The organism is Metapseudomonas phytobenefica, assembly GCF_043392685.1.
GTDB lineage: Bacteria > Pseudomonadota > Gammaproteobacteria > Pseudomonadales > Pseudomonadaceae > Metapseudomonas.
On record NZ_JBHZGM010000012.1, the window covers coordinates 56,224 to 113,320 of the forward strand.

General features: G+C 64.8%; 48 protein-coding genes and 1 pseudogene (2 of these 49 running past the window's edge). 21 read left to right on the top strand and 28 right to left on the bottom strand.

Annotation, left to right across the window (positions count from 1 at the left end; translation table 11 throughout):
* The 3 genes from ACFW0B_RS12120 to ACFW0B_RS12130 form a co-directional block, all read right to left on the bottom strand.
* Positions 1–813, bottom strand: partial view of an acetyl-CoA C-acetyltransferase gene (locus ACFW0B_RS12120; RefSeq protein WP_449148390.1) — the 5' portion only. Its footprint begins 366 nt before the window's first position; the window shows 813 of its 1,179 coding nt (coding positions 1–813); it begins with the start codon at positions 811–813; its stop codon lies off the left edge, out of view.
* A 142-nt stretch (positions 814–955) separates the two neighbouring features.
* Positions 956–1,612, bottom strand: coding sequence for a CoA transferase subunit B (locus ACFW0B_RS12125; protein WP_449148392.1), 657 nt, complete (start codon positions 1,610–1,612; stop codon positions 956–958).
* A 30-nt stretch (positions 1,613–1,642) separates the two neighbouring features.
* The gene (locus ACFW0B_RS12130) at positions 1,643–2,341 is read right to left on the bottom strand and encodes a CoA transferase subunit A (RefSeq protein ID WP_449148394.1); all 699 of its coding nucleotides are present in this window, start codon (positions 2,339–2,341) and stop codon (positions 1,643–1,645) included.
* Between the two features lie 125 nt (positions 2,342–2,466).
* On the opposite strand from ACFW0B_RS12130, the gene ACFW0B_RS12135 reads away from it, so the two are divergent.
* Both ACFW0B_RS12135 and ACFW0B_RS12140 read left to right on the top strand, forming a co-directional pair.
* Positions 2,467–3,375, top strand: coding sequence for a LysR family transcriptional regulator (locus tag ACFW0B_RS12135; protein ID WP_449148396.1), 909 nt, complete (start codon positions 2,467–2,469; stop codon positions 3,373–3,375).
* A 60-nt stretch (positions 3,376–3,435) separates the two neighbouring features.
* Complete coding sequence (locus tag ACFW0B_RS12140) at positions 3,436–5,391, top strand: acetoacetate--CoA ligase (RefSeq protein WP_449148398.1); 1,956 nt, start codon at positions 3,436–3,438, stop codon at positions 5,389–5,391.
* A gap of 293 nt (positions 5,392–5,684) precedes the next feature.
* On the opposite strand, the gene ACFW0B_RS12145 is transcribed toward ACFW0B_RS12140, so the two are convergent.
* A complete protein-coding gene (locus tag ACFW0B_RS12145; protein ID WP_449148400.1) occupies positions 5,685–6,893 on the bottom strand; it encodes a PilT/PilU family type 4a pilus ATPase in 1,209 nt (402 codons plus the stop codon).
* A 119-nt stretch (positions 6,894–7,012) separates the two neighbouring features.
* On the opposite strand from ACFW0B_RS12145, the gene ACFW0B_RS12150 reads away from it, so the two are divergent.
* Positions 7,013–7,291, top strand: coding sequence for a peptidylprolyl isomerase (locus ACFW0B_RS12150; protein ID WP_449148402.1), 279 nt, complete (start codon positions 7,013–7,015; stop codon positions 7,289–7,291).
* Positions 7,292–7,359: 68 nt separating this feature from the next.
* On the opposite strand, the gene ACFW0B_RS12155 is transcribed toward ACFW0B_RS12150, so the two are convergent.
* Together ACFW0B_RS12155 and ACFW0B_RS12160 are read right to left on the bottom strand one after the other, a co-directional pair.
* The gene (locus tag ACFW0B_RS12155) at positions 7,360–7,659 is read right to left on the bottom strand and encodes a hypothetical protein (protein ID WP_449148404.1); all 300 of its coding nucleotides are present in this window, start codon (positions 7,657–7,659) and stop codon (positions 7,360–7,362) included.
* Between the two features lie 111 nt (positions 7,660–7,770).
* A complete protein-coding gene (locus ACFW0B_RS12160; RefSeq protein ID WP_449148406.1) occupies positions 7,771–8,211 on the bottom strand; it encodes a CopD family copper resistance protein in 441 nt (146 codons plus the stop codon).
* A 310-nt stretch (positions 8,212–8,521) separates the two neighbouring features.
* Here ACFW0B_RS12160 and ACFW0B_RS12165 point away from each other — a divergent pair, with 310 nt between their 5' ends.
* Positions 8,522–10,111, top strand: a complete 1,590-nt coding sequence (locus ACFW0B_RS12165; RefSeq protein WP_449148408.1) for an ABC-F family ATPase — start codon at positions 8,522–8,524, stop codon at positions 10,109–10,111.
* A 220-nt stretch (positions 10,112–10,331) separates the two neighbouring features.
* On the opposite strand, the gene ACFW0B_RS12170 is transcribed toward ACFW0B_RS12165, so the two are convergent.
* Both ACFW0B_RS12170 and ACFW0B_RS12175 read right to left on the bottom strand, forming a co-directional pair.
* The gene (locus ACFW0B_RS12170) at positions 10,332–10,940 is read right to left on the bottom strand and encodes an FMN-dependent NADH-azoreductase (protein WP_449148410.1); all 609 of its coding nucleotides are present in this window, start codon (positions 10,938–10,940) and stop codon (positions 10,332–10,334) included.
* A gap of 142 nt (positions 10,941–11,082) precedes the next feature.
* Complete coding sequence (locus tag ACFW0B_RS12175) at positions 11,083–11,589, bottom strand: DUF1993 domain-containing protein (protein ID WP_449148412.1); 507 nt, start codon at positions 11,587–11,589, stop codon at positions 11,083–11,085.
* Positions 11,590–11,739: 150 nt separating this feature from the next.
* Here ACFW0B_RS12175 and ACFW0B_RS12180 point away from each other — a divergent pair, with 150 nt between their 5' ends.
* The 4 genes from ACFW0B_RS12180 to ACFW0B_RS12195 all read left to right on the top strand — a co-directional run bounded on the left by ACFW0B_RS12180 (position 11,740) and on the right by ACFW0B_RS12195 (position 14,929).
* Positions 11,740–12,648 (top strand): LysR substrate-binding domain-containing protein, encoded by a 909-nt coding sequence (locus ACFW0B_RS12180; protein ID WP_449148414.1) that lies wholly within the window; start codon positions 11,740–11,742, stop codon positions 12,646–12,648.
* A gap of 97 nt (positions 12,649–12,745) precedes the next feature.
* A complete protein-coding gene (locus ACFW0B_RS12185) occupies positions 12,746–13,927 on the top strand; it encodes an MFS transporter (RefSeq protein WP_449148416.1) in 1,182 nt (393 codons plus the stop codon).
* Between the two features lie 16 nt (positions 13,928–13,943).
* Positions 13,944–14,291 carry an MmcQ/YjbR family DNA-binding protein gene (locus ACFW0B_RS12190; protein WP_449148418.1) on the top strand — a complete coding sequence of 116 codons (348 nt, stop codon included), beginning with the start codon at positions 13,944–13,946 and terminating at the stop codon, positions 14,289–14,291.
* Positions 14,292–14,371: 80 nt separating this feature from the next.
* A complete protein-coding gene (locus ACFW0B_RS12195) occupies positions 14,372–14,929 on the top strand; it encodes a putative glycolipid-binding domain-containing protein (protein ID WP_449148420.1) in 558 nt (185 codons plus the stop codon).
* Between the two features lie 134 nt (positions 14,930–15,063).
* Here the strand turns inward: ACFW0B_RS12195 and ACFW0B_RS12200 are convergent, their stop codons facing one another.
* From ACFW0B_RS12200 to ACFW0B_RS25995, 6 genes are all read right to left on the bottom strand, one after another.
* Positions 15,064–18,123 (bottom strand): efflux RND transporter permease subunit, encoded by a 3,060-nt coding sequence (locus tag ACFW0B_RS12200; RefSeq protein WP_449148422.1) that lies wholly within the window; start codon positions 18,121–18,123, stop codon positions 15,064–15,066.
* Positions 18,120–19,136, bottom strand: a complete 1,017-nt coding sequence (locus tag ACFW0B_RS12205) for an efflux RND transporter periplasmic adaptor subunit (protein ID WP_449148424.1) — start codon at positions 19,134–19,136, stop codon at positions 18,120–18,122. Before ACFW0B_RS12205 ends, ACFW0B_RS12200 begins: the two co-directional genes overlap by 4 nt.
* Positions 19,137–19,244: 108 nt before the next feature.
* Positions 19,245–20,024: an ABC transporter permease gene (locus ACFW0B_RS12210; protein ID WP_449148426.1), complete on the bottom strand. Its 780-nt coding sequence runs from the start codon at positions 20,022–20,024 to the stop codon at positions 19,245–19,247.
* Entirely contained in the window at positions 20,021–20,953 is a 933-nt protein-coding gene (locus ACFW0B_RS12215; protein WP_449148428.1) for an ABC transporter ATP-binding protein, read from the bottom strand. The genes ACFW0B_RS12210 and ACFW0B_RS12215 overlap by 4 nt, the downstream gene beginning before the upstream one ends.
* A gap of 117 nt (positions 20,954–21,070) precedes the next feature.
* A complete protein-coding gene (locus tag ACFW0B_RS12220) occupies positions 21,071–21,691 on the bottom strand; it encodes a glutathione S-transferase family protein (RefSeq protein WP_449148430.1) in 621 nt (206 codons plus the stop codon).
* A gap of 113 nt (positions 21,692–21,804) precedes the next feature.
* Entirely contained in the window at positions 21,805–23,769 is a 1,965-nt protein-coding gene (locus tag ACFW0B_RS25995) for a HAMP domain-containing methyl-accepting chemotaxis protein (protein ID WP_459251704.1), read from the bottom strand.
* A 261-nt stretch (positions 23,770–24,030) separates the two neighbouring features.
* Here ACFW0B_RS25995 and ACFW0B_RS12235 point away from each other — a divergent pair, with 261 nt between their 5' ends.
* The gene (locus ACFW0B_RS12235; protein ID WP_449148432.1) at positions 24,031–26,718 is read left to right on the top strand and encodes a cation-transporting P-type ATPase; all 2,688 of its coding nucleotides are present in this window, start codon (positions 24,031–24,033) and stop codon (positions 26,716–26,718) included.
* A 557-nt stretch (positions 26,719–27,275) separates the two neighbouring features.
* On the opposite strand, the gene ACFW0B_RS12240 is transcribed toward ACFW0B_RS12235, so the two are convergent.
* The 4 genes from ACFW0B_RS12240 to pobA form a co-directional block, all read right to left on the bottom strand.
* A complete protein-coding gene (locus ACFW0B_RS12240) occupies positions 27,276–27,884 on the bottom strand; it encodes a flavin reductase family protein (protein ID WP_449148434.1) in 609 nt (202 codons plus the stop codon).
* A gap of 91 nt (positions 27,885–27,975) precedes the next feature.
* Complete coding sequence (locus ACFW0B_RS12245; RefSeq protein ID WP_449148436.1) at positions 27,976–28,464, bottom strand: tetratricopeptide repeat protein; 489 nt, start codon at positions 28,462–28,464, stop codon at positions 27,976–27,978.
* 132 nt (positions 28,465–28,596) lie between these two features.
* Complete coding sequence (gene tatA, locus ACFW0B_RS12250; protein WP_449148438.1) at positions 28,597–28,809, bottom strand: twin-arginine translocase TatA/TatE family subunit; 213 nt, start codon at positions 28,807–28,809, stop codon at positions 28,597–28,599.
* Between the two features lie 54 nt (positions 28,810–28,863).
* Positions 28,864–30,051 carry a 4-hydroxybenzoate 3-monooxygenase gene (gene pobA / locus ACFW0B_RS12255; protein WP_449148440.1) on the bottom strand — a complete coding sequence of 396 codons (1,188 nt, stop codon included), beginning with the start codon at positions 30,049–30,051 and terminating at the stop codon, positions 28,864–28,866.
* Between the two features lie 181 nt (positions 30,052–30,232).
* On the opposite strand from pobA, the gene ACFW0B_RS12260 reads away from it, so the two are divergent.
* Positions 30,233–31,123: a helix-turn-helix domain-containing protein gene (locus tag ACFW0B_RS12260; RefSeq protein ID WP_449148442.1), complete on the top strand. Its 891-nt coding sequence runs from the start codon at positions 30,233–30,235 to the stop codon at positions 31,121–31,123.
* 212 nt (positions 31,124–31,335) lie between these two features.
* A complete protein-coding gene (locus ACFW0B_RS12265) occupies positions 31,336–32,265 on the top strand; it encodes a SphA family protein (protein ID WP_449148444.1) in 930 nt (309 codons plus the stop codon).
* Positions 32,266–32,292: 27 nt separating this feature from the next.
* Here ACFW0B_RS12265 and ACFW0B_RS12270 read toward each other — a convergent pair whose 3' ends face one another.
* Complete coding sequence (locus ACFW0B_RS12270) at positions 32,293–34,113, bottom strand: sigma 54-interacting transcriptional regulator (protein ID WP_449148446.1); 1,821 nt, start codon at positions 34,111–34,113, stop codon at positions 32,293–32,295.
* 520 nt (positions 34,114–34,633) lie between these two features.
* On the opposite strand from ACFW0B_RS12270, the gene pchA reads away from it, so the two are divergent.
* The 7 genes and pseudogenes from pchA to ACFW0B_RS12310 all read left to right on the top strand — a co-directional run.
* The gene (gene pchA, locus ACFW0B_RS12275) at positions 34,634–36,109 is read left to right on the top strand and encodes a 4-hydroxybenzaldehyde dehydrogenase (RefSeq protein ID WP_449148448.1); all 1,476 of its coding nucleotides are present in this window, start codon (positions 34,634–34,636) and stop codon (positions 36,107–36,109) included.
* Between the two features lie 50 nt (positions 36,110–36,159).
* Positions 36,160–36,495, top strand: coding sequence for a c-type cytochrome (locus tag ACFW0B_RS12280; RefSeq protein WP_449148450.1), 336 nt, complete (start codon positions 36,160–36,162; stop codon positions 36,493–36,495).
* 10 nt (positions 36,496–36,505) lie between these two features.
* Complete coding sequence (locus ACFW0B_RS12285; RefSeq protein ID WP_449148452.1) at positions 36,506–37,186, top strand: hypothetical protein; 681 nt, start codon at positions 36,506–36,508, stop codon at positions 37,184–37,186.
* 12 nt (positions 37,187–37,198) lie between these two features.
* Positions 37,199–38,767 (top strand): FAD-binding oxidoreductase, encoded by a 1,569-nt coding sequence (locus ACFW0B_RS12290; protein ID WP_449148454.1) that lies wholly within the window; start codon positions 37,199–37,201, stop codon positions 38,765–38,767.
* Positions 38,768–38,826: 59 nt separating this feature from the next.
* Positions 38,827–39,195: a c-type cytochrome gene (locus ACFW0B_RS12295; RefSeq protein ID WP_449148456.1), complete on the top strand. Its 369-nt coding sequence runs from the start codon at positions 38,827–38,829 to the stop codon at positions 39,193–39,195.
* A gap of 73 nt (positions 39,196–39,268) precedes the next feature.
* Entirely contained in the window at positions 39,269–40,468 is a 1,200-nt protein-coding gene (locus ACFW0B_RS26000; protein ID WP_459251705.1) for a methyl-accepting chemotaxis protein, read from the top strand.
* A gap of 371 nt (positions 40,469–40,839) precedes the next feature.
* Positions 40,840–41,007: pseudogene (locus ACFW0B_RS12310) on the top strand (RES domain-containing protein); the annotation flags it as partial.
* Between the two features lie 339 nt (positions 41,008–41,346).
* Here the strand turns inward: ACFW0B_RS12310 and ACFW0B_RS12315 are convergent.
* Genes ACFW0B_RS12315 through ACFW0B_RS12345 form a run of 6 tightly spaced genes read right to left on the bottom strand, consistent with a single transcriptional unit; the run spans position 41,347 to position 48,293 of the window.
* Complete coding sequence (locus ACFW0B_RS12315; protein ID WP_449148458.1) at positions 41,347–42,522, bottom strand: MFS transporter; 1,176 nt, start codon at positions 42,520–42,522, stop codon at positions 41,347–41,349.
* A 21-nt stretch (positions 42,523–42,543) separates the two neighbouring features.
* Complete coding sequence (locus tag ACFW0B_RS12320) at positions 42,544–42,915, bottom strand: ethanolamine utilization protein EutQ (protein WP_449148460.1); 372 nt, start codon at positions 42,913–42,915, stop codon at positions 42,544–42,546.
* On the bottom strand, positions 42,912–44,240 hold the full coding sequence (locus ACFW0B_RS12325) for an NAD(P)/FAD-dependent oxidoreductase (RefSeq protein ID WP_449148462.1): 1,329 nt from the start codon (positions 44,238–44,240) through the stop codon (positions 42,912–42,914). The genes ACFW0B_RS12320 and ACFW0B_RS12325 overlap by 4 nt, the downstream gene beginning before the upstream one ends.
* Positions 44,241–44,250: 10 nt before the next feature.
* Positions 44,251–45,636: an FAD-dependent oxidoreductase gene (locus ACFW0B_RS12330; protein ID WP_459251706.1), complete on the bottom strand. Its 1,386-nt coding sequence runs from the start codon at positions 45,634–45,636 to the stop codon at positions 44,251–44,253.
* A 10-nt stretch (positions 45,637–45,646) separates the two neighbouring features.
* A complete protein-coding gene (locus ACFW0B_RS12340; RefSeq protein WP_449148464.1) occupies positions 45,647–47,092 on the bottom strand; it encodes an aldehyde dehydrogenase family protein in 1,446 nt (481 codons plus the stop codon).
* 10 nt (positions 47,093–47,102) lie between these two features.
* Positions 47,103–48,293: an aromatic ring-hydroxylating oxygenase subunit alpha gene (locus ACFW0B_RS12345; RefSeq protein WP_449148466.1), complete on the bottom strand. Its 1,191-nt coding sequence runs from the start codon at positions 48,291–48,293 to the stop codon at positions 47,103–47,105.
* Positions 48,294–48,702: 409 nt separating this feature from the next.
* Between ACFW0B_RS12345 and ACFW0B_RS12350 the strand changes: the two genes are divergently transcribed.
* Positions 48,703–50,406 carry a BCCT family transporter gene (locus ACFW0B_RS12350; RefSeq protein WP_449148468.1) on the top strand — a complete coding sequence of 568 codons (1,704 nt, stop codon included), beginning with the start codon at positions 48,703–48,705 and terminating at the stop codon, positions 50,404–50,406.
* A gap of 167 nt (positions 50,407–50,573) precedes the next feature.
* Here the strand turns inward: ACFW0B_RS12350 and ACFW0B_RS12355 are convergent, their stop codons facing one another.
* The 3 genes from ACFW0B_RS12355 to ACFW0B_RS12365 form a co-directional block, all read right to left on the bottom strand.
* Positions 50,574–51,485, bottom strand: coding sequence for a LysR substrate-binding domain-containing protein (locus ACFW0B_RS12355; protein ID WP_449148470.1), 912 nt, complete (start codon positions 51,483–51,485; stop codon positions 50,574–50,576).
* 194 nt (positions 51,486–51,679) lie between these two features.
* Positions 51,680–52,681 carry an SCO family protein gene (locus ACFW0B_RS12360; protein WP_449148472.1) on the bottom strand — a complete coding sequence of 334 codons (1,002 nt, stop codon included), beginning with the start codon at positions 52,679–52,681 and terminating at the stop codon, positions 51,680–51,682.
* Positions 52,682–52,710: 29 nt separating this feature from the next.
* A complete protein-coding gene (locus tag ACFW0B_RS12365; RefSeq protein ID WP_449148474.1) occupies positions 52,711–55,548 on the bottom strand; it encodes a multicopper oxidase domain-containing protein in 2,838 nt (945 codons plus the stop codon).
* Positions 55,549–56,300: 752 nt separating this feature from the next.
* Between ACFW0B_RS12365 and msuE the strand changes: the two genes are divergently transcribed.
* On the top strand, positions 56,301–56,870 hold the full coding sequence (msuE, locus tag ACFW0B_RS12370) for an FMN reductase (RefSeq protein ID WP_449148476.1): 570 nt from the start codon (positions 56,301–56,303) through the stop codon (positions 56,868–56,870).
* Positions 56,871–56,883: 13 nt separating this feature from the next.
* Positions 56,884–57,097, top strand: partial view of an acyl-CoA dehydrogenase family protein gene (locus ACFW0B_RS12375; RefSeq protein ID WP_449148478.1) — the 5' end (the start) only. The gene runs 974 nt beyond the window's last position; 214 of the gene's 1,188 nt are visible here — the first part of the coding sequence; its start codon is at positions 56,884–56,886; its stop codon lies beyond the right edge, outside the window.

Below are 57,097 nucleotides of genomic sequence, written 5' to 3' on the forward strand. Positions count from 1 at the left end.
CGGCAGGCCCAGGGACTTGGCCTTCTCGGCGCTCATCAGTACCACGGCGGCGGCGCCGTCGTTGATGGTGGAGGCGTTGCCAGCGGTGACGCTGCCGTCCTTCTTGAAGGCGGGCTTGAGCTTGGCCAGGCTTTCGGCGGTGGTGCCGGCGCGCGGACCTTCGTCGGTATCGAAGGCGATGGGGTCGCCCTTCCACTGCGGGATCAGGATGGGCGTGATCTCATCCTTGAAGCGGCCAGCCTCGATGGCCGCGACGGCTTTCTGCTGGGAGGCGGCAGCAAAGGCGTCCTGCTGTTCGCGGGTCAGGCCGTATTGCTCCACCAGATTCTCGGCGGTGACGCCCATGTGGTAGTTGTTGAAGGCGTCGGTCAGGCCGTCGTGGATCATGGTGTCCAGCGCCTTGGCGTGGCCCATGCGCATGCCGGTACGGGCGGCCGGGAGGACGTAGGGCGCCAGGCTCATGTTTTCCTGGCCGCCGGCGATGATCACTTCGGCGTCGCCGCAACGGATGGCCTGGACGCCCAGGTGCAGGGCCTTGAGGCCGGAACCGCAGAGCTTGTTCAGGTTCATGGCCGGTACCGCGTGGGGCAGGCCGGCGAGGATGGCGGCCTGGCGGGCCGGGTTCTGGCCGGCGCCGGCGGTGAGCACCTGGCCGAGAATCACTTCATCGATCTGCTCGCCCTTGAGGCCGGTCTGCTCCAGCAGCTGGCGGATCACTGCAGCGCCCAGTTCATGGGCGGGAATATTGGCCAGCGCGCCCTGGAAGCTGCCAATGGCAGTGCGGGTGGCGGCAACGATTACGACGTCTTTCATGAGGACCTCCGTTTGATCCGTAGGAGCGAGCTTGCTCGCGAATCGATTCGATCTTCGCGAGCAAGCTCGCTCCTACAAAAATTGAAAAAACCGCGCCGGAGGAGTGCCTTGCGTGGTGGCCTCCTCCGGCGCGGCAGAGCAATCAGAACGTCATTTCTACCACATCGTCGGGGACGATCAGGCGGCCGGCGGTCTTCTCGGCAATCTCGGCGATGCTCACACCAGGCGCGGTTTCGCGCAGGATGAAGGCGCCGTCTTCGATCTCCAGGTAGGCCAGGTCGGTGAGCACCTTGCGGATGCAGCCGGCACCGGTCAGCGGCAGCGAGCACTGCTCCAGCAGCTTGGACTCGCCGTCCTTGGAGGCGTGGGTCATGGTGACGATGATGTTGTCGGCACCGGCCACCAGGTCCATGGCGCCGCCCATGCCCTTGATCAGCTTGCCCGGGATCATCCAGGAGGCAATGTTGCCCTGGACATCCACTTCGAAGGCGCCAAGCACGGTCAGGTCGACGTGGCCGCCGCGGATCATCGCAAAGGACTCGGCGGAGGAGAAGATGGAAGCGCCCTTCACCGCAGTGACGGTCTGCTTGCCGGCGTTGATCATGTCGGCGTCGACTTCATCCTCGGTGGGGAAGGCGCCCATGCCGAGCAGGCCGTTCTCGGACTGCAGCATCACTTGCATGCCTTCGGGTACGTAGTTGGCGACCAGGGTCGGAATGCCGATCCCCAGGTTCACGTAGTAGCCGTCTTTCAGTTCGCGGGCCACGCGCTGGGCCATCTGTTCGCGGGTCAGTGCCATGTCGGTTTCCTCGAATTCTTCTTGTCGTGGTCAGGAGCGAACGGTGCGTTTCTCGATACGCTTCTCAAAGGTTCCGCAAATGACGCGGTCCACATAGATGCCGGGCGTGTGGATCTGGGCCGGGTCCAGTTCGCCCGGCTCGACGATTTCTTCCACCTCGACCACGGTGATACGGCCGGCCGTGGCCGCCAGCGGATTGAAGTTCTGTGCGGTATGGCGGTAGATCACGTTACCGAAGTGATCGGCCTTCCAGCCCTTGACGATGGCGAAGTCGCCGGTAATCGAGGGTTCGAGGATGTACTTGCGGCCATTGAACTCGCGCACTTCCTTGCCTTCGGCAATCGGGGTGCCGTAGCCGGTGGCGGTGAAGAAGGCCGGGATACCGGCGCCGCCTGCGCGCATCTTCTCGGCGAGGGTGCCCTGGGGGGTCAGTTCGACTTCCAGTTCGCCGCTGAGCAGTTGCTGCTCGAACAGGGCGTTTTCGCCCACGTAGGAGGCGATCATCTTGCGGATCTGGCGGTCTTCGAGCAGCACGCCCAGGCCGAAGCCATCGATGCCGCAGTTGTTGGAAACCACAGTGAGGCCCTTGACGCCACGGCGGCGGATCTCGGCAATCAGGTTCTCGGGGATGCCACAGAGGCCGAAACCACCGGCCAGGACGGTCATGTTGTCGGTCAGCCCGTCCAGGGCTTCCTCGTAGCTGTATACGCGCTTGTCGAGTCCACTCATGCTATGTGCCTCTTGTCGTTATTGATCGCGGCGGGGATACCGTCGTTGAGTGGGCCAGAGCTTCTCCGACGCAGACTGATTTGTTAAGTTTGTTTTTCCTAACGATTAATAAACAAAGCAAATAAATGACCATCAAGCAGCTGCGCGCCTTCCTCGCCGTGGCGCAGAGCCTGAGCTTCGCCCAGGCCTGCGAGCGGTTGCATCTGTCCCAGCCGGCCCTCTCCCTGGCGATCAAGAACCTTGAAGATTCCCTCGGCGGCCAGCTGCTGGTGCGCACCACCCGCAGCGTCGCGCTGACGCCCGAGGGCGAAACCCTGCTGCCCATCGCCCGGCGCCTGCTGGCGGACTGGGACAACACCGAGGAACTGCTGCGCCAGCACTTCACCCTGCAGCTTGGCAAGGTGTCCATCGCCGCCATGCCCTCCTTCGCCGGCAACCTGCTGCCGGCGGCGCTCAAGGCCTTCCGCGACCAGCACCCCAAGGTCAACGTGGCAGTGCATGACGTGATCAACGAGCAGGTAATGGAAATGGTGCGCGACCGCCGGGTGGAGCTGGGCATCGCCTTCGAGCCGGAGTCCCTCGACGGCCTGGATTTCATGCCCTTCTACACCGACCGCTTCGTGGCCGTGGTACCCGCCGGTTGCGAGCTGGCGCAGCGCGCCGATGTCGGCTGGAAGGAACTGCTGCAAGGCAACTTCATCACCCTGCAGCGCCCGTCCGCGGTGCGCCTGATGCTCGAACAAGTACTCGCGCCGCAGTACGGCCATCTGCCGGTGGCCTTCGAGAGCCACCAGCTGGTGACCGTGGGGCGGATGGTGGCCCAGGGGCTGGGCGTCAGCGCCGTACCCAGCCTGTGCGTCCAGCAGATGGAGGAACTGGGGGCCCGCTGCATCGCCCTGCACAGCCCCCAGGTGGAACGCCGCGTGGGCCTGCTCCGGCTGGCCGAGCACACGCTCTCCACCGCCGCCCAGGCCCTCAGCGACGTGCTGCTGAATGCCCACGACTGGAGCCGCATGGACCTGCCCCGCCCCTGAGCAGGGCCTATGCTGATTAGCAACCGGATGACCCACATGTCGCCAGATGAGGATGCGCAGATGGACAAACCACTGTGGACCCCCAGCCCGGTGCGGATCGCCGCAACCCGCATGGACGCCTTCCGCCGCCAGGTCTGCCAGCGCGAGGGCCTGGACCTGCCCGACTACCCTGCCCTGCACGCCTGGAGCGTGGATCGCCGCGAGGCCTTCTGGCAGGCCATAGTCGAATTCTTCGACATCCGTTTCAGCACGCCGCCCATGGCCGTACTGCAAGAAGATGCCGCGATGCCCAGCGCCCGCTGGTTCCCCGGCGCCACCCTGAACTTCGCCGAACACCTGCTGCGCCGCCGCGACCAGCGGCCAGCGCTGGTGGCCATCGGCGAAGACGGCAGCCGCGTGCAACTGACCTATGCCGGGCTGGCCAGCCATGTCGCCGGCCTGCAGCGGAGCCTGAAAGCCCTTGGCGTGGGTGTCGGCGATCGCGTTGCGGCCTTCATGCCCAATACCTGGCAAACGGTGGTGGGCATGCTCGCCGCGACCAGCCTGGGCGCCACCTGGTCATCCTGCTCGCCGGACTTCGGCACCCAGGGTGTGATCGACCGCTTTGGCCAGATCGAGCCCAGGGTGCTGATTGCCGCCGCCGGTTACCGCTATGCCGGCAAGAACCTGGACCTGACCGCCAAGCTCAACGAAATCCTCGAGCGCATGCCCTGGCTGGAACAACTGGTGGTGGTCCCCTACTCCCGTCCCGAGGCACGCCCAGCCGACTTCACCACCCGCGCCCGTGTCGCCCTGTGGGACGACCTCTACCAGCCCGGCGGCGAACCCGACTTCACCCCGGTGCCCTTCGACCAGCCGCTGTACATCCTCTACTCCAGCGGCACCACCGGGGTACCCAAATGCATCGTCCACGGCGTGGGCGGTACCCTGCTGCAACACGTCAAGGAACACGGCCTGCACTGCGACCTGACGGCCTCGGACACGCTGTTCTACTTCACCACCTGCGGCTGGATGATGTGGAACTGGCTAGTATCCGGCCTGGCCCTGGGCGCCACCCTGGTGCTCTACGACGGTTCCCCCTTCCATCCGGGCCCCGAACGCCTGATGGACCTGATCGATGCCGAGGGCATCAGCATCTTCGGCACCAGCGCCAAGTACCTCGCCGCCCTGGAGAAGGCCGGCATCAAACCGCGCCAGAACCACCGCCTGGAGCGCCTGAAGGCGCTGCTCTCTACCGGTTCGCCGCTGTCCCACGAGAGCTTCGAGTTCGTCTACCGCGAAATCAAGGACGAGCTGTGCCTGTCCTCCATTTCCGGCGGCACCGACATCGTTTCCTGCTTCGCCCTGGGCAACCCGGTGCTGCCGGTGTGGCGCGGCGAGCTGCAGTGCAAGGGCCTGGGCATGGACACCCAGGTGTGGAACGAGGACGGCAGGCGGGTATTCGGCGAGAAAGGCGAACTGGTCTGCGCCCGGCACTTCCCGTCGATGCCGGTGGGCTTCTGGAACGACCCGGACGGGGCGAAGTTCAGGGCAGCCTACTTCGAAACCTTTCCCGGTGTCTGGGCCCACGGCGACTACGCCGAAGAAACCGCGCACGGCGGCCTGGTGATCCACGGCCGCTCCGATGCCGTGCTCAACCCCGGCGGTGTGCGCATCGGCACCGCGGAGATCTACCGCCAGGTGGAAAAGGTGGAGGAAGTGCTGGAATCCATCGCCATCGGCCAGGACTGGCAAGGCGATGTTCGGGTGGTGCTGTTCGTTCGCCTGCGCGATGGCGCGGTGCTGGACGACGCCCTGCGTGAGCGCATCCGCCAGGTGATCCGCGCCAACACCACCCCGCGCCATGTGCCGGCGAAAATCATCGCCGTGGCCGACATCCCTCGCACCCTGAGCGGCAAGATCGTCGAACTGGCGGTGCGCAATGTAGTGCATGGCAAGCCGGTGAAGAACACCGATGCCCTGGCCAATCCGCAGGCGCTGGAGTTGTATCGGGATCTGGAAGAGCTCAAGAGCTGAGCCGATCTTGTGGGGGCGATTTCAATCGCGAACGAATTCGCCCCCACAGGTCCGCCCATGGGACTCCCAGCGAGACTCAATCGCCCTCACCCCAACCCTCTCCCGGAGGGAGAGGGGGCTGTCTGTGCCGGCGTCCGGCCCTGTCTACGAATGCACGGCAGGGTGCGCTGCGCGCACCAATTCCGGGCTCGCCTTCCGCGCCAGGTCAAACCGCCGGTGCGCACGGCGCCCCTACCGGATCGCCTTCAATGAATTGCCTGTGTCTGCTTTAGCTGCTGCCAGGCATAGCCCCTTCAGCGCGGCCCCGGCTCCTCCGGCTCATCGTCTTCCAGTTCTTCCAGCTTCAGCTCCAGCCCCCAACTGGCGGAATCCGCGGTAGCGCTCGGTGTGGCTGCCGGTGCCGGAGCTGCGGGGGCGGATGTGGACGGGGCCGCCGCCGGACCTTCGCGATAGAGCTTGAGCTTCAGGCGCAGGTTGTTGGCCGAGTCGGCGTTCTTGATGGCCTCCTCTTCCGGAATGGCGCCCTCCACCACCAGGTCGAACAGTGCCTGGTCGAAGGTCTGCATGCCCAGGCCGCGAGACTTTTCCATGATCTCCTTGATGGAGTGGAATTCACCGCGCTTGATCAGGTCGCTGATAGTCGAGGTGCCCAGCAGCACTTCCACCGCCGCTCGGCGCTTGCCGTCCTGGGTACGCACCAGGCGCTGGGAAACGAAGGCCTTGAGGTTGTTGCCCAGGTCGTTGAGCAGCTGCGGGCGGCGCTCTTCGGGGAAGAAGTTGATGATGCGGTCCAGCGCCTGGTTGGCGTTGTTGGCGTGCAGGGTGGAAATGGCCAGGTGGCCGGTGTCGGCGAAGGCCAGGGCGTGCTCCATGGTCTCGCGGTCGCGAATTTCGCCGATCAGGATCACATCCGGCGCCTGGCGCAGGGTGTTCTTCAACGCAGCGTGGAAACTTCGGGTATCCACCCCCACTTCGCGCTGGTTGATGATGGATTTCTTGTGCCGGTGCACGTACTCCACCGGGTCTTCGATGGTGATGATGTGGCCGCCGCTGTTGCGGTTGCGGTAGTCGATCAGCGCCGCCAGCGAGGTGGACTTGCCGGAACCGGTACCGCCGACGAAGAGCACCAGGCCGCGCTTCTCCATCACCATCTTGAGCAGCACTTCGGGCAGCTTGAGGTCTTCGAAGCGCGGGATATCCAGCTTGATGTTCCGCGCGACGATGGAGACCTCGTTGCGCTGGCGGAAGATGTTGATGCGGAAGCGGCCGATGTTCGGCAGCGAGATGGCCAGGTTCATCTCCAGCTCACGGTCGAACTCGGCGCGCTGCTCGGCGTCCATGATCGACTCGGCGATCCTGGCCACGTCGCCGGCCTTGAGCGGTTCGTTGCTGAGCGGCCGCAACAGGCCGTTGAACTTGGCGCAGGGCGGCGCGCCCGTGGACAGATAGAGGTCGGAGCCATCCTGGGTAGCCAGGATCTTGAGCATCGCAGAGAGGTCCATCGAAGGTGCGCATCCCGTATCAGATGAAGGCATCCGCTTGGCGGATCACCGGTGCCCAACTGTATGGCGGCTGCCCGTACTGGCACAATGAACCGCTCCACAGTCCAAGAGGAATTCCCATGGCCAAGGCCCTTGCCCGCCATATCCTGGTCAAGACCGAGGCGGAAGCCGAACAATTGAAGAAGCGCCTGGACAAGGGCGAAGACTTCGCCGTCCTGGCCAGGAAACACTCCATCTGCCCGTCCGGCAAACGCGGCGGCGACCTGGGCGAAGTGCGCCCCGGCCAGATGGTGCGAGTGATCGATCAGGTGATTTTCAAGAAGCCCGTGCGCGTCATCCATGGCCCGGTGAAAAGCCAGTTCGGCTATCACCTGGTGCAGGTGTTCTTCCGGGATTGAAGGGCATTTCGCGATGATGGGCACCGTCCGTGGCGCAGTGCCCATCATCGCGCCTGAATCTGAAGGCCTTATTGCAGGGTTTCCCGCGCGCAGGAGCGGGAAATGTCGGTGAGGATCGTCAGTTCGTCGTCGGTCGGCTTCCGGCCTTCGCTCACACTCACCAGCTGCTGTGAGGTGAAGGCCTCCTGCATCATGCCGCTGGAACAGTTGCAGTAGTCGACGGCCTTGTCCTGCGGAACCTGCCTGGCCGCGCTGGCAACGCACTCCCGGGTGAACTTCTCGTCACCACCCTGCGGCCATTCACCCGCTACCGCTGCGAAGGTGCCGGCCTGCAGGGCCAGTGCAACGAAAATCAGCGTTCTCTTCACCTGCCTTCTCCTTTTGCGCGTGGAAGGCACATTCTTGCCCCAGCGCAGCCCCGGCGCGCAATAGCCGCAAGCCACAAGAAGTTGACCTTCGGCGACGGCCCGGCAAACACCTCACCAATTGAGCAGGAACATCGCCTTGGCCAGGAACAGGATGCCGAGCATCTGCACCAGCACACTGAGGTGGATCATGCGGGAGCGGGCCGGTGTCATGCGCCCGCTGCGCATCAGCACGACGACCAGCAGGAAGTGCCCGAGGATGCTCAGTGCCAGACAGATCTTCAGCACCAGCAAAGTGCCGAAGCTGCTGGAGAAAGGCTCCCGCAGCACCGCGCGGTAATGCCAGGCCAGCGTCAGGCCAGCACCGTAGAGCACCAGGACGACCCAATGCATAACGCGCCGGGCGCGCTGCCCCAGGGCTCTGGACAGCTGTTCACGAGGCCCCGCCTCCAGGCTGCGGGCTGCCCGACTGAGGATCATGACTTCGAAAAACACCCCGCCGATGAAAAATGCCGCGGCGGTGAGATGCGCAAACTTGAGCAGTAGATAGAGCACGTCACGTCCCCTCTTGTCCTGGATGGGTGTCCATCATGCGCATGCTGGTGAGGCGCACCGTGATCGGGATCAATTCCCCCTGGGCATGAATGCCCAGAACGCACCGAGTTCCGTAGACCGGATGAAATCCGGGGAAAGTCCCACCGCCGCTCGCGGATTTCATCCAGGCTGCGATTTACCAGTTTGCAGGGCCGACGAACTCCGCTATCCCTTTCGTCCCGCAGCCGTCTAAGGTTCCCCCCAGCCCAGGGCAAAACCGCTACAATCGCGCCTTTTTTGCGCGCGAGCGCCCCACGTCCAGGATTTCATCGTGATCTCTACCGCCAACATCACCATGCAGTTCGGCCCCAAGCCGCTGTTCGAGAACGTTTCCGTCAAGTTCGGCAACGGCAACCGCTACGGCCTGATCGGTGCCAACGGCTGCGGCAAGTCGACCTTCATGAAGATTCTCGGTGGTGAACTCGAACCCTCCGCCGGCCAGGTGATGCTCGAGCCGAACGTGCGCCTCGGCAAGCTGCGCCAGGACCAGTTCGCCTACGAAGACTTCAGCGTGATCGACACCGTGATCATGGGCCACGAAGAGTTGTGGCGCGTGAAAGCCGAGCGCGACCGCATCTACTCGCTGCCGGAAATGAGCGAAGACGACGGGATGGCCGTAGCCGAACTGGAAGTGATGTTCGCCGAAATGGACGGCTACACCGCCGAATCCCGCGCCGGCGAGCTGCTACTGGGCGTGGGCATCCCGCTGGACCAGCATTTCGGTCCGATGAGCGCCGTGGCGCCGGGCTGGAAGCTGCGGGTGCTGCTGGCCCAGGCGCTGTTCTCCGATCCGGACGTGCTGCTGCTGGACGAACCGACCAACCACCTGGACATCAACACCATCCGCTGGCTGGAAGGCGTGCTCACGGCGCGTAACTCCACCATGATCATCATTTCCCACGACCGCCACTTCCTGAACAGCGTCTGCACCCACATGGCCGACCTGGACTACGGCGAGCTGCGCCTGTTCCCGGGCAACTACGACGAGTACATGACCGCGGCCGAACAGGCCCGCGAACGCCTGCTCTCGGACAATGCCAAGAAGAAGGCGCAGATCGCCGAACTGCAGCAGTTCGTCAGCCGCTTCTCGGCCAACGCCTCCAAGGCCAAGCAGGCCACCAGCCGTGCGCGCCAGATCGACAAGATCCAGCTGGAAGAGGTCAAGCCGTCCAGCCGTGTGAGCCCGTTCATCCGCTTCGAGCAGTACAAGAAGCTGCACCGCCAGGCGGTGACCCTGGAGAAGGTCAGCCAGGGCTACGACGGCGTCCCGCTGTTCAACAACCTGTCGATGCAGATCGAAGCCGGCGAACGCGTCGCCATCATCGGCCCGAACGGTATCGGCAAGACCACCCTGCTGCGCACCCTGGTGGGCGAGATGGCGCCGCTGGGCGGCGAGGTGAAATGGACCGAGAGCGCCGATGTCGGCTACTTCGCCCAGGACCACGCAGGAGACTTCGAAGACGATGTAACCCTGTTCGACTGGATGGCCCAGTGGACCCAGGGTGGCGAGCAACTGGTGCGCGGCACCCTCGGCCGCATGCTGTTCTCCAACGACGAGATCAAGAAGTCGGTGAAGGTGATTTCCGGTGGCGAACAGGGCCGCATGCTGTTCGGCAAGCTGATCCTGAAGAAGCCCAACGTGCTGGTGATGGACGAACCCACCAACCACCTGGACATGGAATCGATCGAGGCGCTCAACCTGGCGCTGGAGAACTACCCGGGCACCCTGATCTTCGTCAGCCACGACCGTGAGTTCGTTGGCTCCCTGGCCACCCGCATCATCGAGCTCAGCGAGAACGGCGTGACCGACTTCAGCGGCACCTATGACGATTACCTGCGCAGCCAGGGTGTGATTGCCTGATCGGTACCGCCTGGCACGGCATCTCGCTTCATTGTGGGGGCGAATTCATTCGCCAAGGGGTGCGAAGCGCCCCCTGAGATTCGAGGGCCGAACCTTCGGTCCGGTTAGCGAATAAATTCGCCCCCACAGGTAAGGCAGACCATGCCTCTTAAGATTGGTCGCGCGCTCCAAAACACAATGCCCCGCAATTGCGGGGCATTGTGTTATCCGGCGTACGAAATCAGGCAGCGGCGAACAGTTCTCCGATCTGCTGTTTGGCGGCGCTGATGGCGTTGGCGCGGGGTTCTTCGCCGTAGGCCAGGCCTTCTGCGCGGACGACTTCGATGTCGGTCACGCCAAGGAAGTTCAGCACCAGCTTCAGGTAGTCCTCATGGGCCTGGCCGGAAACCTGGCCGGCGTGGATACCGCCTGCGGTGTTGACGATCACTACCTTCTTGCCACCTGCCAGGCCTTCCGGGCCGTTCTCGGTGTAGCGGAAGGTCTTGCCGGCAACGGCGATGCGGTCGATCCAGGCCTTCAGCTGGCTCGGAATGCTGAAGTTGTACATCGGAGCGCCGATGACGATGGCGTCGGCGGCGAGGAATTCGTTCAGGGTGGCCTCACCCAGTTCGGCTTCGTGCTTCTGGGCGGCGTCGCGCAGTTCGGCCGGAGTACCGCCGGCAACCAGGCTCAGGGCGGACAGGTGGCTGATGGCATCGCTTGCCAGGTCGCGGTAGGTGACCTGGGCGGCCGGCTCGGCGGCGGTCCAGGCGGCCACCACGTCACGGCTCAATTGGCGGGAGGCGGAAGCGTCACCGAGGATGCTGGAGTCAAGGTGCAGAATCTTCATGGATGGTTACCCTCAGTTGGGCGACCGGCGACGGCCGATCGGAATGGAGGCAATCCTATCCATGTCGATAAAGCATGATTAGACGGCAAATTTGTGATTCAGCGTCCCATCCATGGGACAAATTCATACGCCGTGGATGGCGTCAGACGCCGCCCAGGAAATCCATCTTGCCGACATCCACGCCGTTGTGGCGGAGGATGGCGTAGGCCGCGGTGACGTGGAAATAGAAGTTCGGCATGGCGAAGCCCAGCAGGTAGTCGCGACCGCTGAAGCTCATTTCGCCGCTGCGCATCTTCAGTACCACGGTGCGGGTTTCGCTGCCTTCGAAGCGGGCGGCGTCGATGCCCTTGATGAAGTCCTGGGTCCTGGCAATACGCGCCTGCAGTTCGTCGAAGGTGCTTTCGGTGTCTTCCCAGCTCGGCACTTCGACGTCGGCCAGACGGGCCGCGCAACCCTTGGCCATGTCGCTGGCGATCTGCACCTGGCGGACCAGGGGGAACATGTCGGGCGCCAGGCGCGACTCGATGAACACCTTGGGGTCTATGCCGCGCGCCTGGGCGTTGGCTTCGGCTTTCTTGAGGATGTTGGATAGATTGCCGAGCATGCGTGCCAGGACCGGGACGGATGCCTCGTACATGGACAAGGACATGGTGATCGCTCCATTTCGGGTGGATGGAAGCGCTCAGGTATAGCGCTTGCCAGTCCACCCGGCAATGTCCGTGAAAAGTCCCACCAGAGAGGGCAATGACGCGGTAAAGTCACGCATTGCGCCAGCTCGTTCCATGCACAGGACAAGGCCATGCAAGACCTCAACGACCTCTTCTATTTCGCCAAGGTGGTAGAACACGGCGGCTTCTCCGCCGCCGGCCGCCTGCTCGGTATTCCCAAGTCACGCCTGTCACGGCGCATCGCCGAACTGGAAGCCCGGCTTGGCGCGCGCCTGCTGCAGCGGACGACTCGCAAGCTGGCACTGACCGATGTCGGCGAGCGTTTCCTGCGCCATTGCCAGGCAATGCTGCTGGAAGCCGAGCAGGCCGAGGAAGTGGTGGCCAGCCTCACGGTCGAACCGCGGGGGCGGCTGCGGGTGTCCTGCCCGGTGGAGCTGGCCCATTCATTGCTCAAGCAGATCATCATCGACTTCCTCCAGCAGTACCCACTGGTGCAGCTGGACATGCTCCTGACCAACCGCCGGGTGGACCTGCTCGAAGAAGGCGTGGACGTCGCCCTGCGGATACGCGAAGTCGGCGACGAGGACCCGAACCTGATCGCCCGGATGCTGACCCGGGCCCGGGCTTTCCTGGTGGCCGCCCCCAGCCTGGTGGAAGGCATGAGCATCCACACCCCGGACGATCTCCAGCAGCTGCCGGCCCTTGGTGCGCTGGCGGTGGACCGGCGAATCCATCATCACCTGCAGGACGACCAGGGCAACCGCCGCGAGGTAGCGCTGGAGGCTCGACTGGGCATCGAGGACTTCGACGTACGCAAGCAGGCGGCACTGGCGGGCCTGGGATTCAGCATGCTGCCGCAGATGAACTGTGAGGCCGAACTGCGCGACGGCAGCCTGGTTCGCCTGCTGCCCGACTGGCACCTGCCAGGGGGATACCTGCAGGTGGCCTACACCCACCGGCGCGGCATGCTGCCGGCGGTGCGGGCCTGGATCGAGCATCTGGTGCAGGCCTTCGCCCGCAGCGACTTGCCGCCGGTCTGAAAACTCGCCAGCAAGGCAACCATTAGCCAGCTTCCTTTAGCGCAGTGACTCAGGGATGATGGCGGCGCCCTCCCCCAGCCCGATTCCAGGTTCTGCCATGAGCACGCCACAGCCGTCCGCGTCCTCCAATACCCTGCAGATCATCACCGTCGTCTTTTTCACCTTCATCAGCTTCTTCTGCGTCGGCCTGCCGATCGCTGTGCTCCCCGGTTACGTGCACGACGACATGGGCTACGGCTCGGTGATGGCTGGGATTGTCATCAGCACCCAGTACCTTGCCACCCTGCTCTCCCGCCCCATGTCCGGAAGCCTGGCCGACCGGCTGGGCGCCAAGCGCGCGGTAATGTACGGCATGGCCTGCTGCGGCGCTTCGGGGGTACTGACGCTGCTCTCGACCTCGCTGACGCAATTCCCCCTGACGAGCCTGGCGCTCCTGCTCGGCGGGCGGGTGGCGCTGGGCATCGGCCAGGGGCTGGTGGGCACCGGGTCCATCAGTTGGGGCGTGGGCCTGGTGGGCGCGGAGAACATGGCGCGGGTGATCTCCTTCAACGGCATCGCATCCTACGGCGCGGTTGCCATTGGCGCCCCGATGGGCGTGGTCCTGGTGGATGGCTTGGGCCTGTGGAGCATCGGCGGACTGATGGCGGTGCTCTGTGCCATCGCCCTGCTGCTGGCCTGGCCCAGGCGTCCTTCGCCCATCGTCCAGGGCGAGCGACTGCCTTTCAGCAACGTGTTCCTGCGCATCGCCCCCAACGGCACGGCGCTGGCCCTGGGCTCCATCGGCTTCGGCACCCTGGCCACCTTCATCACCCTCTACTACGCCAGCATCGGCTGGGAAGGCGCCGCCTACTGCCTCACCGCGTTCGGCTGCGCCTTCATCGCTGCGCGACTCTTGTTCGTCAACAGCATCAAGCACCTGGGCGGCTATCGTGTGGCCATCGCCTGCCTGGCCGTGGAGAGCCTCGGCCTGTTCCTGCTGTGGGCCGCCAGCACACCCTGGCTGGCCCTGGCCGGCGCTGCCCTGACCGGTTTCGGTCTGTCGCTGGTCTATCCTGCCCTGGGCGTCGAGGCGGTCACGCGCATTCCGGCCGCCAGCCGCAGCTCGGCGCTGGGCGCCTACGCGGTATTCTTCGACCTGGCCCTCGGCATCTCCGGCCCCTTGATGGGTGCCATCGCCAGTGGCGCGGGCTTTGCCGCGATCTTCCTGGTCGCCGCCCTGATGGCGCTGACCGGCATGCTGCTCAGCCTGTGGTTGCTGCGCGGCCAGACCCGAACCTGACGGAACAGGAGCCTCCATGACCCCCGAGCAAGTCGCCGCCTTCTGCCTGCAGCTTCCCGGCGCCCGGGAAGACCTCAAATGGGGCAGCAACCGGGTGTTCTCCATCGCCGGCAACAAGATGTTCGCCATCCTGGATTTCCTCGGCGATGGCCTGGCCTTCAAGGTCGACAAGGAGCTCTTCCTCGGTTATGTCGACCGCCCCGGCATCAGCCCCGCCCCCTACCTGGCCCGCGCCCACTGGATCGCCATGCAGTGGCCCTATCCCATGGGCGACGATGAGCTGCGCGGGCTGATCACCCGTTCACACCAGCTGGTGGTGGCGCGGCTGCCGAAGATCCGCCAGATCGGACTGCTGCTGGACTGACCCGGAGCGGCCGCCGCCCGTCCGCTTGCTACCTTTTCACCATGGACCTGCGCCGACCCGGCACCAGGAGGCCTCAAGCAATGAGAACCACCGCCCTCTGGGCCCATCTCTGGAACAATCGCGCCCCCGCCCAGGGCCTGGAGGACTTCCGCCTGGAAGGGCGCCGGGCTGACGGCGGGATGCTGGCCTTCGACGACGACGGCACGCCCTATCGCCTGAACTACACCCTGGAGTACGGGAAAGGCTGGGAGCCGCGGGCGTTCAGCGCCACGGTGCGTGACGGACGCGGCAGCCACAGCCTGAGCCTGCGCCGCGACGGCCTGCACTGGCTGGATGGCAACGGCCAGAAGCTGCCGGAGCTGTCCGACAGCCTCGACCTGGACCTCTGGCCCACGCCCTTCACCAACAGCCCGAGCATCTGGCGCCTGTTCCTCAACCCCGGCGAGCGGCGGGAGATCGAGGTAGTCTTCGTCGAAGCCCCGCAACTGACCGTGCGCCCCATGCGCCAGGCCTACACCCGCCTCGACCAGACCCGCTACCTCTACCAGAGCCTCGACGGCAGCGGCTTCGAGGCAGTGCTGACCCTGGACGAGGACGGATTGGTGAATCGCTATCCGCTGTTCTTTCAGCGGTTGTAATCTGCCGCAGAACCTGCTGTGGGGGCGAATTCATTCGCTGAGGGCAGCGCAGCTACCCCGAACGCCCCAAGGGCAGACCTGCGGCCTGCTTAGCGATTGAAATCGCCCCCACAAGGAATCAGCCACCCGGCAATTCAAGCCGACGCGGCCTCCAGCCGGTGGATCGGCTTCCAGCGGCGTAGCTGCTGGTAGAGGGTCGGCACCACGAAGAGGGTGAAGAAGGTGCCCACCAGCAGGCCGCCAACGATCACCATGCCGATCTGCTGGCGGCTTTCCGCACCGGCGCCGCTGGCGATGGCCAGGGGCACCGAGCCCAGCACCATGGCGCCGGTGGTCATCAGGATCGGCCGCAGGCGCTTCACCGAGGCTTCCATCACCGCTTCATGCAGCTCCACGCCCTGGCGCAGGAGCTGGTTGGCGAACTCGACGATGAGGATGCCGTGCTTGGTGATCAGGCCGATGAGGGTGACCATCCCCACCTGGGAGTAGATATTCAGGGTGCCGCCGAAGAGGGTCAGTGCGAGCAGCGCGCCGGCCATGGACAGCGGCACGCTGAAGAGGATGATCAGCGGGTCGATGAAACTCTCGAACTGCGCGGCCAGCACCAGATAGATGAACACCAGGGCCAGGGCGAAGATCAGCGCCACGCCGCTGCTGGAGTCCTTGAAGTCCCGCGAGGTGCCGGTGTAGTCGAACTGGGTATCCGGCGGGAACACCGCGCGGGCCGCCTCCTCCAGATAATCCAGGGCCTCGCCCAGGGTGTAGCCGGAGCCGACGTTGGCGGTGACCGTCACCGCGCGCAACTGGTTGAAATGGTTGAGCTCCCGCGGCGCCACGGTTTCCCGCACTTCGATCAGGTTGGCCAGCTGCACCATGCTGTCGTTGCGGCCGCGCACATAGACGCGGTTGAGGTCGTCGGGGTTGCTGCGGTCGACGTTGGCCAGTTGCACCAGCACGTCGTACTGCTCGCCGTTCTGCTTGAAGCGGGTCACCTGGCGGCTGCCGAACAGGCTTTCCAGGCTACGGCCGATGGCGGCGACGTCGGTGCCCACGGCCACCGCCTGTTCGCGGTTGACCGTGACCTTCAGTTGCGGCGAGTTGAGCTTGAGGTCGCTGTCCAGGCTCTCCAGCCCCGGATAGTCGCGCACCCTTTCCATCAGTTGGTCGACGTAGGCCTGCAGCTCGCTGTACTCCAGCGAGGAGCGGATCACGAAGTTCACCGGCTGGTTGCGGGCGCTCTGCCCCAGGGGCGGCCGGTTGATGGGGAAGGCACGCACGCCGGGGATGTCACGCAGTTTGGGCAGGAGTTCGTCGCGAATCTCGAACTGGCTGCGCTCGCGGGCGTCCCAGGCCTCGAGTTTGAGGAATGACAGCCCCTGGGCCACGGTCGGGAAGCCCACCACCACCATGTAGCGGTTGGCTTCGGGGATCGACTGGTAGGCCTCTTCCAGCATCTTCGCGTAGCGGCTGGTGTATTCGATGGTGGCGCCGTCGGGACCGTTGATGGAACCGACTATGGTACCGGTGTCTTCGGTGGGCGCCAGCTCGCTGCGCAGGCCGCTGAACAGCACCAGGCAGAGCACGAGGATGCCCGCCAGTAGCAGGACGATCAGCAGCCAGGCCCGCAGCACCCGCTCCAGCAGGTGGCGATAGCTGTAGGTCAGCCCATGGAGGAAGGATTCCACCAGGTTGTAGAAGCGCCCATGCTGTTGCGCCGCGTGGGGCCTGAGCAGCTGTCCGCACATCATCGGCGACAGGGTCAGGGCGACGAAACCGGACACCAGCACCGCACCGGCCAGGGTCCAGGAAAACTCCGTGAAGAGCTTGCCCGACGTGCCCTGCATGAAGCCGATGGGGGCGTAGACCGCCGCCAGGGTCAGGGTCATGGCGATCACCGCGAAGGCGATCTCGCGGCTGCCCTTGAAGGCCGCCTGGATCGGCGACATGCCCTCCTCTATGTGCCGGTGGATGTTCTCCAGCACCACGATGGCATCGTCCACCACCAGGCCGATGGCGAGCACCATGGCCAGCAGCGTCAGGGTGTTGATGGAGAAACCCAGCAGCACCATGAGGCTGAAGGCGCCGATCAGCGAAACCGGGATGGTGACCAGGGGAATCAGGGTGGCGCGCAGGGAGCGTAGGAACAGGAAGATGATCAGGATGACCAGCAGCACCGCTTCCCAGATGGTGGTGTAGACGTTGTCGATGGACTCACGGATGAACAGCGAGTTGTCGTTGGCGATGGTCATTTTCATGCCGTCGGGCAGCAATGCGCGGATTTCCGGCAGCGCGGCATCGAGCCCGTCGGAAATCTCCAGCGGATTGGCCGTGGCCTGTCTGACCAGCCCCAGGGACACCGCCGCGCGCCCGTTGAAGCGCACGATGCTGCGCTCGTCCGCCGCGCCCACTTCGGCGTGGCCGACATCGGCCAGGCGCAGCAGGTAGCCGCGCTGGTCGTTGAGGATCAGGTCGTTGAATTCCTCCGGGGTGCGCAGGTCGGTTTCCGACAGCACGGTGAACTCGCGCTGCACCGACTCGATACGCCCGGCGGGAATCTCCACGTTCTGCCGGCGCAGGGCATCTTCCACGTCCTGCACCGTGAGGTCGTGGGCGGCGAGTTTTTCCGGGTCCAGCCAGATGCGCATGGCGAAGCGCCGGGCACCGCGGATCTGCACTTCCGAAACGCCCGGAATGGTCTGCAGGCGGTCGCGTATCACCCGTTCCAGCACGTCGGTGATCTCCATCGCAGAGTGCTGCTCGCTGTAAAAAGCGAGCCAGATCACCGGCTGGGCATCGGCCTCGACCTTCTGCACGATGGGTTCGTTGATCTCGTCCGGCAACAGGCCACGCACGCGGCCCAGGCGGTCGCGCACGTCGCTGGCCGCTTCGTCGGCGTTGGTGCCGAGGCGGAACTGCGCGGTGATCTGGGTGTTTTCCGAACGGCTGATGGAGGCGACGAAGTCCAGGCCCTCGATGCCGGACAGCACGTCCTCGATGGGCTGCGCCACCTGGGATTCCATGATCTCCGGGCTGGCGCCGGGGTAAGTCACGTTGACGGTGACGATGGGCACGTCGATGTTGGGGTATTCCCGCACCGCCAGCCGCTGGTAAGCCAGCAGCCCGAGCAGGACCAGGATCAGCGACAGGACGGTGGCGAACACCGGCCTGCGGATGCACACATCCGAGAGGGTCATACGCCACCCCGCGCTACGGTGCGGACCTCCAGTCCCGGGCTGACTTTCTGCCAGCCCGCGGTAATGACCTGCTCGTTGCCCTGCAGACCTTCACGGACCTCAGCCTTGCCGCGAAGGCGCTGGCCGATCTTGATCGGACGCCGCTCCACCTTGCCGTCCACCACCAGGTTGACGAACAACTGCTGCCCCACGGGCATCACCGCTTCCTCGGGAATCAGCAGCGCTTGCGGGCGTTCGGCGAGGATCACCGAGACCTTCACGAACTGGCCGGGCTTGAGGCGGTGGTCGCGGTTGGGGATCTGCGCGCGGATCGCCTGGCTGCGGCCGACCTCGTCCAGGCGCGGGTTGAGGGCAATGATCTCGCCACGGAAGCGTTCGCCCGGGTAGGCGTCCAGGCTCAGCTCCACCGCCTGGCCGATGCTCACCTGGCTGACCGCCTTCTGCGGCACGCGGAAATCCACCTTGAGCGGGTCCAGCACTTCCAGGTTGACCAGGTCCTGGCCAGCGCTGAGGTAGTCGCCGACGCTCACCAGACGCAGGCCGAGGGTGCCGTCGTAGGGGGCGCGGATCTGGGTCTTGTCGAGGCGTGCCTGGGCCAGCGCCAGGCTGGCGCGGGCGGCCTGTTCCTGGGACAGGGACTCATCCTGGGCCTGGGCATTGCTGGCGCCGCGGGCGAACAGCATCTTCGCCCGCTGGTAGCTCTTTTCCGCCAGGTCCAGGTTGGCCCGCGCCTGGGCCAGCTCGGCGCGGGCGATGGCGTCGTCCAGGCTGACCAGCAGGTCGCCGCCCTTGACCGCCTGACCTTCGCGGAAATGCAGGGCAGCCACCCTGCCCTCCACTTCCGGGCGGATCATCACCGACTCGTCCGAACGCAGGGAGCCGAAGGTCACCAGCTCGTCACGCACCAGCGCCCGTTGCGGTTCGGCCACTTCCACCAGCGGCGCCTCCTGGGCCATGGCGGACAACGAGGCAAGTGCCCCGAAAAACAGCCACACACTGCGACGGAACTTCATCTGGAGCCTCTGGGACGATTCGGAAGGAAGGGAGCCTGCCGACTGTATCGGCAGGCCCCGCCAGTGGCATTACCGAAATAATGCCACTCTGTGTCGCGTTGTTTCTCCTTACTGACGCATGCCCCGTCCGCTCACCAACAGACGGATGCAGGCGATGTAGAGGATGACCATGGTCAGCAGCATCAGGGCGATGGCGACCCCGATGTTGATGTCGGAAACGCCGAGGATGCCGTAACGGAAGGAGTTGACCATGTGCAGGATCGGGTTGCCCAGGGACACCGTCTGCCAGAACGGCGGCAGCAGGTTGATCGAGTAGAACACGCCGCCCAGGTAGGTCAGTGGGGTCAGCACGAAGGTCGGGATGATCGAGATATCGTCGAAGTTGCGTGCAAATACGGCGTTGATGAAGCCCCCCAGGGAGAAGATGGTGGCGGTCAGCAGCACCACCAGCGCAGTCACCCCGATGTGGTGCACCTGGAGCTTGGTGAAGAACAGCGACAGGAACGTCACGATCACCCCCACCGCCAGCCCGCGCAGCACGCCGCCGATGGTGTAGCCGAGGAGGATGGTGTGCGCCGACACCGGCGAGACCAGCAACTCCTCCACCGAACGCTGGAACTTGCTGCCGAAGAAGCTCGACACCACGTTGCTGTAGGAGTTGGTGATCACCGACATCATGATCAGGCCGGGGACGATGTAGTCCATGTAGCTGAAGCCGCCCATGTCGCCGATCTGCCGGCCGATCAGGTTGCCGAAGATGACGAAGTACAGGGCCATGGTGATGGCCGGGGGCAGCAGGGTCTGCGGCCAGATCCGCATGAAACGGCGGACTTCACGGGTGACGATGGTATTGAGGGCGACCAGGTTGGCGGAGAGTTCCGAACTCATACGGCCACCTTCGCCAGGTTTTTCTCCACCAGGGACACGAACAGCTCCTCGAGGCGATTGGACTTGTTGCGCATGCTCAGCACGTCGATGTTCAGGGCGGCGAGCTGGCGGAACAGCTCGGTCAGGCCCTGGCTCTTCTCCACCTGCACTTCCAGGGTGTGGTCATCCACCAGCTCGGCCGGGTAGCCGTTGAGCTGCGGCACCACTTCCAGGGGTTCCTTGAGATCGAGCAGGAAGGTCTCCTTGTGCAGCTTCTTCAAGAGCTCCTTCATGCTGGTGTTCTCGACGATCCGGCCGTGGTCGATGATGCCGATGTTGCGGCAGAGCTGCTCGGCCTCTTCCAGGTAGTGGGTGGTCAGGATGATGGTGATGCCCTGCTCGTTGAGCTCGGTGAGGAAGCTCCACATGGAGCGGCGCAGCTCGATGTCCACGCCGGCGGTGGGTTCGTCGAGGATCAGCAGGCGCGGCTGGTGGATCAGCGCGCGGGCGATCATCAGGCGGCGCTTCATGCCGCCGGACAGCTCGCGGGACGCCGAATTGCGCTTCTCCCACAGGCCGAGCTGGGTCAGGTACTGCTCGGCGCGCTCCTTGGCGATTTTCGCCGGAATGCCGTAGTAGCCGGCCTGGGTGACGACTATGTCGAAGACCTTCTCGAACTGGTTGAAGTTGAACTCCTGGGGCACCACGCCCAGGCAGCGCTTGAGCGCGTAGGGCGATGTGTCCAGGTCGTTGCCGAACACGCTGACGCTGCCGCTGGTCTTGTTCACCAGGGTGGACAGGATGCCGATGGTGGTGGACTTGCCGGCGCCGTTGGGGCCGAGCAAGGCGAAGAAATCACCTTCGGCCACTTCCAGGTCGATGCCCTTGAGGGCCTGGAAGCCATTGCCGTAGGTCTTGGTCAACTGCCGGATGGACAGGGCGGAACTCATGATGGATTCGTCTGCTTCAAGGGGAAGTGGCTAGATAAGGCTGAGTGCCAGCAAATTCAACCGCGCATCGCTGCACATCAGCCTAGGTTCCAATGGCCGGGTCGGCGACCCGCTGGCTCAGGTGAGCGCCGTCATCACCGCCTTGCGATACGCGGGCCGTGCCTGCAGGCGCTCGTACCAGGCCTGGAGGTTGGGCAGCTCCGGTCGCAGGATGGGCATCTCGAACCAGGCATAGGCGAAGCAGCCCAGGGGGATATCGCCCATGGCGAAGGCATCGCCGGACAGGTACGGACGCTGGCCCAGGGCCCGCTCGGGAATGGCCAGCAGCTCGCCGCAACGGGTCAGCGCGGCGTCGACCAGCGCCTGGTTGCGCTCGGCCGGCGGCGTGCGCAGGGTGCCCCAGAACAGGTCGCGAAAGGGGGTGGCGAAGCTGGAGGTGGCCCAGTCCATCCACTTGTCGCCCTCGGCGCGCGCCACCGGAGACTCCGGGTACAGGGTGCCGGCGGCATAACGTGCGGCCAGGTAGCGGACGATGGCGTTGGACTCCCAGAGCACCAGGTCGCCATCCTCGATCATCGGCACCAGGCCGTTGGGATTGCGCGCGCGGTAGGCCGGCTCGTTGACCAGCCCGAAGGCGCCACCGGCGTCCCGTTGCTCGTAGGCGACCCCTGCTTCCTCCGCCGCCCAGAGCGCCTTGCGCACGTTGGTGGAATTGATTCGCCCCCAGATCTTCAGCATTGCGACACTCCAGGCCGGTTGGACAGGGGCACCATTCTAGGGTGCCGTGCCGGGCGACGGAATGCCGAATCCTCCAGATATTCCCGTTCGCGGAGGATTTCCGCGACAGCGTTCTAGAGCCTGAAGCTGCCCGCCATGCCCTGCAACTCCTGCCCCAGGCGCGCCAGCTGCACGCTGGATGTCGCGGTTTCATCCATGGCCCCGGCGGACTGGTCGGCAATGTCGCGGATGCTGGTGACACTGCGATTGATCTCTTCGGCCACCGCGCTCTGCTGTTCCGCTGCGGCAGCGATCTGCTGGTTCATCTGATGGATCAGGCTCACGGCCTCGGCGATGCCGGCCAGGGCTTCCTCGGTCAGGTTGGCGTCGCGCACGGTCAGGTCCACCAGGCTTTCGCTCTGCTGCATGTGCTCCACCGAGTTGCGCACGCCTTCGCGCAGGGTGGCGATCAGCCGCTCGATCTCGGCGGTAGACTGCTGGGTGCGCCGTGCCAGCGCCCGCACCTCGTCCGCCACCACGGCAAAACCACGGCCCTGCTCGCCGGCGCGGGCGGCCTCGATGGCGGCGTTGAGCGCCAGCAGGTTGGTCTGCTCGGCGACGCTCTTGATCACGTCCAGCACGGTGCCGATGCTCTGGGTGTCATGGTTCAGGCGCTGGATGCTGGTGGTGGTCTGCTCCATCGCCTGGGCCAGCTGGTTGATCCGCTCCAGGGTCTGGCGCACCACCTGGCTACCGGTGCTGACACGGTTGTCGGCCGCCTCGGTGGAACTGGCGGCGGCCTCGGCGTTACGCGCCACCTCCTGCACGGTGGCGGCCATTTCGCTCATGGCGGTGGCCACCTGGTCGGTTTCTTCCTTCTGGCCGTTTACGCCGACGCGGGTCTGCTCGGTGACGCTGGAAAGCGCCTGGGCCGAGGCGGAAATCTGCGCCACCCCGCCCTGCAGGCGGCCGACCATGTCCCGCAGGTTGGCGGACATGCCCCGCATGGCCTCCATCAGTTGGCCGATCTCGTCGCGGCGCTGCACCTCGATGCTGGCACTGAGATCGCCCTCGGCGATCTGCTGCGCCAGGCCGATGACCCGCCGCAGCGGCCGGACGATCAGCAGGCTGATCAGCACGGTGGCAGCCAGCCCGATCAGCAGCGCCAGCGCCGCCGCCAGCAGAATCAGCAGCGAGCTGGACTCCTGCTGCGCGTGCATCTCGGCCTTCTGCAGTTCATAGGCCCGCTCCACGGCCTGCACCACGCGGTCCGCTTCGGCGGCCAGGTGCGCGTACTCCTGGCGCTGCTGGGCCAGGGTGGCGGTGTATTCCTTGAGACGTTCGTTGAAGGAGTCGACGTTGCCGATCACTTCTGTGAGCACGGCGGCGTAGCCGGGGTCCTGCATGGCGTCGCGCAACTCGGCAGCGAGCTTCTGGGCATCCAGGGCTCCCTGGATCTGCGGCGCCTCCGCTTGCTCACTGCCTCGGCTCTGTTCCAGGCGCAGCCGGGCCTGGTTGAGCGCCTGCAGGAGCAACTGATAGACGCGGCCGATCTGCCCGCCCTGGAGCACCAGGTCGCCGCCTTGAGCCCCCTGGGAGCTTTTCAGCAAGTCGACGCCATCTTCGTTCAGCCCGCTCTGCAGCACATCGAGGCTGTTGGAGGCGCTGACCACCAGCCAGTTGGCCGCTTCCAGGGCCAGGCGCTGGCTATCGGTGAGTTCCACGTAACGGTCGAAGGCCCGCCGGTATTCGGCCATGGCCTGGGTGACTTCGCCCAGCGCATCGCGCTCCGGACCATCCAAGCGGGCGGCCAGCGCCTCGCTGCGGGCGACTATGGCTTCGGCCTGCTGGCGCAGCGCGTCGGCGTGCTTCGCATCGGAGGTGAGGGCGTAGTCCTTTTCCGTGCGGCGGATCACCAGCACGTCGCCGTTGATGGCGCGCATCTCTTCCAGCAGGCGGGCCCGGCCGTCCACGGCACGCAGGGCGGTGAAGCCGGTGGCGGCCACCACCAGGGTCAGCGCCAACACGACGCCGAACCCCAGCATCAGTTTGCTGGCGGTACTCAGGCTGGCCAGCCGGTGTTGCAAGACAGTCCACATGCTCCTACCTCCCCCAAGGCGACAACTGCATGGACGCGATCTGTCATCCGCTTCCCTGAAAGGACGAACATAGGAGCAGCCGGATGCTGGCGACAAGCCACAATCCCGCCTCGCATATCGCGCCTGCTGTTTTTGGCTAAGTGGAGGTCGTTTCTGGATCGCTTTCTATGCTTGCTACGAAAAGCCGAGAACTGACCCATGCCAATAAAGGAACCTGGCCTGAGAACTAGGCTTGCCCCAGGACTCGCCAAGGAGCACGCCATGACCGCGCCATCGCCCACCCACTGGCACGCCCGGACAGTCGAGGACAGCCTGCAGCACCTGGACAGCGGGCCGGCCGGACTGGACGCGGAGGAAGCCGAGCGCCGCCTGGCCAGCTTCGGGCCCAACCGCCTGCCCGAACGCGCCGGACCCGGCCCGCTCAAGCGCTTCCTGCTGCAATTCCACAACCTGCTCATCTATGTGCTGCTGGCCTCGACCCTGGTCACCCTGGCCCTGGGCGAATGGCTCGATAGCGCGGTGATCTTCGGCGTGGTGCTGATCAACGCCGTGGTCGGTTTCATCCAGGAAGGCAAGGCGGAGTCGGCCATGCGCGCCATCCAGAAGCTGCTGACCCTGGGTAGCCGGGTCAAACGCAACGGAGAAGTGCGCCAGGTTCCGGCCGAAGACCTGGTACCGGGCGACCTGGTGTTGCTGGAAGCCGGCGACCGCGTACCGGCGGACCTGCGCCTGGTGGAAACCCGCGACCTGCGCATCGAGGAAGCCGCGCTCACCGGCGAGTCCGTGCCCGCCGACAAGACCTGCCGCCCCGTCACCGCCGACGCCAGCCTGGGCGACCGTCACAGCATGGCCTACTCCGGCACCCTGGTCAGTGCCGGCAGCGGCGTCGGCCTGGTGGTGGCGACCGCGGGCGAGACCGAACTCGGGCGCATCAGCCACCTGCTGGGCACCGTGGAGCAGCTGCAGACTCCGCTGCTGGCCGACATGGCCCGCTTCGCCCGCCAACTCACCCTGATCATCCTGCTGCTGGCGGCGGCCACCTTCGTCTTCGGCATCCTGCTGCGTGGCTACAGCGCCGCCGACATGCTGATGGCCGCTGTGGGCCTGGCCGTGGCCGCCATCCCCGAGGGCCTGCCCGCGGTGCTGACCATCATCCTCGCCCTGGGCGTGCAGCGCATGGCGCGCCGCAATTCGATCATCCGTCGCCTGCCCGCCGTGGAGAGCCTGGGCGCGGTGACTGTGGTCTGCTCCGACAAGACCGGCACCCTGACCCGCAATGAAATGACGGTGCAGCGCGTCTACACCGCCGCCCGCCGCTACGAGATTTCCGGCGTGGGCTATGCGCCCGAAGGTGATTTCAGCCCCGGCGGCGACCTGGCCCATGACCTGCACGAACTCGCCCGCGCCGGGCTGCTGGCCAACAGTGCCAGCCTCTGCGAGGTGAACAGTCAGTGGTGCATCACCGGCGACCCCACCGAAGCCGCCCTGCTCACCCTGGCCGGCAAGCTGCAGCTCGACGCGAGCGACGAAGCCTTGCGCCAGCCCCGGGTGGACGCCATTCCCTTCAGCTCCGAGCGCCGCTACCTGGCCAGCCTGCACCGCGACGAAAAAGGCCAGGGCGTGATCTACCTGGTGGGTGCGCCGGAACGCTTGCTGGAAGTCTGCGACCAGCAATGGCGCGACGGCGCCGCCGAGCCGCTGGACCCGCGCATCTGGGACGACGTACTGGAAGAAGGCGCGGCCGCCGGCCTGCGCATGATCGGCCTGGCCCGTCGCGTCGTCGGCAGCGGCCAGCACGAGCTGGACCACGCCGACCTGGACGGCGGCTTCGTGCTGCTGGGCCTGGTGGGGATGATGGACCCGCCGAGGGAGGAAGCCATCCGCGCCATCGAGGAGTGCCACAGCGCCGGCATCCACGTGAAGATGATCACCGGCGACCACGCTGCCACCGCCGCCGCCATCGCCGAACGCCTGGGGCTGCCGGCCGGCAACCCGCTGACCGGCGCCGACCTGGACGACCTGACCGACGCCGAACTGGATGCCCTGCTCCGGGAAACCAGCGTGTTCGCCCGCACCAGCCCGAGCCACAAGCTGCGCCTGGTGGAACGCCTGCAGGCGATCGGCGAGCGGGTGGCCATGACCGGCGATGGGGTCAACGACTCCCCTGCCCTCAAGCGCGCCGACATCGGCATCGCCATGGGCATCAAGGGCACCGAGGCGGCCAAGGAGGCGGCGCAGATGGTCCTGGCTGACGACAACTTCGCCACCATCGCCCACGCGGTGGAGGAAGGCCGCACCGTCTACGACAACCTGAAGAAGTCCATCCTCTTCATCCTGCCCACCAACGGCGCCCAGGCCTTCGTCCTGCTGACCGCCATCCTGCTCGGCCTGACGCTGCCGATCACGCCGCTGCAGATCCTCTGGGTGAACATGATCACCGCGGTCACCCTGGCCCTGGCGCTGGCTTTCGAGCCCGCCGAAGACGACCTCATGGCGCGGCCACCAAGGGACCCGAAGGCGCCGCTGCTATCCGGCGAGTTGCTCTGGCTGATCCTGCTGGTATCGGTGCTGCTGACCCTGGCCAGCCTGGGGCTGTTCATCCACGTCCAGCAACTGGGCTGGAGCATGGAAGCCAGCCGCACCCTGGCGGTGAATGCCCTGGTCTTCGGCGAAATCGGCTACCTGTTCAGCAGCCGGCGCCTCAATGGCCCGGCGCGCTTCGGCCTACGGGACAACCCGATGGTCTGGGCCATGGTGGGACTTATGGTGCTGCTGCAGCTGGGCTTCACCTACTTGCCCGCATTCCAGTCGCTGTTCGGCACCGCCGGGCTGGGCCTTGCGGGCTGGAGCTGGTGCCTGGCCACGGCGGTCGCCACCTGCGGGGTCGTCGAAGTCGACAAGTGGCTGCGCCACTGCATCGCCCGCAAAAGACGCCAGCCACTTGGCTGATCCTGGTCAGGCCCCTGCCGATCACCAACGGCCGCAGGCGACCGGTAAGGCTATGTCTGAGTTAGCCGTTGCAGTGGTGAAGGAAAGACTCTAGCCCGGTGCTTACAGCTTTCCGTACCCGCCTGAAGCTTCCCTCTCCCCCGCCCCTCTCCCGCAAGCGGGAGAGGGGTGACTCGCGCCGGCGAGGCACCAGTCATCCTGAAGCAACCTGCGGCCTGAAACATGGCTGAAGCGGTGGGGCAGCGACCCCGCCCCTTCAGGAGGCCGAACGGAATCGTTGCGCAGGGGGAAGAGCGGCATGGATGCCGCGAGAGGCGTGCGGGGCCATGGATGGCCCCTCACGCCGGGCCCCGGAGCAACGATGGAGGGAGGGAACCCCGGCGCAGCCGGGGCCGGATGCAGGGGCAAGTTTTTTGGTTCCTTTTCAACGACTGGAAAAGGGACTCGCCCGGGTGGGCGAAACCAGAAACATCCCCTGAACTCGGTAATCAGCCAGGCTCCGCAGTTCTAGCAACACTTAATGCAGACATAGCCATCGCTAGCGCAGAAGGTCCAACTCAGGCCGGCCGCACCATGTTGAAGGTGTCGCGGGTGCGGGTGTAGGCGCTGCCGCCCAGGCGCCCCACCAGGTCCAGGCGCTGCGGGTCCACCCGGCCGGCGTCGGTCAGCACCGCGTCATCGATGTGCGCCAGCAGCACCTCGGCGAACACCAGGTGGCAATTGGGATTGGCGCGCGGATAGGGCTGGATTTCTGCCAGATTGCACTCGAAGGCCACCGCCGCGCCCTGCACGCGCGGCGGCCGCACGCGCAGCGACGGCTCAGTGGCGATCCCGCAGGCCTCGAACTCGCTCTCGCCATGGGGCAGCAGCGCCGCGCTGGCATTCATCGCCTGCGCCTGCTCGAAGGACACCAGATGGATCACCAGCTCGCCGGTGTCCTGCACGTTGCGCAGGGTGTCCTTGAGCTGCCCGTCGCCGCGGGTGTTGATGTTCACCAACAGGGTTGCCGGATTGTCGCTGATGATCTGAAAGAAACTGAACGGCGCCAGGTTGCTGACCCCATCCCTGGACAAGGTGGAAACCCAGGCGATGGGGCGCGGCGTGATGGTAGAGGCCAGCCAGCGATAGGCATCCAGCGGTGCCAGCTGGGAGAAATCGAGCTGCATGGAAAGGCTCCAGCGGGAAGGAAGCGGCGATTATGCCCTGCCACCGAAGGCGCCAGATAGACGCATCGAGGCCGCGCACACCACACAAGGGTCAATAGGCCTCGCTCCCACCGGCGGAGACACCCGCCGCATGACGCGCCGGCACGTAGGGGCCAAGACCGACCCGGACCTCGGCCTGTTCGTCCACCTCCACTTCAGCCTCCGAACCGCCCTCTACACCCGGCCCCATGGCCTGCCTGGCGGCCTGGATCAGCTGCAGATTGCGACTGCGCAGATCGACGTCGTTGCGGGTTCGCGCGTTGGATCGCATCGCCAGCGCCACGGCCTGGGCATATTGCCCCTGCCGGAAGCGCACCTGCCCCAGATGGTGGAGGATCGCGGGATTGTTCGGTTCGATGCGCAGGGCGCGCTCCAGCGTATCTCCCGCCAGCTCGACCTCGCCGTATTCCAGTTGCAGCGAGGCTGCTTCCAGCAAGGCGCCCGAGGCGCCGTTGTTGCGAGCCCCGGCAGCGTACGCGGGCCATGCAACGGCCGCGCAGAAGGCGAGCATCAGGGTCGAGAAGAGATTCCGGGCGTACATCGACGGGCTTCACCTGGCATCAAGGCATGGCGGGATGGGGAAATCACGGCGAAATCCGACTCTCGCCGACACACCAAGTTCCCGCCGCCCGGCAACCCGGACATGAAAAACGCGCGCCCTCGGGGACACGGCTCAGGGCCGGGAAGGACTCCGTTGCTCGATGCGCGCGGCGCCATCACCCTCGGTGCGAAGCGGCTCACCCTTGTCCTCGGTGGCCAGAGAGCGGCGAAAACCGCGGATCGACTCGCCCAGGTCGGCCCCCAGGCTTTTCAGACGCTTGCCGCCGAACAGCACCAGCACCACCAGCAACAGCACCAGCCAGTGCTTCCAGTCGAAGATTCCCATGGGCATTCCTCCAGGTTGGAATCGGCCCCGCCGCGCAAGGCGGGGCCAGCCGTATCAGCAGACCTCTTCGTAGGGCAGGCCGACGTAGTTCTCGGCGATGTTCACCAGGCCGGCATGGGAGTTCAGGTAGTACTCGCGGTCGGCTTCCTGCATCTTCCGGTCCCAGGCGTCCATGTGGCCGTCGAAGTCGTGCAGCAGGTTGGTCATGAACCAGCTGAAACGCTCGCCCTTCCACACCCGGCGCAGGGCCAGTTCCGAGTATTTCTCCAGCAGGTCGGTGCGGCCCTCGCGATAGACCTTCACCAGGATGCGATACAGGTAGCACACGTCCGAAGCGGCCAGATTCAGGCCCTTGGCACCCGTAGGCGGGACGATATGGGCGGCGTCGCCGACCAGGAACAGGTTGCCGTACTGCATCGGCTCCACCACGAAACTGCGCAGCGGGGCGATGCTCTTCTCCAGGGACGGGCCGGTCTCCAGCCTGTCTGCCACATCCTTCGGCAGGCGCGCCTTGAGTTCGGTCCAGAAGCGCTCATCGGACCAGTCTTCCACCTTGTCGGTCAGCGGCACCTGCAGGTAGTAGCGGCTGCGGGTCAGGGAACGCTGGCTGCACAGCACGAAACCGCGCTCGTGGTGGGCGTAGATGAGTTCCTCGTTGACCGGCGGGGTATCGGACAGCAGGCCCAGCCAACCGAACGGATAGACCCGCTCGTACTCGGTCAGCACACCCTCCGGGATGCTCTTGCGCGACACGCCGTGGAAGCCGTCGCAACCGGCGATGTAGTCACACTCGATGCGGTGGGTCTGGCCGTCCTTCTCGAAGGTGACGTAGGGCTTCTCGCCCTTGAGCTCATGCAGCTGCACGTCGGCGGCCGAGTAGATGATGCGGGCACCGCTGGCCGCGCGGGCATCCATCAGGTCACGGGTGACCTCGGTCTGGCCGTAGACCACCACGCTCTTGCCATTGGTGAGTTCGGTGAGATGCACCGGCACCCGCTTGCCATCGAGAACCAGTTCGACACCTTCATGCACCAGGCCTTCGGCATCCATGCGTTCGCTGACGCCGGCCTCGCGAAGCATGTCGACAGTGCCCTGCTCCAGCACGCCGGCGCGGATGCGGCCGAGCACGTAATCGGGGGTCTGGCGCTCGACGATGATGTTGTCGATACCGGCCTTGTACAGCAGTTGGCCAAGCAGCAATCCGGAAGGACCGGCACCAATGATGGCAACCTGGGTTTTCATTGTTTTTGTCTCGCAAAAGGGGCTTGAGGCCAGGGACACAGAAATAGGCCTCAAACACGTGGGTTAAGGTTCCCCTGCATTTTTGCTGACACAAATCTGAAAAGAAGGTCAAAATCCCGCCATTAATTGCACTTTTGAAAACTGCGTCCGATTATCGAACGCCCCTCCACCAGGCTACCCCATGAAGACCAGCATTCCAGGCGTCCCCGTATTCAAGCTTTATGGCGAGAACCAGGCCTGGCCGACCCCCGACCTGTTGCACTGCGAATCCATTCCGAAACGCAGCAGCCTGCACCACTGGGAAATCAAGCCGCACCGCCACGCCGACCTGTTCCAGCTGCTCTATGTGCAGCGCGGCCAGGCGGTGGTGGAAGTGGAAGGACGGCGCAGCGACATCCTCGAACCCTCGATCCAGGTCACCCCTCCACTCTGCGTTCACGGTTTCCAGTTCTCCGAGAGCATCGAGGGGCACGTGCTGACGCTGGGGGCGCCCCTGGTGGAGCAGCTGGAAGCGCAACTCGGTGCCCCCCTCACGGTGCTGGCCTCCTCGGGCTGTTACCCGGTGGGCGCCGACCGCCGCTACATCACCACCCTGTTCGCTGCCCTGCTTGAGGAATACGAAGGCAGCGCGCCATCCCGCGATCTGGTGCTCAATTCCCTGGTCAACGTGCTGATGGTCTGGATCAGTCGGCGCAGCCAGCAGAATTTGCCACCCAGCGGCCGCGACGAACGTAACCGGCAGCTGCTGGGGCGCTTCATCAAGCTGGTGGAACAGCACTACCGCGAACACCTGACAGTGGAGACCTACGCCCACCGCCTGGACCTGTCCAGCGTCCACCTGAACAAGCTGTGTCGCCAGCTGGCCGGCCAGAGCGCGCTGCAGATCATCCACCAGCGCCTGCTGCTGGAGGCCCGGCGCAACCTCATCTACACCAACATGACCGTCGCCCAGGTGTCCGACAGGCTGGGCTTCACCGACCCCACCTACTTCTCGCGCTTCTTCCGCCGCCTCAACGGCCAGACGCCCAATGCCTTCCGCCGCGCCAGCGGCCAGGGCGGCGGCGATGACTAGACCGGCGTCGAGAATTCTCCAGGTTGCGGAAATTTCTTAACAACCTGTCGCCACAGCAAAGGCCAGCAGCCTTCTAACGGAGTAAAAGCCGCGAACAGGCATCTATCTTCTGCAAAAATGCGGATCTCATGACTGGCACACTTATTGTTTAGGGCAGCTTCCGGGCAAGCCACCGGCCTTGCTCGCGCTCAATAACAACAAGGCTGCATTTCATGAACAAGAAATCCCTCTGCTCCACCGCCATTGCCTGCACCACCTGCCTGCTGCTCGCCGGCCCCACCCAACTGGCCCAGGCCACCGAAGGCGGCCTGTCGTCCTGGCCGATGGGCATCGAGATCTACGGCATGGGCATCCTGCCTCCGCCCGGCACCTACGGTCAGGTGTTCGTCGGCAACTACCTGGCTGACTCCCTGCGTGACAACGCCGGCGACAAGGCCGCCGACATCGACCTGCGGGTCACCACCATCGTGCCGCGTTTCGTCTGGGTCACCGAACAGCAGGTGCTCGGCGGCAACCTCGGCTTCCACGCCCTGCTGCCGCTCAACGACATTCGCCTGAACATCAAGAACGGCCCCCACGACCACAAGCGCGGCATCGGCGACGCCCACTTCGGCCCGGTGGTCGGCTTCCACCACAGCGACAAGTTCCACACCGCCGTCGGCGTCGATTTCGTAGCCCCCACCGGAAGCTACGACAAGGACGACCTGGTCAACCTCGGCAACAACTACTACACGGTACAGGCGGTGTACGCGATGACCTACACCGACCCCAATGGCTTCAACGCTGACGTGCGCCTGATGCACGACTACAACTTCGAGAACCGCGACACCCACTACCAGTCGGGCCGCGAACTGCATGCCGACTACACCCTGGGCTGGGGCCTGGGCAACGGCTGGGTGGTGGGCGTCGGCGGCCACGCCTACAAGCAGATCAGCGACGACAAGTGCAGCGTCTCCAACTGCGCCGCGGCCGCCCAGGTGGACGCCAATGACGGCAACCGTGGCCGCAGCTTCTCCATTGGCCCGGCCGTGCAGTACACCGGCGATGGCTGGTTCCTCAGCGCCAAATGGCAGGACGAAAGCGGCGTGCGCAACCGCGCCGAAGGCCAGACCTACTGGCTGAAGTTCACCATGCCGCTCTGATCCGCCGGTAACCGGCCAAGGGGTGGATCACTCCCCCTTGAGCCGGTAACTGATCTGCGCGCGGCTCATGCCCAGCATCTGTGCCGCCGCGGTGAGGTTGCCGCCGGTGCGTTCCAGCGCCAGGCGCACCAGGCGTTGTTCGATTTCCTTCAGCGAAGTGCCCAGCACCCGCTCGCGGCCACTGATAAAAGCCTGCAGGTCAGCCAGCTCCGGCTCCACCATCAACGGCTCGCCAGCCTCAGGCGCCGCCCCCTCACTGGCCGGAGCGTCAAGGCGGCCTTCGGCAGTCAGGCCGATACCACCCGCCCGCAACGGCTCGCCTGCCTCGGCCAGGTGTACCAGGTCCATCACCTCGCCATCGCCCGCGGCGATCACGCCCCGTTCGATCAGGTTCTGCAGCTCGCGGATATTGCCGGGAAAGCGGTAGGTCAGCAGGGCGTTGACCAGTCGCGTGCTGAAACCAATCGGCTTGAGCCCGTGGCGCGCGCTGAACTTGCGCAGGAAATAGCTCATCAGCAGCGGGATGTCTTCACGGCGCTCGCGCAAGGGCGGCAGGTGGATGGGGAAGACGTTCAGCCGGTACAGCAGGTCCTCGCGGAAGCGCCCTGCTTCCACCTCGCGGCGCAGGTCCACATTGGTGGCGGCGATGATCCGCACATCCACCGGAATCGCCGTGGTGCCGCCCACCCGCTCGATCTCGCCCTCCTGCAGCACCCGCAGGATCTTGCTCTGGGCGCTGAGGCTCAGGGTGGCGATCTCGTCGAGGAACAGGGTGCCGCCTTTTGCCCGTTCGAATCGTCCGGGGCGGGAACGGTCGGCTCCGGTGAAGGCGCCGCGCTCCACACCGAAGAGTTCCGCCTCCAGCAGGGTTTCCGGCAGCGCCGCACAGTTGAGCGCCACCAGCGGCGTATGGTGACGCGGGCTGGCCTGGTGCAGGGTGCGCGCGAACAGCTCCTTGCCCACCCCCGATTCACCCGTGAGCAGTACGGTGGCCTGGGTCGGCGCAACGCGGTAGAGCTGCTGGCTGGCGGCGACGAAGGCGGCGGAAATACCCACCATGGCCTGGCCCTCGGGCGGCTCATCCAGCTCGGCCATTTCCGTTTCGTCGGCCGAGCCGTAGGTGCTGCGGCTGAGAAAATCACTGACATCCAGATGGGCCAGATCGGTATCAATGTCCTCCCACTGCTCCGCCGGCTTGCCGACGATGCGGCAGGCCGAATGCCCCATGCAACGACACTCCTGTTCGCGGAACACCACCAAGCGTCCCAGCAGGGAAGAGGCATAGCCACTGGCGTAGCCCACCTCCATCCAGCAGGCCGGCTCGCTGCCCAGCCCGTAGCTGGCGATGTGCTCGTCGGCTTCCAGGGAGTTGTGCCAGAAGAACTCCGAATAGAAGTGGCCGATGCTGGAGTCGATGTCAAAGCGCACCACCTCGACGTTCACCATGCCCTCCAGCATGTGCAGGCGCGGGCCGGCGCTGTAGAGGCTGGCGTGGTCGCCCTCGGGCCACTGCGCGCTGACCTGGGCTGCATCCCGCGCCCCTGCCTGCCAGCCGATTCGCGTAAGAAGGCCACGTGCCTTGTCCAGACCCAGGGCTTCCACCAGTTCGCGGCGGATGGCGCCGAAGGCGGCCCCCTGAAGCAACATCATGCGCTGGCCACAAAGCCAGATATTGCCGTCCTGGGGGGCGAAGGTGATGGTCTCGGCCAGCTGCTCGGCTGTCGGCAGCCCGGTGCTGCCGAACTGGTCGGCTCGATCGACGATCAGGCGTTTCTGCCGGCCGAGCAGCTGCTTGAGGAATTCATCCCCCATGGCGCGGCCGGGATTGCTCGAGGTTTTACGAGTCATGGTCATGGGCAGGAGGCAGGAGGCAGGGAAAAGAGCCATTCAGTATGCCCGGGTGAAATGGCCGGTCAATTGGCCGGTCGGCACCTTCGCACGCCATTACCCGATAACCGCACAGACTTCTGCGCAGCGCTCCGGGGAAGTTTCAGCACTGGCGGAGACTTCTCTGCAGAAATTTCCGCGCCAACTCCCCGCAAAGCTCTCACGGAGGCTCGGGCATTTCGCACAAAATAAACCTAAGTGCTTGTTTTAACAGGAATAAATAAAAACACACAGAACTGGCACGGTAGTTGTTAAAGGCCTGACGCGTGCAGCTCACAACAACAACGCAGGTTACGGCCCATGAACCACTTCCCACCGTCTGGCTACCCCGCTCGCCCTCCCGCACAACGGCTTCGTTGTTGATACCCGACCGCACAGCCGCAGGTCCGATGCCCGCGCGCTGCGCCTGAGGCTCCGCCACGCCCCAAGCAACCAGCGGATTCCGCCCCCGGCGGCCCTTCGCACAAATAAGAGAGACCCCATGGACATTACCCGCCCTGCCTACCAGAACCTCGAGCTACAGCCCCTTGCCGGGCAATGGCGCGCCGGCAGTACCGGTCGCCAGCTGGAAGTGTTCGATCCCTACAACGACCAGCGCCTGCTGAGCATCACCCTGGCCAGCCGCGAGGACCTCGATGCGGCCTACCGCGCGGCCCGCGACAGCCAGCGGGAATGGGCCGCCAAGGCGCCGGCCGAGCGTGCCCGGGTACTCCTGGAAGCGGTGAAGATCTTCGACCAGCGCCGCGAGGAGATCATCGACTGGATCATCCGCGAGTCCGGCAGCACCCGCATCAAGGCGCAGATCGAATGGGGCGCCGCCCGCGCCATCACCCTGGAATCGGCCAGCCTGCCGAACCGTGTGCACGGGCGCATCGTCGCCTCCAACATCCCCGGCAAGGAGAGCCGCGTCTACCGCGCCCCACTCGGGGTGATCGGCGTGATCAGTCCGTGGAATTTCCCCCTGCACCTCACCGCCCGTTCCCTGGCGCCGGCCCTGGCCCTGGGCAATGCGGTAGTGGTCAAGCCGGCCAGCGACACCCCGGTCACCGGCGGCCTGCTGCTGGCGCGCATCTTCGAGGAAGCCGGCCTGCCGGCGGGCGTGCTCAGCGTGGTGGTGGGCTCGGGCGCGGAAATCGGCGACGCCTTCGTCGAGCATCCGGTGCCAGCTTTCATTTCGTTCACCGGCTCTACCCAGGTGGGCCGCAACATCGGCCGCATCGCCAGCGGCGGCGAATACCTCAAGCATGTGGCGCTGGAACTGGGCGGCAACAGCCCCTTCGTGGTGCTGGCCGACGCTGACCTGGAACAGGCAGTCAGCGCCGCCGTGGTGGGCAAGTTCCTGCACCAGGGCCAAATCTGCATGGCGGTCAACCGCATCATCGTCGAGCAACCGCTGCTGGAAGCCTTCACCAAGCGCTTCGTCGAGCGCGTCAAGGCCCTGCCATACGGTGACCCGAGCAAGCCCGAAACCGTGGTCGGCCCGGTGATCAACGCCAAGCAGCTGGCTGGTCTGAAGGAGAAGATCGCCACCGCCCAGGCCGAGGGCGCCACCCTGCTGGTGGGCGGCGAGCCCCAGGGCAACGTCATGCCGCCCCATGTGTTCGGCAACGTCACCGCCGACATGGAAATCGCCCGCGAGGAAATCTTCGGCCCGCTGGTGGGCATCCAGTCCGCGCGCGATGCCGAGCACGCCCTGGAGCTGGCCAACCGCAGCGAGTACGGCCTGTCCAGCGCGGTATTCACCGGCAGCCTGGAGCGCGGCGTGCAGTTCGCCCAGCGCATCCATGCCGGTATGACCCACGTGAACGACATCCCGGTCAACGACGAACCCAACGCCCCCTTCGGCGGCGAGAAGAACTCGGGCCTCGGCCGCTTCAACGGCGACTGGGCCATCGAGGAGTTCACCACCGACCACTGGATCACCCTGCAACACAGTCCGCGGCCCTATCCGTTCTGATGCGCCGCATTACCAACACCCAGCACCACCAATAAAAAACGGAGTTCGAAATGTCCTCACTCCTCAACAGCAAAGCTGTGAAACGGCCCTTGCTGGCCGGCCTTGCACTGCCCCTTGTCCTGCTCTCCGGCCTGGCCTTCGCTGATGGCGACGGCGTCTGGAAAAGCGGCGAGAACGTCTACCAGAAAATCTGCGGGCACTGTCACGAAGCCAAGGTGGGCCCGGTGATCACCGGGCGCCAGCTGCCGCCGGAATACATCACCGCCGTGGTGCGCAATGGCTTCCGCGCCATGCCGGCATTCCCGGCTTCCTTCATCGACGACAAGGCCCTGCGCCAGGTCGCCGAGTACATCTCCAAGACCCCCGCGCCCGCGGCCAAGCCCTGAGGTAACGGCCATGAACATCGAACGTCGTACCCTGCTCAAGGGCATGGCCCTGGGCGGGCTGGCCGGCGCCGCCATGAGCGCCTCCAGCCTGGCGATGACCAGGACAATGCTCAATGGCCAGGCCCAGCCGCTGCCCACCCTGGTGCTGGTGGATGGCGAGGCTGCCGGCAAGGCCTTCCTCACCGGAGTCGGCTCCAGCGCCGCGGCCAAGGCCGAGGTGCAGCGCACCGGCCTGGGCCTGGACTTCCTCCTCGGCCTGGAGAAGCGTCTGCACAGCGGCCAGCCGCAACGCATCATCGGCCTGGTGGATGACGCCAGCGCCGCGCTCATCCTCGACCTCGCCCGCAGCAGCGGCGCACGGGTGCAATGGCTCGGCCAGCACAGCGCGGTCGCCGGCGCCACCCGCCATCGCCTGCTCAGCGCCGACAGCGCCCGGGGCTGCAGCCTGCGCCTGGGTGAGCAGCTGCACGCCTGCGGCGGTGGCTTCAGCCTGAGCGAAGAGCATCCCCTGGGCGGCCGGCCCTTGCAGCTGGCCGGAGCCGCGCGCAGCGGCGGTTCCGCGCAATGGGCAGCCAGCCTCGGCCACAGTCTGGCCAGCCTGGGCAGCGCCGACAGCGCCACGGCCCCGCGCCTCGCCAGCCACTACCCGGCGCTCGCCGGGCAATTCGTTTCGTTCTCGATCCTGGCTTGAAGGAGCTGACAGATGACCGAGCAAACCCAGAACACCCTGCGTCCCCGTGGCGTGAATGACGCCAACTTCCAGCAAGCCCTGGACAAGTTCCGCAAGCTGCTGGGCGAGGACAACGTCCTGGTCAAGGACGAACAACTCATCCCCTACAACAAGATCATGATGGCCGTGGACAACGCCGAACACGCGCCGTCCGCCGCCGTCACCGCCACCACCGTGGAACAGGTGCAGGGCGTGGTGAAGATCTGCAACGAACACAGCATTCCCGTGTGGACCATCTCCACCGGCCGCAACTTCGGTTACGGGTCGGCGGCCCCCGGCCAACGCGGCCAGGTGATCCTCGACCTGAAGAAGATGAACAAGATCCTCCACGTCGACCCAGAGCTGTGCACCGCCCTGGTGGAGCCTGGGGTGACCTACCAGCAGCTGTACGACTACCTGCAGGAAAACAACATCCCGCTGATGCTGTCCTTCTCCGCACCGTCGGCCATCGCCGGCCCGCTGGGCAATACCATGGACCGCGGTGTGGGCTACACCCCCTACGGCGAGCACTTCCTCATGCAGTGCGGCATGGAAGTGGTCCTGGCCAACGGTGACGTCTACCGAACCGGCATGGGCGGGGTTAAGGGCGACAACGCCTGGCAGGTATTCAAGTGGGGCTACGGCCCGACCCTGGACGGCATGTTCACCCAGGCCAACTACGGCATCTGCACCAAGATGGGCTTCTGGCTGATGCCCAAGCCGCCGGTGTTCAAGCCTTTCGAGATCAAGTTCGAGAACGAGTCCGACATCAGTGAGATCGTCGAATTCATCCGCCCGCTGCGTATCGCCCAGGTCATCCCGAACTCCGTGGTGATCGCCGGCGTGCTCTGGGAAGCCTCCACCTGCAACACCCGCCGCTCGGACTACACCACCGAGCCGGGCGCCACGCCGGACACCATCCTCAAGCAGATCCAGAAGGACAAGAACCTTGGCGCCTGGAACGTCTACGCCGCCCTCTACGGCACCCAGGAACAGGTGGACGTGAACTGGAAGATCGTCACCGGCGCCCTGGCCAAGCTGGGCAAGGGCAAGATCGTTACCCAGGAAGAGGCCGGTGATACCCAGCCCTTCAAGTACCGCGCCCAACTGATGTCCGGCGTGCCGAACCTGCAGGAATTCGGTCTGTACAACTGGCGTGGGGGCGGCGGCTCCATGTGGTTCGCCCCGGTCAGCCAGGCCCGCGGCAGCGAATGCGACAAGCAGCAGGCGCTGGCCAAGAAGATCCTCAACAAGCACGGCCTGGACTACGTCGGCGAGTTCATCGTCGGCTGGCGCGACATGCACCACGTAATCGACGTGCTGTATGACCGCACCAACCCCGAGGAAACCCAGCGCGCCAACGCCTGCTTCAACGAGCTGCTGGATGAGTTCGAGAAACATGGCTACGCCGTGTACCGCGTCAACACCGCGTTCCAGGAGCGCGTGGCGCAGAGCTACGGCGATGTGAAGCGGCGTCTGGAGCACACCATCAAGCGTGCCCTGGACCCGAACAACATCCTCGCGCCCGGCAAGTCCGGCATCGACCTGGCCAACGACTTCTAAAACCAGCAAGGCCTCGCCGGGTTATCCCGGCGAGGCCTTTTTCATCTGCAGGAAACACCATGCTGCACAAACAACTCCTCGCAGCCGGCCTGGCGTTGGCCTCCTCCCTCGCCTTCGCCCAGGGCGACGCCACCCGGGGCCAGGCCCTGTTCGCCGCCCAATGCGGCTTCTGCCACAGCACCGAAGCCGGCAAGCACCTCTTAGGCCCGAGCCTTCACGGTGTATACGGCCGCGCCAGCGCCCGGGCACCGGGGTTCGGCTACTCCGCGCCACTCAAGGGCGCCGGCCTCCAGTGGAACGACGCCAACCTGGACAAATGGCTGACCAGCCCCGCCGCCATGGTGCCGGGCACCCTGATGATGTACCCGGGCCAGCCCGGCGCCGAGGCACGCCAGGACCTGATCGCCTATCTCAAGAGCCTGAAGTAACAGATCCGGCCCGCACTCCCATCGCGGGCTGGTGCCGCCCGTTCCAGTCACGACCCGACAAAGGAATCCCCACGTGCCTCCTGTTTTCTCCCTGCGCAGCCAGTCCCGGGTGCTTCTCGGCGTCTTGCTGCTGTCCGTGCTGCTTCCGTCCCTGATCGGTCTCGGCATCCTGTCCGAGCGCCTTGGCGAGCTCGGCGCTCCCGTGGACCGAACCTGGTTCATCGGGCTGCCGCTAGCCGCCGCTGTGCTGGCCTGGCTGTTCGGCTCCTGGCTGGTCCGGTGCCGCCTGGCCGAGCCCCTGGGACGGCTGACCGATCATATCGAGCAACTCAGCCAGGGGGTCTCCAGCGCACGGTTAAACCTGGATCGCCGTGACGAGTTGGGGCAGCTGGCAACCGCCGCCAATGCCCTCAATGATCGCCTTTCGGACACCTTCGCGAGCCTGGGGCAAGGCTCGAAGCAGCTGGACAAGACCAGCGACGAACTGAACGCCATCGCGGCCTACTTTGGCCAGGGCATCCAGGACCAGAACCTGCGCACCGACCAGGTGGCAACCGCCATGGAGGAAATGTCCGCCGCGGCCCAGGAGGTAGCCGGCGCCACCGCCCGGGCCGCACGCGCGGCGGACGATGCCGAGCAGGCCACCCAGCAGGGCGAGCAGGCCATGGTGGGCATGGTCAATTGCATCCACGATGTGCGCGACGAGATCACCAGCACGGCCAAGGTCATCCACCAGCTGGAAGCCGACAGCGGGCGGATCGGTGAGGTGCTGGCGGTCATCCACAGCATCGCCGAGCAGACCAACCTGCTGGCGCTGAACGCCGCCATCGAAGCCGCCAGGGCCGGGGAAAGTGGCCGGGGTTTCGCCGTGGTGGCAGACGAGGTGCGCAACCTCGCACAGCGCACCGCCGAGTCCACCGCTGAAATCAACACCATCATCGCTGCCGTGCAGAAGGGAGCCGCCAGCGCAGTGCAGGCCATCGAAAGCGGCAGGCGCAGCAGCGACAGGGGCGTGGAGCAGGTGCAGCTGGCCGGCCGCATCCTCAATGGCGTGACCGACGCCGTGCAGACCATCCGCGACATGGCGCAACAGATCGCCACCGCCGCCGAGGAGCAGACCCTGGTGGCCGGGGATATCTCGCGCAATCTCAGCCAAGTGGTGGAGATCGCCGCCGGCAACGAGGAAAGCGTTCGCCAGACCGAAACCACCGGTCGCAAGCTGCGCGAACTGTCGGCCTCGCTATCCGGGCTGGCTGCGCTGCAGGTGCGTTGACGAACTCTGGTGCCCGGGGACGTTGTCGCACACGGCGCGTAACAGGTCCCACCGATATCACCCCAGGCACCCTGTCATGCTGTCGCAAAGCCCCCCTTCAGGGCTGGCAAGGCAGCAAGGACGACCTCGTAGCCGGCTTTTCGGGACAGACCAGGGCGGTGCGCTGTTTGGTGGAAGAAAAGAGCGTCTTCCACCCTACTCACTACGAAACCATGAGCAGCAGGTTACGGGCTCGCCCGTAATGGGGCGGCGCCAAGGCAAGGAGCAGACTATCCGGCCTGGCTCCCAACAAGGTTCGCCCAGTCAGCTTGTGGCCCGGATGAAATCCGGGGACATGGACACATATCCTGGGAGCCGAGGTTAAACGAACCGGGGGCACAGGCCTTCGCTACAACTCGGTTCGCTCTCCAGGCAACGTCTACTGGGCACTGATGACCCCACGGCCTGTTACCTCAATCATCCAGACCGCACATTTTGAAATGATCTGGAGCGGACAAATAATCAGCGTAAACCAGATCACGACGTTACCAGCCGGATAGCTTCGGGCGCAGAGGGTAAGTTTGCCCTCGACCATGACTGCCGGCTTGTCTGCCAGCGAGACGTGGATCTTCGACTTGGTTAGCTGTTGATCGATGTTGTGCCAAGCGCAGCAAAGCCCGGATTTCACGCCGAGCGTATTTGCATCACAACCACCTGCGCCCCCGCGCCTGTCAGTCGGTAAATTCCTCGCCGAACAGCGCCTGCAGAGCCTGTTCCTCGGGGCGATCTGGTAACGGCTCATGTAGGGCACGAAACAGACCACGTCCAGCAACGCAATTGGGGAAGCCAGGTAAAGGGACCAGGCCAAACCCCCGGTGCGCACGGTGCCCCCTACCCGATCAGCCTTTGATGCTCGTCCGACCTGGCCCGAAGGTCGAAGCGCAATTCTCCCATGTCGCTCTGATCAGCAAAATCAGCAGCGCCGTCACACCGACGCTGAACAGGTAAAGCGCCTGGGGGCCGGATCGCTCCATGAGCGCGCCTGCGACCAGCGGTCCGATGGTCGCACCGATGCCGAAAGCCACCAGCAGCACCCCGGCCACGGCAACCCGTAGTTCAGCTTCCAGATTGTCGTTCGCATGGGAGACACCCAGTGGATACAGGCAGAACTGCAGGAAGCCAATGACCGCGCCAGTCAGCATCGCCCAGCTCGCGCCTGGCGCGTCGAGTACGGCCAAAGGCAAGTAAGCGACACAGAGCAGGATCGAGATCACGCGAATCAGCGCGACGCGGGAATATCGATCGGAAAGCATGCCAAGGGGCAGTTGAGCGATGAGCCCCGCGGCGATGCTAAGCGCCATGAACTGACCGACCTCTCCGGGAGAGAAGCCCAGCTGCGCGGCGAAAATCGGCGTCAATCCGTAGAAGCAGCCATTCAATAGCCCCGACACCAGTACTGTTGCAAAGGCCTGCGGCAATCTGCGGATGTAGAGCATCGGCTGAACGCGCACCTGGTTGATGACACGGGGTTGCGCGCCCGAATGCAAGGCCATGGGCACCATTCCAATGGCAAAGGCAATAGCCACACCGGACAAAACCATTGTGCCCAGCCCATGGCCGAGACCGAGGAGCAACTGCCCGAGCATCATGCCGACGTAGCTCGCCACCATGTACAACGACAGGGCACCGCCACGGCGATCCGACGGTGCGCAGTCGTTGAGCCAGCTTTCGATGACCATCATCTGGCACATCATTGCCACGCCCACGACGAATCTCAACGCGAGCCAGAGCGGCAGCCAATCGCTAAGTTGATAGCCGAGCACCGCTGTCACGATCACGCCGGTGCCCGCCACGAAAGCACGGACATGGTAGACGCGGCCGATCAGCCAGTAACCGACTCGCCCTCCCACCACCATCCCTAGTGCATTGGCGGCCATGAGGGCACCGCCCCAGAATTCCGCGCCCGCGGCAGTATCCAGACGCAGTGCCAGGTACGTCATCAGCAGGCTCGAGCCCAGCTGCATCAGCAGGGTCGCGGTATAGATCGGTCCGAAAGCCTTGGTGAGTGCGAACAAGTTTTGTCCCCAGGTCAGTCGTCAAGCGAGCCCATGGCGCTGTTTCCAGTCACCCGGGTGCACGACGTAGCCAAACAACGCATGGCCTCCGTATACGAGCTCTGTCCCTTCGGGAATCCACAACAGCTGTCCCGGTTCCACCCGGTACAGCTCGCCGTTCGCCCTGAGCTCGAAACAGCCTTCGATGACGAAGATCACTTCGTCGTAAAGCAGCGTCCACGCCACTTCCGCGCCGTCCCATAGTGCGAAGCCGATGCCCAGGTTGGGCGAGATTTCGTTGCTGATGGCGCGAGCCACGCTGGCAATGCCAGGCGGCCCGCCACGATGGACGAAATCCAGGTTCCGATGGTCAACGAGGAGCACCGGCCCCTTGCCGCTGGGTGCCCTGGTCATAGCTCGCTCCTGCTGTTCCAGGCGGCCCAGCGAATGCGCGTGCGCACTCCGAGCCCGAGGAACGGCTCCGGTGGGTTGAGCGAAGGCATGCCGGTCACCGCCTGGATGTCGCGGAGCAACGAGGACTCGGCCCCCACCACCCGGTCGGCCAGCAGCGTTCCGGAAATGGTGCCCCAGGCCGCGCCGACACCGTTGTCGCACGCGGTGGCGAACACCCCGTCGTCAAGTTGGCCGAAGTAGTTGGTGAAGTTGCGCGAGATGGCGTAGGCCCCGCCCCAGGTATGGGTGAATGGCACCTGGGCGAGCTGCGGGTAGCGTGCCAGGAAGGACTTGCGGTGATCCTTCCGGATCTTCGCGCGCGTACCTTCGTCGACACTGCGCCCGTAATGCGGCACGTGTTTGTAGGTGTTGCGGATGATCAGGCGGCGGTCCTGGGTCATTCTCACCGTGGTACCCGCATGGTCCGCCGGGGTCAGGCCCCAGTCGGCCTGGATGCCAACGGCACTCATCTCGGCATCGGTGAGCGGGCGCGTCCAGCTGGCGAAGGTCATCACCGGCAGCAGGCGATTGCGCAGGAAGCCGAACTCCTGGGTGAAGATGCTGGTGCCCAGCAGCACCTTGGACGTGCGGATCGATCCGTCAGTACCATGCAGTACCCAACCGCCGCCGGCGTCTTTCTCCAGGCGCTGGATAGGCGATTCCTCGAGTACCTCGACGTTTTCCGGCAGCGACTCACCGAGCCCTCGCACCAGCGCGGCCGGCTGCATCAGGTAGCAACCCGGTGTGAAGATGGCGCGGCTGTAGTAGCCGGTGCCCAGCACGCCGGCCAGCTCATTGCGCTCCACCACGCGGTAGGGCTCGCCGAGGTCGGCCATCAGCTTCTCGAAATGCTCGAGATAGGCGAGTCCGCGCTCCCCCACAGCGCCCTGATACTTGCCAGCATGGGACCATTGGCAGTCGATGCCGTGGCGGCCGATAAGTGTCTGCAGCTGGTCGATGGCGGCACGGTTGAGCCCCAGTAGGCGTTGCTTGTGTTGCGGGTCGGGATGTTCGAGCGCGAACTTGTGCGGCAAGTCGATGACGAAGCCCGAGTTACGGCCCGAAGCGCCATAGCCGACGCGCTGGGCATCCACCAGCAGGATGCGCGACTGCGGCAGGTGCTCGGCCAGTCGGCGCGCCGCGGCAAGGCCCGCGAAGCCGGCGCCGATCACCACATGGTCGGCTTTCTGCACGCCGTGGAGGCGCTTGCAGGGGCGTGGCTCGGGCAACGCGGCATACCAGCCGCAACTGCGATCATCGTGAGGCAGGTTGACGATACTGTTCATGATTCGGCTCTCAAGCCACGTTCTGTTGGGCGCCCTGGCAGCTCTGCAGCCAGGCGGTGCGTTTCTGTTGCGCCTGCCGTCCGAGCAGGACGAAGCCGCGCATGGCGCCGGCAGGGTCATGGAAGGCTGCGCTCAGGCCGTCGCCGGTCGCCTCGCAGCGCCATTGCCCTTCGCATTCGACAGGGGGCGGCAGCAGGCAGAGTGGCGCCGCCGGAGTCTTCACCGTGACCGGCATCAGCGGGTAGCTGACGGGGGTCGGCTGGCCCAGCAAGGTCCGGGCGAGCGCGCGGATACCTTCGTTGATCGGCGCGAGGTAAGGCAGCAGTTGCCCGTCGATCTCGATGCAGTCACCCAGGGCGTAGATACCGGGCTTGGAGGTCTGCAGGCCGGCGTCGACCCGGATGCCGCGCCCGCATTCCAGTCCGGCCTCGGCAGCCAGTTGCACGTTCGGTCGCAAGCCCACAGCCGAGAGGACGAGGTCCGCGTCGACGGTCTGGCCGTCGGACAGCGTCAGGCGATAGCCGTCCGCCCCCTGCTCGATGCGCTGCAGGGTGGTGCGCAGATTCCATTGCACACCGAGCCCCGACAGCGCCTGCTGCAGTTGCCGGCCCGCCGCCTCCGGCAGCAGGCGCTCCATTGGCCAGGCGCCCAGGCCGATGACCCGCACCTGATACCCGCTGCTCGCCAGATCATTGGCGAACTCGCAACCGATCAGCCCATCACCGAGGATCGCCACGCTGCGCACGCCTTCCAGGCGCTCGCGGAACTCATGGTAGTCCTGCAGGTTGTTGACGCTGAGCATCGCCTCGGCACAGCCCTCGATGGGCAGACGTACCGGCGAGGCACCACTGGCCAGCACCAGTTGGCCGTATTCCATTTCGCCGAGACTGGTATGCAGGCGCCGCGCCTGGGTGTCGATCCGCTCGACCCGGCAATGCGTGTAGATGCGGATGCCAAGGCGCCGCTCCAGCGCCATCGGGCTTTCCGCGGCAAGCGCCGCAGCACTGCGACCCTGCGCCAGCGCGATGGACAGCGCCGGCTTGGAGTAGTTGTGCCCGGACTCCTGGGTCAGCACACGGATATCCAACTGCGGGTCAGCCTTGCGCAGTTCCTGGGCCAGGCCGTAACCGGCATGGCCGCTGCCGATGATGACCACCGGCTGGGCGGGAACAGCCGCCGCCAGCGGCTGCTTCACCGCCGCTGGCGGAGTGGCGACGGCGGTGACCGGCTCGCTGATCTCGATCATCTCGAAATCGGACTTGCCGACCTTGCAGTCGGGGCACAGCCAGTCTTCGGGTACGTCTTCCCAGCGGGTTCCGGCTGCGATGCCGTCGTCCGGCCAGCCCAGGGCCTCGTCATAGATCAGGCCACAGATGATGCAGAGCCACTTTTTCATAACCGCGCCCTCACTCGCCCTTGATACGCAGGGCCAGGTTCTTGGTCCGTACGTAGCTGTAGAGAGCCTCCTGCCCTTTCTCCCGGCCGAAACCGGACAGCCCTACCCCGCCGAACGGCGTTTCGATGCCGCCCGCATACCACTCGTTGACGAACACCTGGCCGGCACACAGGCGACGTGCGCATCGCAGCGCGCGGTTGAGGTCCTGGGTGAAGACGCCCGCCACCAGGCCGAAATCGGTGCCGTTGGCAATGGCAATGGCTTCTTCCTCGGTATCGAACGGGATCACCGCGAGGACCGGCCCGAACACCTCGGCCTGGGCGATTTCCATGTCCGGGGTGACGTCGCGCAATACCGTCGGCGCCATGAAATGCCCGCGCAGTCCAGCGAGCGCCTCGCCGCCGGTAGCGACCACTGCGCCCTGTTCCTCGGCGCGCCGGCACATGGCCTCGATTCCCTGGAGCTGGCCGGCGGATATCACCGGCGTGTGGTCCGGATCGTCCTGGCCGAGGCCGATGCTCAGCCCCTTGGCCATCTCCGCCACCTCGGCCACCACCTCGTCATACACCTCGCGCTGCACCAGCAGGCGCGACATGGCCGAGCAGACCTGGCCGGCGTTGAAGAAGATGCCGTTCCTGACGCTGCTCAGAACCTGCTCGCGATCGGCGTCGGCGAAGACCAGCGCGGCCGACTTGCCACCCAGTTCCATGACGCTGGGAATTGCGTGCTCGGCGGCAGTGCGCAGGATGCTCTGGCCGGTACCGACCGAGCCGGTGAAGACGATCTGGTCGACGTCGCGGTGCCCGGCCAGATAGGCGCCCACTTCGCGGCCACGGCCGCAGATCAGGTTCACCGCACCGCTCGGCAGGCCGGCACGCTCGATGGCCTTGAGCAACACGCACAGTCCCAGCGGCGACAGCTCCGGCGACTTGATCACCACCGCGTTGCCGGCCGCCAGGGCTGGCGCCAGCGAACGGGCGCAGATGGAAACCGGGAAGTTCCACGGCACGATCTGCAGCGACACGCCCATGGGGTCATAGACGGTGAAGTCCATGTAGCCGTTGCCGAGGGGAATGGAGGTCCCCTCGATTTTGTCGGCCATACCGGCGTAGTACTCGAAGTAGCGCGCGGCCTCGACGAACTCGTCACGGGCATCGCGCAACCGCTTGCCATTCTCCTGGCAAAGGACCCACGCGCCCTCCTCGGTCAGCGCGCGGATCTGCGCGGCGATCTCCAGCAGCCAGGCGACACGCTGCGCCGGGCGAGCACGGGTCAGCTCGCCGCTGTCGGCGCAGCGGCGCGCCGCCTGCACGGCGCGCTCCGCATCGGCAATGGTGGCCTGGGCAATGGTGGCGACCGGCTCGGTGGTACCGGGGTTGCAGACAGTGAGCCGCTGCTCACTGTCGCTCCACTGGCCGTCGATGAAGTTCAGCCAGTGCGATGGAATCTGATGCATGGCGATCACCTCAGGCTTTCTGCGCGTAATCGAGCAGTTGCTGGGCGGCCCACTTGTGGAAGTAGTGGGTCGGCAGATCCATCTCCGGGGAGAACGCGCCGCCGTTGTAGCCAGGAGAGCTGCGGCCCTTCTGCATACCTTCGACCGAAGCGATGTCTTCGGCGAATACCACGCGCCAGGATTCCTTCACGGCATTGCGCGCGGCCTCGAAGCGAGGATCCAGAGACTCGTCGCCGACGTAGAAGAGGCGCAGGTGCTCGATGGTCTTACCGGGGGCGACCGGCTCCAGCATCATGGCGAAGGCGTGGTCCGCCTGGATGCCCAGCAGCACGTTGGGGAAGAAGGACACGTACTCGGCAGTGCGCAGGCGGTCTTGCGGCCAGGACGGGAAGGTCGGCAGGTGCGTGCCGGCAACGTCGGACAGGTTGTAGGCATGACTACCCTGGCCGGCGAACTGGTCGAACATGATGTTGTAGTGGTCTTCCAGACGCGAGTAGGTGTTCAGCGCCGGGTGTACCCACGGCAGGTGGTAGGACTCGCAGTAGTTCTCCACTGCCAGCTTCCAGTTGCAGTTGACCTCGATGCTCAGGGCGCCACCGTTGGCTTCGCGACGCATCAGGTCCATGCCATCGGTGCCGAGGAACTGGCTCCAGCGCTCGGTCAGCGGCGCGAGCTGCTCTTCCAGGTCCGGCGCATCGGCGGACAGGTTGATGAACACCATGTCCATCCAGATGGCGCTGCGCAGGGCCTTCAGGCCGTGCTTCTCGCAGGCGAAACGCTCGTCCTTGTGCTGGTTGATGCCGCCGACGTGCGGCGTGCCTTTCAGGCCGCCATTCAAGTCATAGGTCCAGGAATGGTAGGGGCAGCGGATCACGCCCTGTACCTCGCCGGCTTCCTGCACCAGCTTCACGCCGCGGTGGCTGCAGACGTTGTGGAAGACCTGCACCAGGCCTTCGCGGTTACGCATCATCAGCAGCGGCAGGCCCATGAAGTCCACGGGCTTCACATAGCTGTTCTTCGGCAGGTCGCTGGCGAAACCGATGCAGGCCCAGTTGCGCCCGAGCACGTGGTCCCGCTCCAGTTCGAAGTAGCGCTGCTCGGTATAGAACTCGTTGGTCAGGCCGTGAGCTTCATGGATGGGAGCCAGAACGGTTTCCAGGACGTGGGTGGGGATCAGGCGGGAGTCAGTCGAAAGGGTCATTCTTGTTCTCTCTTGTTGGTTGCACGGCAGGCTTGGCCTTGATGCCTGGGGCAAAGTTTCAGCAAGAGGGAGAACTGCGGACAAACGATTTATTTAAGCCTTATTTATTACTTTTGATCATCAATTCAACTCTTCCCCAATTCCTGCTCCCTGATACTCCTTTGGCCATCATCCAATCCACACCGAGCACTCTATTAGTGAATAAAAGTAATGAGTTGATGACTACAAATGGTTTGTCGGAGTCCCCTCCATTCCCCCATTTTGTTGTCACGTCCCGGGCGCTGGTCGGCCCGAGACCACCTCTGGGTGAAGCCGCCGCCAGGGATCGCGCCACCTGCCAGGAGGCAGGAGGTCGGCTTCAACCCACCGTGATCCAAAACCCTTGAACAAAAACAAAAGGGGACAATCCATGCGTGCCGAGTCAGGTCTGCTGAAAGGCCTCAATCCCACCGTAACGGTCATCTCGCTGGTGGCTGTCGTAACCTTCGTACTGTCTTGCGCCCTCTTCGCCGAAAGGGCTGGCGCAGTCTTCCAGAGCACTTCCGACTTCATCCTGCACAACTTCAAGTGGTTCTACCTGGTCTCCGTCAGCGGTGTGCTGGGCCTGCTGATCTACCTGATGTCCAGCCGCTACGGGCACATCAAGCTCGGCCGCGACGAGGACAAGCCCGAGTTCAGTTTCGGCTCCTGGATCGCCATGTTGTTCAGTGGCGGCATGGGCATCGGCCTGATCTTCTGGTCGGTGGCCGAACCCATGTGGCACTACGCGGGCAACCCCTTCGCCACCGGCCTCACCGATGAAGCGGCCACCACCGCGATGCGCATCACCCTGTTCCACTGGGGCCTGCACCCCTGGGCGATCTTCACCATCGTCGGCCTCGGCCTGGCCTACTTCGCCTACCGCAAAGGCCTGCCGCTGACCATGCGTTCGATTCTCTATCCGCTGATTGGCGAGCGCATCTACGGCCCCATCGGCCATGTGGTAGACATCCTCGCCGTGGTCATCACTGCCTTCGGTGTGTCCCAGTCCCTGGGCCTCGGCGTGGTGCAGATGAACACCGGCCTGAGCCAGGTTTTCGACCTGCCCATCAGCCTGGGCGTGCAGATCACCCTGATCGTCGCCATCACCATCGTCACCACCGTCTCGGTCATGGCTGGCCTGTCGCGCGGCATGAAGCTCCTGTCCGAATGGAACATGTTGCTGTCGGTGGTCCTGGTGGCCCTGGTCCTGCTGCTGGGCCCTACCCGCTACATCCTCAACCTCATGCTGGAAAGCACCGGTGACTACGCGCAGAACATCATCGGTCTGAGCTTCTGGAGCGACACCCAGAAGGACAGCGGCTGGCAGAACTGGTGGACCGCCTTCTACTGGCCCTGGTGGATGACCTGGGGGCCCTTCGTCGGCCTTTTCATCGCCCGCATTTCCAAGGGGCGCAGCATTCGGGAACTGATTGCCGGCGCGCTGCTGGTACCCACCCTGGTCACCATCATCTGGATGTCGGTCTTTGGCGGCGCCGCCCTGAAGAGCGAGCAGGATGACCGCCAGAACCACGAGCAACAGGTCGCCAGCGCCCAGCTGCAAGGCGAGCAAGCCAAGTTCGAAGGCGGCACGGTGCTGCTGGCCACCAAGCAGGAAACCACGGCGGCCATGTTCACCCTGCTGCAGAAGATAGACACTGGCCTGCTGGGCCAGGCACTCAGCGTGCTGGTCTGCATCCTCCTGGCCACCTACTTCATCACCTCCGCCGACTCGGGTACCCAGGTGCTCTGTACGCTGAACTCCCTGGGCAGCACCAACCCACCCCAGAGCATCCGCCTGCTGTGGTGCGTGCTGGAGGGCGCCATTGCCACGGGCCTGCTTCTGGCGGGCGGACTCAAGGCCATCCAGATGGCCAGCATCGCCGCCGGCCTGCCCATCGCCGCATTCATCCTGCTGATCAGCTACACCCTGATGCGCAGCCTGCGCCAGGAGGCCGCTGGCGGCCTGCCCCAATTACCTCCGGGCAGCCGTAACCCCCTGCAGGAACACACCCCGGAGGGCGTCCCGCACATTGACGGACCGGTACCGGGCGCAGCCCTGAACGTCGGCTTGACCGCGAAAAGAGCTGGCTGAACCTGGCCCACTGCGGCCACCTGAAAGCACCGAAGCCGACAGCCACAAGCTGTCGGCTTCGGTCGTTTCGGCTCACCAGGATCCACAAGGCCGCGAGATCCGCGTCAGTCAGCACCCCATCCGCCCCCAATGCCGTCGGGAGCATCCGGGACACCAAGTGAAGCTATTCAGCCGCCCTGAACCGAGGGTTGAGCCATCAGCCACTCCCGAAACAGGCGCACGCTATCCCTGAGACCACGCTCGCTCTCAGGCTCCAGCAGGCAGAACTTGGCATCAGTGCGCAGCACCAGATCATTGGGCTTGACCAGGACACCACTGTCGAGAGGGTCATCCACCAGCTTGTTCCAGGCCAGCGCCACGCCCTGCCCGCTAATGGCAGACTGGATCAGCATGCTGTAGCTGTTGATGTTTACCCGATGCCTGGGAGTCAATGGCTCATGGCCCAACCGTTTGAACCATTCCGGCCAGCCGATCCAGTCCCTTTGCGGATCCTCCAGCCAAAGCCAGGTGCAGGATGACAGCCCATCCAGGGAAGACAGCTGAGGATTCTTGGCCAGGTAGCCGGGACTGCAAACGAGGAAGATTTCTTCCGAGAAGAGCGGCGTAACCGCCATCCCCTTCGGAGGTGTATTGCAGTAGTACAACGCCAGGTCGCACTCCAGCCTGGAAAAGTCCTGCACATGGTCATGGGCAATGATCCGCAGATCGATGTCCTCATGCTGGCTCTGGAACTCCGCCACCTTGGGCAGTAGCCACAGGGATGCCATGGCCGTACTGGTGGCGACGGTCACCTGCTGGTCACCTTGCCATTGCCGAATCTCACCGGTGGTGCGCGCCAGGCGAGTCATGCAGTCCCGCACCGTCTCGAAGTAGAGCAGTCCCGTGGGGGTCAGGCTCATTGCGCGCGTCGTGCGAGTGAACAGCACCTTGCCCAGATAGTCTTCGAGCAGCCGCACCTGGCGGCTGACAGCCCCCTGGGTGACATTCAACTCCTTGGCCGCGAGGGTGAAACTCAGATGGCGGGCGGCCGACTCGAATGCAATCAGGCTGTGCAAGGGGGGAAGCGGTTGGATTTTCACGACTAAGGCACCACATGTTCTTTTTATTCAACTGTGCCGCCATTTTAATAGTCTCGGCGTCTGTCTGGGGCGCCGGATGAATAAACCCGGGAAAACGCCCAACAGGTCAGCCAGGGGCAACCAATGGGTGATTTGTTCGCTTAATAGCCCGGGCTTCGGGAAACGACCTCAGCAGAATTCAGGGTTTCGCCCAGTCACTCGGAATGCGCAGTGGTTCGCTCGGTTGCCCCAGCCTGCAATCGCTGCGACTCCGCCTCCAGATAGTCCATGAGTGCTGCGACGTCGGCATCGCCCAGACGGAGATTGGGCATGGCCACCTTGCCGTATTGCTGGAACAGCTGGCTCGCCAGCGGATCATTTTCCGCCAGCATCCTGTCCGGTTCCTTGATCCAGCGAGCCAGCCAGGCGGGGTCCCGCAGGCGGGTCACGCCCAACAGATCGGGGCCGATGCTGCGCAGCGCGCTCAGTTCACCACGCGCGGCCCCGAGGGTGTGGCAGGCACTGCAGCGAGTGCGAAAGAGCTGCTCTCCGGAGGACGGTGGCCGAATGGCCGGGGCGTCGGCGTAATCCCGCTCGTTCCCTGAAGCCTCCTTCCAGTTCTGCAGGTTGTTGGCGAGCTTGTCGGCAAGGATGTAGGGGTTCTCGAATGGCGAGACCTTCATCCATTGGCCGGTGGCCTGGTTGCCGATGATCAGGCTCAGATTGTGCTGCTTGAGGTCGTTCGGATCGCCCCCCCGGGCCAGCAGTCCCAACTGCTCGCGCAATTGGTTGATTGCGTCGAAATCCCCGGTGAGGAAGAGCCAGCCTGGTGCCACCTGGAACTTCTCAGCATAGGCCTTGAGTACCTCCGGTGTGTCATGGAGCGGGTCGATGCTGATGGAGTAGAAGTAGACCTCTCGCCCGACCTGGTTGCCCAGCAGCTTCTGCACCTGGCGCAGGCGTGCGGTTTCCAGCGGACAGGTATCGCCACAGCTGGTGAAGATGAAATTCACCAGCACCACCTTGCCTTCGATCAGGTCATCGAAGAAGCGCAGGGACCGACCCTCCTGGTCGATCAGCTCGGTGTTGGGAAAGTAGCTCGAATCCCAGACCGATGCCGAAGCAACCGGCGTGACATGCTCCCGATAACCAATGACCGTGGCGAGCAAGGCGAGGATGGCGATGCCCGCGATTACGCTGCGCTGTCGTCCGGACATGACCGTGGCCCTTCGCGTCGTCAGTCTTGCTAGTCGGCAGTACCTTGCGGGCCGGTGCCATCACCCTCGCGGAAGGTCGGCAAGGCCACCGAGCCCACATACTTCACACCGTCCCAGGTGGGTAGCGGCGTGGGCATCAACTGGACCTGGCCAGGGTGCTCCGAGTCCCAGCGCAACAGCATGGAGGTGTCCTCGTGCTGAGTGTTGTGGCAGTGCTCCATGTAGGTCCCGGCGAACTCGCGGATACGGATGGCGAACTCCACTTCCTTCTGGCTGTCGTCCTCCCGGCCGATACGGTAGACGTCCTTGCGCGCCCATTTTTCCCACTCCGGCGGCGCCTTGCCGCCGCGGCTGAGGATGATGCCTTCCTCGAAGTGCACATGGACGGGATGGCTCCAGCCCCCGCCGGTCTCGATCTTCCAGATCTCCAGGGTGCCGTCTCCGCTGTACCCGGCCGGTGTCGCACCATTGGCCAGCTGCGGGGCAGCGGAGATGCGCCGTGGGTCCATACCGAAGCCACGGGCGTCGTTCACCAGGGGAATATCGTCGGTCTTGATGGTCCAGGGCTCTTCGTCGGTGCCGTTGGAGCGACCGAACTCGAATCGGCGGTGACGGGCCTGGCTCAGAAGTTGTTGATCGCTGGGGTCATCCGCATGGAGGGTCAGCGGAATCATCACCTTGCCTTCCGCCTTGCCGCGCTTGGCCGGCTCGTAATCGGCCGGGTTCATTGCCAGGTCCTGACCGCTGTAGGGCTGCACGCGCAGTTCGAGGAACTTGCCCACCGCCGGGTCGCCCTTGTCCCACTTCAACCCCTTGCTGGACTGCTTGAGCACAGGCTTGTACTTCTCGGAGAGCACATCGGCGAGCGAGATGGCCTCCTTGCTGCCCTCCCCGGTGTCATGTTCCAGGAGGTTGACGAAGTAGAGCTTGTCGCCCGGTTTGATCCCCGCCTTGGCGAAGTTGACGATAATGTCGTAGCGCTCGGCGATGCCCTGGCTCGGCAATACGCCGAAGTGATCCTTGAAGTTTCCGTCGTGGTCCAGATCCATCGTGCCGTCGAATGGCACGGCGTGCTCCATGATGTTGCCGTCGTTGGCGATCATGTGGAACGGCACCCGCGCATAGGATACGCCCGAGCCCTTCGGCCCCTTGAGTTCGCCGCCGGAGCCCTTGACCTCCCTGACGATGGCCAGCTTCAGGAAGCGCGACACCGAGCCGTTGAGGATGCGGAAGCGGTAGCTGCGGGCGCGCACATTGAAGTACGGCTTGTAGAGCCAGTTAGTGAGGATCTGGTCACCGAGAAAGCCGTCGGTGTTGAAGGGGTTGAACCAGAGCTGGCCCTGCTGATCCCAGGCCTTGTCGGCGATCAGCAGGTTCACGTCGTAGTCGCGGTTGCCCCAGGATTGGGCGCTGCCGCTGGGAAAGCGCAAGTTGATGCCATCGTCCAGGGCTTCGTTCCCCCGGTCCACCGCGCTGTAGTAGTTCATCATCGCGGCGTTGCCCTTGTAGACGTTCTGTGCGGTGAAATCGAGCATGTGGTCGTGGAACCAGTGGGTACTCATGGTTTCCCGCCAGTCGCCGCGAATCTGGATCCTGCCGTTCTGGCAGGGTTTGTAGCCGGGATTTTCGTCATTCACCCAGAGCGTTTCGCCTGGGTCACAGGGAAAGGCCGCGCGCGGGTCACTGGCGGTTGTATTGATGGTGTCGTAGCCGGCCAACTGGATCGGCCAGCGGTAGTCATAGAACTGCCCGGGAAAGAAGAACGCATTGGTGTAGCCGTCGCTTTCCGCCGGGGTGTGGCCGTTGTGCTCGTGAGTGGTGAGGGTGTGCAGGCCGAAGCCGCGGTTGGCCGCCGGATCGATGGGCAATGCGTTGTAATGGCGGAACAGGATCGGCTGGCCGTAGCGCACTATCAGCAACTTGGGCGGGAAGGTGCCGTCGAAGGTCCACAGGGCGTTATGGTCCTGCACCGGCATGTTGGGGTGGAAGCGCACCTGGATACCACGGGTGGTGCCGTTGGTGGTGGGCAAGCCGGCGGTGTTGTAGTAGAGCCCGCCGGGGCCGAACTCACCCTGCACATAGCCGTGGCGCTGGTAGTGGTCACGAATGCCGCCGTTGGTGCGAGCACCGGCTTGCACGGTCTTGATGTCTTGTTGCGGGTAAAACTCATCCCAACGCTGGTGTGACCACCCCTTGCCCGGCGGACGACCCTCTGCCGGACCGCGTACCGGGCGACGAAGGAAGCCTTGAACCAGGGCGTTCCACGGGTTGCCGTCCAGGTCATTGGAATACTGGCTGGGAAACGGGAAGAGTCCCGGCGCCGACAGGAACTCATCAAGGTCACTGCCTGATGGTCCGCTGCGATACAGATTGGTCGGGTCCTGCTCCGTCGCGGCCCCCAGGCTGGGTTGGGGAAAGCCCGCGGGCGGGGACGGCGTGCTCGGGTCCAGCGGTTCCAGGCCGAAGGCTTCGAAACGCAGCATCTGCTGAGTGAAAGGCTTGGCGTTGAACAGGGGGCTCGGACGGCCATTGGTGGGGATATCGAAGTCCGTCTGCCGGGCGGGCGGCAGGACATTCTCGGCCAGGACCGTCGTCCGGCTCCCTGTTACCCCGTTGGCTTGCTCGAAGGCCCCCTGGTTGGCCGGTGGCGCACCCTTGAGGATGTTCCGCGTATCGCCGGCACTCCGGGGCTGATCGGTGTAGGCAGAAGGATCGTCTGGCGGCGGTTGATCAGACGACGGCCCTTCAGCGGCCGTGGTGAGCCCGATAGCAAGCAGGATGCTGATGGCAAGTGCAGACCGGCGTCCCCGGTAATGAGCCGGTTGCTGGAATCTTCGAGGGACGAACTCAGGAGTGCGACGGGACATATCCACCTCTTCGGCATGAACGAAGGGACAGCCACGGTCACGTAACCACTGGCAGGAAACACCGCACAACAAGACCACAGGGCAGAGCCAGGTCCGCCCGCTAACAGGAGTGTTTGGAGTAGTGGCACATTGGCCTTGGGTCGATCTTTTTATCTGTAACAATATGTGTCAACACATCAAACGATTCCTATTCGTTGAAAGGTCGGATTGTCGGCACAAGCGGTAGCGTCCAAGGTGCGGCGTCAATCTCCCGGCTTGGCCGCAATTGCGGATCCAGAACGGTAATCGCCGGAGGTTGCGCGGGGGCATTTCTCGTCCCCCTCACCGTCTTCTGGTGGATCGGATGAACTTCAGGAAAGGCGATTCCGGTGTGTTCCTGCACGGGAAGTACTGGTACGACTTCGAACTACCGAAGGATGGCATCCAGTCCCTCCACGACATCGACGACCACGGTCGCGCGCAGCGCCAAGGCCTCCGGCCACCGTGCTGGGCGGATCCTCTGTGCTCTTGTCCTGACTGCTTCACCACAGCCTTGGCTGCATTGCCGGCGAACGTCCTGTTGCCACATCAGCTGTTGCCACACCAACAGTGAAGGAACTGTTGGTGTGGCAACACTCGTTCAACAGTCCGCTTCTCCAGCAACACTCAATCAGCACATCAATAAATCACAACTGATTGATTTATATGGATTTTATTGATGGAACGGAAATTGCCCTGGCAATTGGACCCCATCTGCCAAAGGAACACCCACCATGAGCACCTCCTTCAACGTCGTCGCCGTTTCGGGCGGAGCCTATCGCCCGTCACGCACCCTGGTCCTGACCGAGGCGATAGTCGATGCCCTCGGCCAACATCTTCAGTTCGACAGCCGCCTGATCGAGCTGGGCGATATCGCCCGGCCGGTGGGTGGCGCCCTTTCCCGCAAGGAGCTGACCGCCGATGTGGAGAAACAACTGGCGGCCATCGAGAATGCCGACCTGCTGATCGTCGCAGCTCCGGTCTACCGCGGCTCCTACCCGGGCCAGTTCAAGCATCTGTTCGACCTGATCGACCAGCACGCGCTGATCGACACCCCCGTCCTGCTGGCCGCCACCGGCGGCAGCGAGCGCCACGCGCTGGTCATCGATCACCAGCTGCGCCCGCTGTTCAGCTTCTTCCAGTCGCTCACCCTGCCCATCGGGGTATATGCCTCCGAGTCCGACTTCCAGGACTACCGGGTCGCCAGCGAGCCGCTACAGGCGCGCATCCGCCTGGCCGCCGAACGTGCTGCCGCGGTGCTGCGTGACAATCACGAGCGCGCCGTGCTGCGCAAGATCGCCTGACGGGTCGCCTGCCATGAGCCTGCATCAGCAACCCACCCTCCTCAAACCGCTGCAGACAGCCAAGCGACTCGCCGAACAGTTCGCCGAGAGCGCCGTGGAACGCGATGCCAGCGGCGGCACCCCCAAGGCCGAGCGCGATGCGCTGCGCGCCAGTGGCCTGCTGGCCCTGGCGATCCCCACCCAGTACGGCGGCATCGGCGCCAGCTGGAGCGAGACCTTCGAAGTGG

Coding starts and splice junctions, on each gene's coding strand:
- ACFW0B_RS12130 (WP_449148394.1), bottom strand. CDS start 2,341: ATGAGTGGACTCGACAAGCGCGTATACAGCTACGAGGAAGCCCTGGAC.
- pobA (WP_449148440.1), bottom strand. CDS start 30,051: ATGAAAACCCAGGTTGCCATCATTGGTGCCGGTCCTTCCGGATTGCTG.
- ACFW0B_RS12325 (WP_449148462.1), bottom strand. CDS start 44,240: ATGAACAGTATCGTCAACCTGCCTCACGATGATCGCAGTTGCGGCTGG.
- ACFW0B_RS12295 (WP_449148456.1), top strand. CDS start 38,827: ATGCTGCACAAACAACTCCTCGCAGCCGGCCTGGCGTTGGCCTCCTCC.
- ACFW0B_RS12185 (WP_449148416.1), top strand. CDS start 12,746: ATGAGCACGCCACAGCCGTCCGCGTCCTCCAATACCCTGCAGATCATC.
- ACFW0B_RS12245 (WP_449148436.1), bottom strand. CDS start 28,464: ATGTACGCCCGGAATCTCTTCTCGACCCTGATGCTCGCCTTCTGCGCG.
- ACFW0B_RS12235 (WP_449148432.1), top strand. CDS start 24,031: ATGACCGCGCCATCGCCCACCCACTGGCACGCCCGGACAGTCGAGGAC.
- ACFW0B_RS12285 (WP_449148452.1), top strand. CDS start 36,506: ATGAACATCGAACGTCGTACCCTGCTCAAGGGCATGGCCCTGGGCGGG.
- ACFW0B_RS12205 (WP_449148424.1), bottom strand. CDS start 19,136: ATGAAGTTCCGTCGCAGTGTGTGGCTGTTTTTCGGGGCACTTGCCTCG.
- tatA (WP_449148438.1), bottom strand. CDS start 28,809: ATGGGAATCTTCGACTGGAAGCACTGGCTGGTGCTGTTGCTGGTGGTG.
- ACFW0B_RS12290 (WP_449148454.1), top strand. CDS start 37,199: ATGACCGAGCAAACCCAGAACACCCTGCGTCCCCGTGGCGTGAATGAC.
- ACFW0B_RS25995 (WP_459251704.1), bottom strand. CDS start 23,769: ATGTGGACTGTCTTGCAACACCGGCTGGCCAGCCTGAGTACCGCCAGC.
- ACFW0B_RS12140 (WP_449148398.1), top strand. CDS start 3,436: ATGGACAAACCACTGTGGACCCCCAGCCCGGTGCGGATCGCCGCAACC.
- ACFW0B_RS12145 (WP_449148400.1), bottom strand. CDS start 6,893: ATGGACCTCTCTGCGATGCTCAAGATCCTGGCTACCCAGGATGGCTCC.
- ACFW0B_RS12340 (WP_449148464.1), bottom strand. CDS start 47,092: ATGCATCAGATTCCATCGCACTGGCTGAACTTCATCGACGGCCAGTGG.
- ACFW0B_RS12180 (WP_449148414.1), top strand. CDS start 11,740: ATGCAAGACCTCAACGACCTCTTCTATTTCGCCAAGGTGGTAGAACAC.
- ACFW0B_RS12150 (WP_449148402.1), top strand. CDS start 7,013: ATGGCCAAGGCCCTTGCCCGCCATATCCTGGTCAAGACCGAGGCGGAA.
- ACFW0B_RS12215 (WP_449148428.1), bottom strand. CDS start 20,953: ATGAGTTCCGCCCTGTCCATCCGGCAGTTGACCAAGACCTACGGCAAT.
- ACFW0B_RS12135 (WP_449148396.1), top strand. CDS start 2,467: ATGACCATCAAGCAGCTGCGCGCCTTCCTCGCCGTGGCGCAGAGCCTG.
- ACFW0B_RS12365 (WP_449148474.1), bottom strand. CDS start 55,548: ATGTCCCGTCGCACTCCTGAGTTCGTCCCTCGAAGATTCCAGCAACCG.
- ACFW0B_RS12260 (WP_449148442.1), top strand. CDS start 30,233: ATGAAGACCAGCATTCCAGGCGTCCCCGTATTCAAGCTTTATGGCGAG.
- ACFW0B_RS12175 (WP_449148412.1), bottom strand. CDS start 11,589: ATGTCCTTGTCCATGTACGAGGCATCCGTCCCGGTCCTGGCACGCATG.
- ACFW0B_RS12350 (WP_449148468.1), top strand. CDS start 48,703: ATGCGTGCCGAGTCAGGTCTGCTGAAAGGCCTCAATCCCACCGTAACG.
- ACFW0B_RS12190 (WP_449148418.1), top strand. CDS start 13,944: ATGACCCCCGAGCAAGTCGCCGCCTTCTGCCTGCAGCTTCCCGGCGCC.
- ACFW0B_RS12330 (WP_459251706.1), bottom strand. CDS start 45,636: ATGAAAAAGTGGCTCTGCATCATCTGTGGCCTGATCTATGACGAGGCC.
- ACFW0B_RS12125 (WP_449148392.1), bottom strand. CDS start 1,612: ATGGCACTGACCCGCGAACAGATGGCCCAGCGCGTGGCCCGCGAACTG.
- ACFW0B_RS12200 (WP_449148422.1), bottom strand. CDS start 18,123: ATGACCCTCTCGGATGTGTGCATCCGCAGGCCGGTGTTCGCCACCGTC.
- ACFW0B_RS12345 (WP_449148466.1), bottom strand. CDS start 48,293: ATGACCCTTTCGACTGACTCCCGCCTGATCCCCACCCACGTCCTGGAA.
- ACFW0B_RS12270 (WP_449148446.1), bottom strand. CDS start 34,113: ATGACTCGTAAAACCTCGAGCAATCCCGGCCGCGCCATGGGGGATGAA.
- msuE (WP_449148476.1), top strand. CDS start 56,301: ATGAGCACCTCCTTCAACGTCGTCGCCGTTTCGGGCGGAGCCTATCGC.
- ACFW0B_RS12240 (WP_449148434.1), bottom strand. CDS start 27,884: ATGCAGCTCGATTTCTCCCAGCTGGCACCGCTGGATGCCTATCGCTGG.
- ACFW0B_RS12320 (WP_449148460.1), bottom strand. CDS start 42,915: ATGACCAGGGCACCCAGCGGCAAGGGGCCGGTGCTCCTCGTTGACCAT.
- pchA (WP_449148448.1), top strand. CDS start 34,634: ATGGACATTACCCGCCCTGCCTACCAGAACCTCGAGCTACAGCCCCTT.
- ACFW0B_RS12170 (WP_449148410.1), bottom strand. CDS start 10,940: ATGAAGATTCTGCACCTTGACTCCAGCATCCTCGGTGACGCTTCCGCC.
- ACFW0B_RS12280 (WP_449148450.1), top strand. CDS start 36,160: ATGTCCTCACTCCTCAACAGCAAAGCTGTGAAACGGCCCTTGCTGGCC.
- ACFW0B_RS12210 (WP_449148426.1), bottom strand. CDS start 20,024: ATGAGTTCGGAACTCTCCGCCAACCTGGTCGCCCTCAATACCATCGTC.
- ACFW0B_RS12265 (WP_449148444.1), top strand. CDS start 31,336: ATGAACAAGAAATCCCTCTGCTCCACCGCCATTGCCTGCACCACCTGC.
- ACFW0B_RS12220 (WP_449148430.1), bottom strand. CDS start 21,691: ATGCTGAAGATCTGGGGGCGAATCAATTCCACCAACGTGCGCAAGGCG.
- ACFW0B_RS12360 (WP_449148472.1), bottom strand. CDS start 52,681: ATGTCCGGACGACAGCGCAGCGTAATCGCGGGCATCGCCATCCTCGCC.
- ACFW0B_RS12195 (WP_449148420.1), top strand. CDS start 14,372: ATGAGAACCACCGCCCTCTGGGCCCATCTCTGGAACAATCGCGCCCCC.